The organism is Rhizobium sp. T1470 (assembly GCF_042140505.1).
Classification (GTDB): Bacteria; Pseudomonadota; Alphaproteobacteria; order Rhizobiales; family Rhizobiaceae; genus Rhizobium; species Rhizobium favelukesii.
The window spans coordinates 841739-897658 of sequence record NZ_CP148091.1; the positions used below are offsets into that span (position 1 = coordinate 841739).

General features: G+C 61.8%; 54 protein-coding genes and 3 pseudogenes (1 of these 57 running past the window's edge). 29 read left to right on the forward strand and 28 right to left on the reverse strand.

The annotated features are described in order from the left end of the window. Window positions 1-205: 205 nt before the first annotated feature. The gene (locus tag WGT02_RS04215; RefSeq protein WP_208248946.1) at window positions 206-490 is read right to left on the reverse strand and encodes a hypothetical protein; all 285 of its coding nucleotides are present in this window, start codon (window positions 488-490) and stop codon (window positions 206-208) included. A gap of 105 nt (window positions 491-595) precedes the next feature. Between WGT02_RS04215 and WGT02_RS04220 the strand changes: the two genes are divergently transcribed. Continuing rightward, window positions 596-1471: a transporter substrate-binding domain-containing protein gene (locus WGT02_RS04220; protein WP_208248945.1), complete on the forward strand. Its 876-nt coding sequence runs from the start codon at window positions 596-598 to the stop codon at window positions 1469-1471. A 50-nt stretch (window positions 1472-1521) separates the two neighbouring features. Here WGT02_RS04220 and WGT02_RS04225 read toward each other — a convergent pair whose 3' ends face one another. The 5 genes from WGT02_RS04225 to WGT02_RS04245 all read right to left on the reverse strand — a co-directional run bounded on the left by WGT02_RS04225 (window position 1522) and on the right by WGT02_RS04245 (window position 4645). Then, window positions 1522-1935 carry a tellurite resistance TerB family protein gene (locus tag WGT02_RS04225; RefSeq protein WP_024313135.1) on the reverse strand — a complete coding sequence of 138 codons (414 nt, stop codon included), beginning with the start codon at window positions 1933-1935 and terminating at the stop codon, window positions 1522-1524. A 53-nt stretch (window positions 1936-1988) separates the two neighbouring features. After that, window positions 1989-2726, reverse strand: a complete 738-nt coding sequence (locus tag WGT02_RS04230) for a thermonuclease family protein (protein WP_208248943.1) — start codon at window positions 2724-2726, stop codon at window positions 1989-1991. Window positions 2727-2737: 11 nt separating this feature from the next. Beyond that, window positions 2738-3403 (reverse strand): helix-turn-helix transcriptional regulator, encoded by a 666-nt coding sequence (locus WGT02_RS04235; protein ID WP_208248942.1) that lies wholly within the window; start codon window positions 3401-3403, stop codon window positions 2738-2740. Between the two features lie 105 nt (window positions 3404-3508). Next, a complete protein-coding gene (locus WGT02_RS04240) occupies window positions 3509-4156 on the reverse strand; it encodes a response regulator transcription factor (RefSeq protein WP_024313133.1) in 648 nt (215 codons plus the stop codon). A gap of 90 nt (window positions 4157-4246) precedes the next feature. Next, a complete protein-coding gene (locus WGT02_RS04245) occupies window positions 4247-4645 on the reverse strand; it encodes a hypothetical protein (protein WP_024313132.1) in 399 nt (132 codons plus the stop codon). 108 nt (window positions 4646-4753) lie between these two features. On the opposite strand from WGT02_RS04245, the gene WGT02_RS04250 reads away from it, so the two are divergent. Both WGT02_RS04250 and WGT02_RS04255 read left to right on the forward strand, forming a co-directional pair. Next, window positions 4754-5107 carry a DUF952 domain-containing protein gene (locus tag WGT02_RS04250; protein WP_176703573.1) on the forward strand — a complete coding sequence of 118 codons (354 nt, stop codon included), beginning with the start codon at window positions 4754-4756 and terminating at the stop codon, window positions 5105-5107. Next, window positions 5104-6192, forward strand: a complete 1089-nt coding sequence (locus tag WGT02_RS04255; RefSeq protein WP_208248940.1) for a quinone-dependent dihydroorotate dehydrogenase — start codon at window positions 5104-5106, stop codon at window positions 6190-6192. The genes WGT02_RS04250 and WGT02_RS04255 overlap by 4 nt, the downstream gene beginning before the upstream one ends. On the opposite strand, the gene WGT02_RS04260 is transcribed toward WGT02_RS04255, so the two are convergent. From WGT02_RS04260 to WGT02_RS04270, 3 genes are read right to left on the reverse strand one after another with little or no spacing between them, the layout of a single operon-like run. Beyond that, window positions 6168-7514, reverse strand: a complete 1347-nt coding sequence (locus WGT02_RS04260; protein ID WP_208248938.1) for an MATE family efflux transporter — start codon at window positions 7512-7514, stop codon at window positions 6168-6170. The two genes, WGT02_RS04255 and WGT02_RS04260, sit on opposite strands and share 25 nt — an antisense overlap. 31 nt (window positions 7515-7545) lie before the next feature. Next, window positions 7546-8043: a CAP domain-containing protein gene (locus tag WGT02_RS04265; RefSeq protein ID WP_024313128.1), complete on the reverse strand. Its 498-nt coding sequence runs from the start codon at window positions 8041-8043 to the stop codon at window positions 7546-7548. A gap of 1 nt (window position 8044) precedes the next feature. After that, window positions 8045-8311: a DUF6460 domain-containing protein gene (locus WGT02_RS04270; RefSeq protein WP_024313127.1), complete on the reverse strand. Its 267-nt coding sequence runs from the start codon at window positions 8309-8311 to the stop codon at window positions 8045-8047. Window positions 8312-8457: 146 nt separating this feature from the next. Between WGT02_RS04270 and WGT02_RS04275 the strand changes: the two genes are divergently transcribed. Together WGT02_RS04275 and WGT02_RS04280 are read left to right on the forward strand one after the other, a co-directional pair. Beyond that, window positions 8458-9390 (forward strand): methyltransferase, encoded by a 933-nt coding sequence (locus WGT02_RS04275; protein WP_208248936.1) that lies wholly within the window; start codon window positions 8458-8460, stop codon window positions 9388-9390. Between the two features lie 215 nt (window positions 9391-9605). Further along, window positions 9606-10241 (forward strand): YitT family protein, encoded by a 636-nt coding sequence (locus tag WGT02_RS04280; protein WP_024313125.1) that lies wholly within the window; start codon window positions 9606-9608, stop codon window positions 10239-10241. On the opposite strand, the gene WGT02_RS04285 is transcribed toward WGT02_RS04280, so the two are convergent. Next, window positions 10238-10699 (reverse strand): carboxymuconolactone decarboxylase family protein, encoded by a 462-nt coding sequence (locus tag WGT02_RS04285; protein ID WP_024313124.1) that lies wholly within the window; start codon window positions 10697-10699, stop codon window positions 10238-10240. The genes WGT02_RS04280 and WGT02_RS04285 overlap by 4 nt on opposite strands. 27 nt (window positions 10700-10726) lie before the next feature. Further along, window positions 10727-11227 (reverse strand): Rrf2 family transcriptional regulator, encoded by a 501-nt coding sequence (locus WGT02_RS04290; protein ID WP_208248935.1) that lies wholly within the window; start codon window positions 11225-11227, stop codon window positions 10727-10729. A gap of 175 nt (window positions 11228-11402) precedes the next feature. Between WGT02_RS04290 and WGT02_RS04295 the strand changes: the two genes are divergently transcribed. The 4 genes from WGT02_RS04295 to pdeM all read left to right on the forward strand — a co-directional run bounded on the left by WGT02_RS04295 (window position 11403) and on the right by pdeM (window position 16978). Next, window positions 11403-12158, forward strand: a complete 756-nt coding sequence (locus WGT02_RS04295) for an ABC transporter substrate-binding protein (protein WP_024313122.1) — start codon at window positions 11403-11405, stop codon at window positions 12156-12158. 63 nt (window positions 12159-12221) lie between these two features. Beyond that, window positions 12222-13475 carry an FAD-binding oxidoreductase gene (locus WGT02_RS04300; RefSeq protein WP_208248933.1) on the forward strand — a complete coding sequence of 418 codons (1254 nt, stop codon included), beginning with the start codon at window positions 12222-12224 and terminating at the stop codon, window positions 13473-13475. A gap of 156 nt (window positions 13476-13631) precedes the next feature. After that, complete coding sequence (locus WGT02_RS04305; protein WP_208248931.1) at window positions 13632-16142, forward strand: ligase-associated DNA damage response DEXH box helicase; 2511 nt, start codon at window positions 13632-13634, stop codon at window positions 16140-16142. 107 nt (window positions 16143-16249) lie between these two features. Next, window positions 16250-16978 carry a ligase-associated DNA damage response endonuclease PdeM gene (gene pdeM / locus WGT02_RS04310; protein ID WP_024313119.1) on the forward strand — a complete coding sequence of 243 codons (729 nt, stop codon included), beginning with the start codon at window positions 16250-16252 and terminating at the stop codon, window positions 16976-16978. 44 nt (window positions 16979-17022) lie between these two features. On the opposite strand, the gene WGT02_RS04315 is transcribed toward pdeM, so the two are convergent. The 3 genes from WGT02_RS04315 to WGT02_RS04325 form a co-directional block, all read right to left on the reverse strand. Further along, complete coding sequence (locus WGT02_RS04315; protein WP_024313118.1) at window positions 17023-17253, reverse strand: hypothetical protein; 231 nt, start codon at window positions 17251-17253, stop codon at window positions 17023-17025. Window positions 17254-17404: 151 nt separating this feature from the next. After that, window positions 17405-17986: a transglycosylase SLT domain-containing protein gene (locus WGT02_RS04320; RefSeq protein WP_024313117.1), complete on the reverse strand. Its 582-nt coding sequence runs from the start codon at window positions 17984-17986 to the stop codon at window positions 17405-17407. A gap of 109 nt (window positions 17987-18095) precedes the next feature. Continuing rightward, on the reverse strand, window positions 18096-18560 hold the full coding sequence (locus WGT02_RS04325; RefSeq protein WP_208248928.1) for a GNAT family N-acetyltransferase: 465 nt from the start codon (window positions 18558-18560) through the stop codon (window positions 18096-18098). 197 nt (window positions 18561-18757) lie between these two features. Here WGT02_RS04325 and WGT02_RS04330 point away from each other — a divergent pair, with 197 nt between their 5' ends. Further along, window positions 18758-19828, forward strand: a complete 1071-nt coding sequence (locus WGT02_RS04330; RefSeq protein ID WP_208248925.1) for a cyclic nucleotide-gated ion channel — start codon at window positions 18758-18760, stop codon at window positions 19826-19828. Window positions 19829-19856: 28 nt separating this feature from the next. Here WGT02_RS04330 and WGT02_RS04335 read toward each other — a convergent pair whose 3' ends face one another. Further along, window positions 19857-20801: an alpha/beta fold hydrolase gene (locus WGT02_RS04335; protein ID WP_208248922.1), complete on the reverse strand. Its 945-nt coding sequence runs from the start codon at window positions 20799-20801 to the stop codon at window positions 19857-19859. Between the two features lie 81 nt (window positions 20802-20882). On the opposite strand from WGT02_RS04335, the gene WGT02_RS04340 reads away from it, so the two are divergent. After that, window positions 20883-21461: a TetR/AcrR family transcriptional regulator gene (locus tag WGT02_RS04340; protein ID WP_208248917.1), complete on the forward strand. Its 579-nt coding sequence runs from the start codon at window positions 20883-20885 to the stop codon at window positions 21459-21461. Between the two features lie 2 nt (window positions 21462-21463). Here the strand turns inward: WGT02_RS04340 and WGT02_RS04345 are convergent, their stop codons facing one another. Then, window positions 21464-22024: a dihydrofolate reductase family protein gene (locus WGT02_RS04345; RefSeq protein WP_208248913.1), complete on the reverse strand. Its 561-nt coding sequence runs from the start codon at window positions 22022-22024 to the stop codon at window positions 21464-21466. 94 nt (window positions 22025-22118) lie between these two features. Here WGT02_RS04345 and WGT02_RS04350 point away from each other — a divergent pair, with 94 nt between their 5' ends. Beyond that, complete coding sequence (locus WGT02_RS04350) at window positions 22119-22691, forward strand: helix-turn-helix domain-containing protein (RefSeq protein ID WP_225039563.1); 573 nt, start codon at window positions 22119-22121, stop codon at window positions 22689-22691. Here WGT02_RS04350 and WGT02_RS04355 read toward each other — a convergent pair. Both WGT02_RS04355 and WGT02_RS04360 read right to left on the reverse strand, forming a co-directional pair. Beyond that, the gene (locus WGT02_RS04355) at window positions 22619-23425 is read right to left on the reverse strand and encodes a TIGR02186 family protein (protein WP_024313111.1); all 807 of its coding nucleotides are present in this window, start codon (window positions 23423-23425) and stop codon (window positions 22619-22621) included. The genes WGT02_RS04350 and WGT02_RS04355 overlap by 73 nt on opposite strands. Continuing rightward, window positions 23425-24345: a sulfite exporter TauE/SafE family protein gene (locus WGT02_RS04360; protein WP_024313110.1), complete on the reverse strand. Its 921-nt coding sequence runs from the start codon at window positions 24343-24345 to the stop codon at window positions 23425-23427. The genes WGT02_RS04355 and WGT02_RS04360 overlap by 1 nt, the downstream gene beginning before the upstream one ends. A gap of 276 nt (window positions 24346-24621) precedes the next feature. On the opposite strand from WGT02_RS04360, the gene WGT02_RS04365 reads away from it, so the two are divergent. Continuing rightward, complete coding sequence (locus WGT02_RS04365) at window positions 24622-25215, forward strand: DUF922 domain-containing Zn-dependent protease (protein ID WP_208248910.1); 594 nt, start codon at window positions 24622-24624, stop codon at window positions 25213-25215. A gap of 24 nt (window positions 25216-25239) precedes the next feature. Here WGT02_RS04365 and WGT02_RS04370 read toward each other — a convergent pair whose 3' ends face one another. Then, window positions 25240-25872 (reverse strand): TerC family protein, encoded by a 633-nt coding sequence (locus WGT02_RS04370; protein ID WP_024313108.1) that lies wholly within the window; start codon window positions 25870-25872, stop codon window positions 25240-25242. 301 nt (window positions 25873-26173) lie between these two features. On the opposite strand from WGT02_RS04370, the gene WGT02_RS04375 reads away from it, so the two are divergent. From WGT02_RS04375 to WGT02_RS04385, 3 genes and pseudogenes are all read left to right on the forward strand, one after another. Beyond that, a complete protein-coding gene (locus WGT02_RS04375) occupies window positions 26174-27796 on the forward strand; it encodes an ABC-F family ATP-binding cassette domain-containing protein (RefSeq protein WP_208248908.1) in 1623 nt (540 codons plus the stop codon). 230 nt (window positions 27797-28026) lie between these two features. Further along, window positions 28027-28540: pseudogene (locus tag WGT02_RS04380) on the forward strand (DUF1214 domain-containing protein); the annotation flags it as partial. A 195-nt stretch (window positions 28541-28735) separates the two neighbouring features. Continuing rightward, window positions 28736-29848, forward strand: coding sequence for an NAD(P)/FAD-dependent oxidoreductase (locus WGT02_RS04385; RefSeq protein WP_024313105.1), 1113 nt, complete (start codon window positions 28736-28738; stop codon window positions 29846-29848). A gap of 59 nt (window positions 29849-29907) precedes the next feature. On the opposite strand, the gene WGT02_RS04390 is transcribed toward WGT02_RS04385, so the two are convergent. Genes WGT02_RS04390 through WGT02_RS04405 form a run of 4 tightly spaced genes read right to left on the reverse strand, consistent with a single transcriptional unit; the run spans window position 29908 to window position 35418 of the window. Beyond that, the gene (locus WGT02_RS04390) at window positions 29908-32124 is read right to left on the reverse strand and encodes a 3-hydroxyacyl-CoA dehydrogenase NAD-binding domain-containing protein (RefSeq protein ID WP_208248905.1); all 2217 of its coding nucleotides are present in this window, start codon (window positions 32122-32124) and stop codon (window positions 29908-29910) included. 34 nt (window positions 32125-32158) lie between these two features. Further along, entirely contained in the window at window positions 32159-32350 is a 192-nt protein-coding gene (locus tag WGT02_RS04395; RefSeq protein WP_208248902.1) for a hypothetical protein, read from the reverse strand. Between the two features lie 25 nt (window positions 32351-32375). Next, a complete protein-coding gene (locus tag WGT02_RS04400; RefSeq protein WP_208248899.1) occupies window positions 32376-33584 on the reverse strand; it encodes an acetyl-CoA C-acetyltransferase in 1209 nt (402 codons plus the stop codon). A 37-nt stretch (window positions 33585-33621) separates the two neighbouring features. After that, the gene (locus WGT02_RS04405; RefSeq protein WP_208248896.1) at window positions 33622-35418 is read right to left on the reverse strand and encodes an acyl-CoA dehydrogenase C-terminal domain-containing protein; all 1797 of its coding nucleotides are present in this window, start codon (window positions 35416-35418) and stop codon (window positions 33622-33624) included. A gap of 205 nt (window positions 35419-35623) precedes the next feature. On the opposite strand from WGT02_RS04405, the gene WGT02_RS04410 reads away from it, so the two are divergent. Together WGT02_RS04410 and WGT02_RS04415 are read left to right on the forward strand one after the other, a co-directional pair. Continuing rightward, window positions 35624-36097 carry a VOC family protein gene (locus tag WGT02_RS04410; protein ID WP_208248893.1) on the forward strand — a complete coding sequence of 158 codons (474 nt, stop codon included), beginning with the start codon at window positions 35624-35626 and terminating at the stop codon, window positions 36095-36097. A gap of 287 nt (window positions 36098-36384) precedes the next feature. Beyond that, the gene (locus tag WGT02_RS04415; protein ID WP_024313099.1) at window positions 36385-36756 is read left to right on the forward strand and encodes a hypothetical protein; all 372 of its coding nucleotides are present in this window, start codon (window positions 36385-36387) and stop codon (window positions 36754-36756) included. Window positions 36757-36769: 13 nt separating this feature from the next. Here the strand turns inward: WGT02_RS04415 and WGT02_RS04420 are convergent, their stop codons facing one another. Continuing rightward, window positions 36770-38053: a cystathionine gamma-synthase family protein gene (locus tag WGT02_RS04420; RefSeq protein WP_024313098.1), complete on the reverse strand. Its 1284-nt coding sequence runs from the start codon at window positions 38051-38053 to the stop codon at window positions 36770-36772. A 121-nt stretch (window positions 38054-38174) separates the two neighbouring features. Here WGT02_RS04420 and WGT02_RS04425 point away from each other — a divergent pair, with 121 nt between their 5' ends. The 4 genes and pseudogenes from WGT02_RS04425 (at window position 38175) to WGT02_RS04440 (ending at window position 44002) form a co-directional block, all read left to right on the forward strand. Continuing rightward, complete coding sequence (locus WGT02_RS04425; RefSeq protein ID WP_024313097.1) at window positions 38175-38633, forward strand: Lrp/AsnC family transcriptional regulator; 459 nt, start codon at window positions 38175-38177, stop codon at window positions 38631-38633. 71 nt (window positions 38634-38704) lie between these two features. Beyond that, a pseudogene (locus tag WGT02_RS04430) lies at window positions 38705-39350 on the forward strand (SDR family oxidoreductase). 343 nt (window positions 39351-39693) lie between these two features. Beyond that, window positions 39694-43512, forward strand: a complete 3819-nt coding sequence (locus tag WGT02_RS04435) for a peptidoglycan-binding protein (RefSeq protein WP_208248887.1) — start codon at window positions 39694-39696, stop codon at window positions 43510-43512. A 274-nt stretch (window positions 43513-43786) separates the two neighbouring features. Next, the gene (locus WGT02_RS04440; protein ID WP_024313094.1) at window positions 43787-44002 is read left to right on the forward strand and encodes a hypothetical protein; all 216 of its coding nucleotides are present in this window, start codon (window positions 43787-43789) and stop codon (window positions 44000-44002) included. A gap of 118 nt (window positions 44003-44120) precedes the next feature. On the opposite strand, the gene WGT02_RS04445 is transcribed toward WGT02_RS04440, so the two are convergent. Continuing rightward, on the reverse strand, window positions 44121-44621 hold the full coding sequence (locus WGT02_RS04445; protein ID WP_024313093.1) for a MarR family winged helix-turn-helix transcriptional regulator: 501 nt from the start codon (window positions 44619-44621) through the stop codon (window positions 44121-44123). 55 nt (window positions 44622-44676) lie between these two features. Between WGT02_RS04445 and WGT02_RS04450 the strand changes: the two genes are divergently transcribed. Then, window positions 44677-45081 carry a GFA family protein gene (locus WGT02_RS04450; protein ID WP_024313092.1) on the forward strand — a complete coding sequence of 135 codons (405 nt, stop codon included), beginning with the start codon at window positions 44677-44679 and terminating at the stop codon, window positions 45079-45081. On the opposite strand, the gene WGT02_RS04455 is transcribed toward WGT02_RS04450, so the two are convergent. Further along, a complete protein-coding gene (locus WGT02_RS04455; RefSeq protein WP_208248884.1) occupies window positions 45078-46283 on the reverse strand; it encodes an MFS transporter in 1206 nt (401 codons plus the stop codon). The genes WGT02_RS04450 and WGT02_RS04455 overlap by 4 nt on opposite strands. Before the next feature lie 134 nt (window positions 46284-46417). Between WGT02_RS04455 and WGT02_RS04460 the strand changes: the two genes are divergently transcribed. Beyond that, the gene (locus WGT02_RS04460) at window positions 46418-47017 is read left to right on the forward strand and encodes a TetR/AcrR family transcriptional regulator (protein ID WP_208248881.1); all 600 of its coding nucleotides are present in this window, start codon (window positions 46418-46420) and stop codon (window positions 47015-47017) included. Here WGT02_RS04460 and WGT02_RS04465 read toward each other — a convergent pair. Next, window positions 46977-50481 (reverse strand): annotated as a pseudogene (locus WGT02_RS04465) (PAS-domain containing protein). The gene WGT02_RS04460 and the pseudogene WGT02_RS04465 overlap by 41 nt on opposite strands. Window positions 50482-50689: 208 nt before the next feature. Here WGT02_RS04465 and mscL point away from each other — a divergent pair. Both mscL and WGT02_RS04475 read left to right on the forward strand, forming a co-directional pair. Beyond that, window positions 50690-51127, forward strand: a complete 438-nt coding sequence (mscL, locus tag WGT02_RS04470; RefSeq protein WP_024313088.1) for a large conductance mechanosensitive channel protein MscL — start codon at window positions 50690-50692, stop codon at window positions 51125-51127. A gap of 113 nt (window positions 51128-51240) precedes the next feature. Next, entirely contained in the window at window positions 51241-52407 is a 1167-nt protein-coding gene (locus WGT02_RS04475) for a pyridoxal phosphate-dependent aminotransferase (protein ID WP_024313087.1), read from the forward strand. A 298-nt stretch (window positions 52408-52705) separates the two neighbouring features. On the opposite strand, the gene WGT02_RS04480 is transcribed toward WGT02_RS04475, so the two are convergent. Further along, window positions 52706-53766, reverse strand: a protein-coding gene (locus tag WGT02_RS04480) for an IS630 family transposase (RefSeq protein ID WP_208245220.1) whose coding sequence is annotated in 2 segments (ribosomal slippage) — window positions 52706-53274 and window positions 53274-53766 — 1062 coding nt in all. Because the reading frame shifts where the segments join, the coding sequence is not laid out codon by codon here. 343 nt (window positions 53767-54109) lie between these two features. Between WGT02_RS04480 and WGT02_RS04485 the strand changes: the two genes are divergently transcribed. The 3 genes from WGT02_RS04485 to WGT02_RS04495 all read left to right on the forward strand — a co-directional run. Then, window positions 54110-54298 carry a hypothetical protein gene (locus WGT02_RS04485; RefSeq protein ID WP_225039565.1) on the forward strand — a complete coding sequence of 63 codons (189 nt, stop codon included), beginning with the start codon at window positions 54110-54112 and terminating at the stop codon, window positions 54296-54298. 339 nt (window positions 54299-54637) lie between these two features. Continuing rightward, entirely contained in the window at window positions 54638-55672 is a 1035-nt protein-coding gene (gene galE, locus WGT02_RS04490) for a UDP-glucose 4-epimerase GalE (protein WP_208248878.1), read from the forward strand. Between the two features lie 148 nt (window positions 55673-55820). Continuing rightward, window positions 55821-55920, forward strand: partial view of an enoyl-CoA hydratase/isomerase family protein gene (locus tag WGT02_RS04495; protein WP_024313084.1) — the beginning only. Its footprint extends 965 nt past the window's final position; the window shows 100 of its 1065 coding nt (coding positions 1-100); it begins with the start codon at window positions 55821-55823; its stop codon lies beyond the right edge, outside the window.

Sequence of the window (55920 nt, forward strand, 5' to 3'; positions counted from 1 at the left end):
CAGGAAAAATTTGGACCGTGCCGCCTAGTGCCGAGCGGCGCTAAGCGCGACGCAACCTCTTAGGCGTGGTGACGGGTGCACGAGGCGTCCTGTCCCAGAAGAAGGGTCTTCTCGGCAGCTCGAAAAGCGCGCGCCATGCCGCGACCGAAATCATGCGGGACATGGATCCATCGCCAGCCGACGCTGCGCCTTTCGTCTCGCAGCATCACCACCCTGCCGAGCAGCAGAACGAGCCCGAAGCTTGCCCCCATGCAAAGGAAGCCGAATCCCGCGCGAGCGACGCGTAGTAGCTCTCGGTATCGATGGAGCCGCTTGCAAGGAGTTCCTGCTCGATACTGGTGCTGTTGCGGCGGGCGAGCTGCATCGCACGGGCGCTTGTCGGGTTGCCGATGCCGAGTTGCAGCAGGACCTCTGCTTCCCGTTGGTAGGAAGCGGTCGCGACGCGCGCCGGTGGCGTCGGCGCGTCATGGCGTATTGTATGATCATCCAAAGAGCGCGCGGTCGTCGATCCCGCTCGGCGCATATTCCCCGACACACATGACTCTGATACACCGTTTCCAGAATGGCAGTGCGTGCTTCCCCGAGGCGGAGCATCATGGTGCAATTTAAACTGGCATCCCTGAATCTTAAGGGTCTATGCAGCTTTCTGCTATGTATGGTTGTATTTTTTTGCCCGCTCTCGCTGTTCGCCCAGCAGGCGGCGCCGAGCTTGCCGCTGCTTTTCGATTCCAGGGAGCGCCTTGCAAAGCCGGACCTTTCGTCGCTCGTGCGCCTGCGGTTCCTGACGACGATCGATTTTCCGCCGTTCAACTTTACGGATCAGAACGGCAAGCTTGCCGGCTTCAACATCGATCTCGCCCGCGAGATCTGCGATGAACTAGAGATTGCAAGCAAATGCCAGATCCAGGCACTGCCGTTCGTTGACCTGAATGCTGCGCTGGCAGCATCGCAAGGCGATGCCGTCATCGCCGGCATTGCCGTCAGCGAGGAGTTGCGGCGGCAATTCGCCTTTTCTCGCCCGTATCTGATGCTGCCCGCCCGCTTTGTTCGAAACTTGAAGGCTCCCATCAAGGGTGAAGATGCCAGTGTTTTGGCCGACCATTCGGTCGGCGTCGTCAAGAAGACGGCGCACGAGGCCATGCTGTCCGCCTATTTCCCGAAGGTGAAGGTCGTATCCTTCGACAGCAAGGATGCCCTTTTGGTGGCATTGAGAGAGGGCAAGGTGGAGGCTGCCTTCGCAGATTCCCTCCAGCTTTCGTTCTGGGTTTCGTCACAGGCTTCGGCGAAATGCTGCACGCTCTTCGACGGCCCCTATCTCTCCGAGCAGTTTCTTGGCGAAGGCATGACGATTATGCTGCGTCAGAAGGACGATGTTCTGACGGCAGCGCTCGACCATGCGCTGGCAGCGTTGTCGCGCAGTGGCCGCCTGCAGGAAATCTACCTGCGCTATTTCCCTTACGGCTTGTACTAAAGGCGCATGTCTTTATCTCGAAACCGGTTCCCATTTTCGGGAGACACGCGTTAGCCCTTGCGGAAGCGGGCGATCGCGCTGCGCTCGATGGCGGCGCAGGTCAGCTTGTCGAGGCCGAGGCGATCGCGCAGCAGGCTGAGCAGGCGCAATTCTTCCGCCTTGACCGAGAGATCGGCCGAGGCAACTTCGACAGCTAGGGCGTAGGCCGTGTCGTAGAGGCGCGAAGGCAGCGTGTCCTTGACGGTTTCAAGCACGATGTCGAGACCCTCGGGGCCGGCCAGCAGCGCTGCGCAGTCGCGCGCAACAGAAATCAGCTTCTCGTCGTCGAAATCATGGAAGACCGGCAGGAAGCCGATCAGTTGGCCGATGCGCTCCATCTCGCGATCGTTCATCGTGCTGTCGACGGCGGATGCCATCACCATCACGTAGATCAATGCGTCGTGGGCGGAAAGCGGCTTGTTCATATCTCGATGATTCCTCTGGAACGAGCTCAGAGTCTAGGAACTGGCCAGCGATATTACAAGCCGTCAAGCGGTCGATCGGAAGGCGGATTCTCGGGGATGCTGGTTTCTGCGGCGCTGCGAGGGTCGTCACCATAGAGGCCTTTGCCTGTCTGCCTTGCCTTCTCGCCGACTTCGGCAAGCGCAGATCCCTTTTCAGCCTCTGCCCAGCCGTTTTCGACGAGCCACTGCGAAATGTCCTGCGTGCCGATCCTGCAGGCGGCGGTAACTGTGCCGGTCCACTCACTGCTATCGAGATCGCAGCGGACGGTTCTGAGGCGCAGAAACAGCCGCACATTGGTTTTCGCCAGCATTCCGCATGGCCATTCCCGGCCTTTGCTGTCGGTGCATATCTTGTCTGCTGGCGTAGGATTGATGCCGGCAAGTTGCAGGCGGCGTTCGCCAAACGCCAGCACGCCCGCACTTTCGGCGACGGGGCGAACGAGGTTCACGTCCTTGTCTTCGGCGATTCTTGCCGGTTGCGCCGGCTCCGCTGCCGCAATGCGCTCCAGTGGCTTGCCGTCGACGACGGCTGGGTAAAACTGGCTGACGTCGTCGACGTGCCGCGCATTCATGCTGGCTTCGGGACTTGTCGTTGGTCGCGCTGCGGCGGCGGGAGGCGGCACATGCAAATCCGTCGGAGCTGCAGTCTCCTCCGGATCAAGGGCCGAGCCAAGCCGCTCTCCACCCGCCGCGATCAGGCCGGCAACAGTTCCGATCCCTGCAACAGCCGTCAGAATTGCCGCGGGACGCATGGAATATCTTCCTACTGGCTAGCCCAGATGATGCGGGCGATCCAATCCACGTCTGAAAGCTCGATCGTCCGGTTCGGATGCTCGGGGTTGAGCGACATCAATTCGATCGATCGCGGGCTCTGGCGCAACAGTACCTTGGCCATAACCTCGCCCTCGCGCGTCTTGACGACGACGCGATCGTTGCGGCGAACTTGCGCGCCAGGCTCGACGATCAGAACGTCGCCGTCGCGGTAGAGCGGCATCATGCTCTCGCCCTGAACCTCGAGCGCATAGACGCCCACCTTCTGCGAAGGCGCCGTTGGGAATTCCACGACGTCCCAGCCTTGCCCGGCCGGAAAGCCGCCATCATCGAAGAAACCGCCGGCGCCGGCCTGCGCAAAGCCGAGAAGCGGGATCGAGCTGCCCTGCGGCGGGAAGGCGCCCTCCGGAAGGCTGGAAAAGCTGCCTGCCGGGCGCATGAAGGTCAGGAATTGCTCCATGCTGGCGCCGGTTGCATCCAGCACCTTGGCGATCGATTCCGTCGAGGGCCAGCGCAGCCGTCCATCGGCAGACAGTCGCTTGGACTTGTTGAAGGAGGTCGGATCGAGCCCCGCGCGTCGGGCAAGGCCGGACGGCGTCAGGTCATGCCGTTCGGCAAGCCTGTCGATCGCTCCCCAGATTTGCTCGTGTGACAGCATGTCGCCTGATTCCTGCGCGCGTGCGCGATCCTTCAACGGCGAAATATTAACCGCAAGCCCAGCGGGAGTAAAGAGATGAAAGGAATAAAATCCTGTCCCGAGGCCTCAGGCCACCATTGCCATGTTGATCTTGCCGAGCTGGATCACCGCTTGCGTGCGGCTATCGACATTGAGCTTGAGCAGGATGGCCGAGACATGCGCCTTGATCGTCGCCTCGGAAACGCCGAGCTCGTAGGCGATCTGCTTGTTGAGAAGGCCTTCCGCCAGCATCGTCAAGACACGGCTCTGCTGTGGTGTCAGCGTATGCAGACGGTGGATCAAGTCTGCGACGTCAGGGTCCAGTTCCTGTCCGTCCCGGTAGGTCTCTGGCGTGGCGATATCGCCGGCCAGAACCGTCTGGATGCCGCGGCGGATGTCGTCGATCCCTGAGGATTTGGAGATGAAGCCGGATGCGCCGAGTTCCAGCGCGCGGCGGATCGTGGTCGCATCATCGGTCGCGGAGATGATGACGATCGGCAGCCCGGCGAATTCGGAGCGCAGCGCCATCAGGCCGGAGAAGCCGCTGACGCCAGGCATCGAAAGATCGAGCAGCATCAGGTCCGCTTCCGGGTGTTCCCCGGCGGCCATCCGCGCTGCGGCGAAATCGCCGGCTTCGACGATCTCAGGATGGCCTTCCATGCCGATCACCGCCTGACGAAGCGCATCACGGAAAAGCGGATGGTCGTCGGCAATGATGATTGTCTGTTCCTGCATCGATCGCTCCCTCCCAAGGGCCCGATTGCCTGGTCATGGCTCGTGCTCCCCACACGATACATGCCTTCATTCTGATATGACTATACCAAATCATGTCTTTTGCGGAAGGGTATTGCGCTCCTCCTCGCTTTGGAATTCCTTGACTATCCCCATGAAGCTGCGCATCCAACGCTCCATGATGCCGATCGAGCGGTCGATTTCCGCGTCTGAGGGCAGGGCCTTGTTGACGATGCTCTTGTTCTCCAGCGCCGTGACGCGGGCCGAAAGTCGGTCGAGTTCCTGCTCGTAGGCGGCGCGCTCGTCGGCGGCCATTCGGCAGGCGAGAGTACCGTCCTTCTCCTCGCAGAGCGACATGGCGCCAGTCTTCCGGTCGAGGCGCACGAAGTGGTCGCCGCTGCGTTCCAGCTGGAATCGGGACGTGTCTGTTTCTGCCGCGTGGCCACCGAGCGGCAACAGAAGCGCAAAAAGGCCGATTGCGATATGTCTCATGATTTCCTCCGGAAATCTCGGTGGCCGCCGCATTTTTCGCAGCGAGGCGTGGACATCGCCTTCGCTTTGCGGCAAAGCCCGGGAAAGACCAGTCATTCCGAGGCCATCATGACCCTGACACCCACGCTTTACAAGATCGTGACGGAAACGCTCTGGCAGGAGACGAAGGCGGCCGGCATTTTCCGGGGTGCCGGGATTGACCTCCAGGACGGTTATATCCACTTCTCGACAGCCGCCCAGGTCAAGCAGACGGCGGCACTGTATTTCGCGGGTCAGACGGGGCTTCTGCTCGTTGCCGTCGATGGCAGCAAGTTCGGCGAGGAGCTCGTTTTCGAACCGTCACGCGGCGGCGATCTCTTCCCGCATCTCTATGCCGATCTGCCGTTCTCGGCCGTATTGTGGGAAAAGCCGCTGCCGCTCGATGCCGCCGGCCAGCATATATTTCCGGACCTTCAGCCATGATCGATCTGTTCAAGCATGCCGCCCGCAAGGGGCTCTTCCTCTTCGACCCAGAGACTGCGCACGGCATGTCGATCGCCGCGCTGAAGGCAGGTGCCGTTCCAGCCTGCCGGATCGCGCCCGATCCGCGCTTGAGGCAGAGTATTGCCGGCCTCGATTTCGTCAATCCGATCGGTATGGCCGCCGGCTATGACAAGAATGGCGAAGTGCCGGAAGCGCTGCTGAAGATCGGCTTCGGCTTTACCGAGATCGGCACCGTGACGCCGAAGCCGCAATCCGGAAATCCGCGACCGCGTATCTTCCGGCTGGTCGAGGATGAAGGCGTCATCAACCGCCTCGGCTTCAACAACGAGGGACACGACGCCGCCTTCGCGCGGCTATCGGCCGTGCGCGGCAACGGCATGATCGGCGTCAACATCGGCGCCAATAAGGACAGCGAAGACCGCATCGGTGACTATGTTCTCGGCATCCGCCGTTTCTATTCCGTCGCGCGCTATTTCACCGCCAACATCTCCTCGCCGAACACGCCGGGCCTGCGCGATCTGCAGGCGCGCGAAAGCCTCGCTGCGCTCTTGTCGGCGGTGCTTTCCGCCCGCGATGCCGAGGCCGCTAAGTCTGGCAGGAAGATCCCGGTCTTTCTGAAGATCGCGCCCGATCTGACGGAGGAGGGGCTGGATGACATCGCGGCCGAGGCATTGTCGCACGCGCTGGATGGCCTGATCGTCTCGAACACCACGCTTTCCCGCGATGGCCTTAGGGATCAGCGCCAGGCGAAGGAAGCGGGCGGGCTCTCCGGCAAGCCGCTGTTCGACAAATCGACCGCCGTTCTGGCAAAGATCCGCAGGCGTGTCGGCGGGGCGATGCCGATCATCGGCGTCGGAGGCGTGTCGTCGGCGGAAACGGCGCTGGAGAAGATCAAGGCCGGCGCCGATCTCGTACAGCTCTATTCCTGCATGGTCTATGAAGGGCCGGGACTGCCGGGCACGATCGTCCGCGGCCTGTCGAAGCTGCTGGATCGCGAGCAGGTGAAATCGATCCGCGACCTCAGGGACAGCAGGACGGATCACTGGGCAACGCGGAACGTCTGATCCGCCCGCCGCCGGACGAGCATCGCCAGGAATACCCCGCGAACTAGCAGGAAGCCGTTCATCGCCAACCACAGGCCGTGGTTGGCAAAGAGCGGCACGAAAACGGCGAGCGCGACGAGGCAGCCGGCAAACGACATCAGCATGCGGTTGCGCATGTCCGTCGACCACGTGGCGCCAATGAACACCCCGTCCATCAGGAAGGCGAGGGCGCCGGTAAGGCCGGTGACGGCGGCCCAGGGCAGGTAGGTCTCGGCCGCCTGCTGGACTTCCGGCGATGTGGTCAGCACCGAAATCAGCCAGGGACCGGCCAGCAGGAAGAACACCGAGATGATGCCGGCAAGTCCGAAAGACCAGAGCGCCGACAGCTTCAGTCCGCGGTCGAAGGCCGGCCGGTAGCGTGCACCGATGGCACGTCCGGTGATCTGTTCGGCCGCGTTGGCAAGTCCGTCGAGATAATATCCCGAGAGCAGGAAGAAGTTCATCAGCACGGCGTTGGCAGCGAGCGTCACCGCCCCGAAGCTGGTGCCGATCCGCGTCATCAGCGTGAAGGCGGCAAGCAGCACGAAGGTGCGGATCAGGATGTCGCGGTTCAATGCGAAGAGTTCGGCCAACTGATGCCGCGAGAAGATCTGCGCACGCGTCGGTCGGTCGGCGTGGTCGAAGCCGCGGAGGACGATCAGCAGGCCGACGACTGCACCAGCCGTCTCGCCGACCATCGTTCCCCAGGCGACACCGGCGACACCCCAGTCGCGCCAAAGGCCCAGGTAAATCGCGAGCACGATGTTGGTGCCGTTGATGATCGTCTGCAGCAGGAGCCCGACACCGCCCTGCCCGCGGCCGAGCACGAAGCCGAGGATCGCGTAGTTGGCGAGCGCTGCCGGTCCGGCGAGAATGCGGATGGAGAAATAGATGCTGGTCGCAGCCGCAACGGCGTTCTCCGGTCCCATCAGCTTCAGCCCCGCTGCGAGAAGCAGCGGCGACAGACAGAGAAGCGCCACGCCGCAGCCGAGCGCCGAGATCAGCGCCCGCCAGAAAACGCCCTGCTCAGCATGCCGGTCGTGCCGCCCGAAGGCCTGGGCGGTCAGCCCGGTGGTGGAGGCGCGCAGGAAGTTGAAGCTGCCGAGGATCAGGTCGAACAGCATGGCCCCGATCGCAAGCCCGGCGAGCGCGTCCGGCTGGCCCGTATGCCCGACGACGCCGGTGCCGACGAGACCGAGCAGCGGCGTCGTGATGAAGCCGAGCGTCATCGGAATCGCGATGGAGAGCACCAGCCGGTGCGTCACGTCGAATGCCAGCCTGTTTCCGTGACCGTGGGTATCCATGCTTGCCTCTGAAAGCTGAGGCAGAATCGCCTCAGCCGGAAAGCACCATTGCCCAGTAGGGCACGTTTCTGGAAGCGGAATTGTGGGCGACCGCAACGCCCAAGCCATTATATCGGCCGAGCATGTTCTCCAGATGGTGCGGCGAGTTGATCCAGGCGGTCACAACCGAGGGAACCGACTGCTGACCGGCCGCGATGTTTTCAGCGGCCGGCATCTGCACGCCGCTTGCCTTGACGCGCGGGGCAAAGCCGTCACCGATGCCCATGACGTGCTTCATCTTGCCGGCAGATGCCATGCGCTTTGCCTGAAACATCGCCGCAGCCTTTGCCGCTGGATCAGCCGAGAGCGGCGGCAGCCCGTTCTTGCTGCGCAACTGGTTGACAAGCGGCAATGCGTCCGCCGTCTCGTCGTCGCCGTTCGAAGGAATGGAGGATAGCTGGGGTGCCGTGGTGCAACTGGCGACGCCAGCGATGAGTACAAGCCCAGACATGTGCAGCAGGCCGCGTCGCGAAAGGATGAGAGAAGTCATGTTAGCGCCGATAGCTGAAGAGACGGATGAGAAGGAAGACGGGAATGACAATGGTCGCGCCAAGCAGCAGATAGTCGCCGACGCGTCCGAGAGCGGAAAAGCCGCGATGCCAGACTTCCAGAACGAAATTGCGGAAGCCGTAGATGAAATCGAGCGGCGCCCAGCCGAACACGGCCATGATGAAGCCGACGATCAACGATACGACCAAAAGCTTGACCAATGTGCGGCCGACGGAATCGCCGAGAAACTTGTTCACCTGATCGGACATGCGCCATCTCCTGTTTATCCCTGAAATACGGACGCGAATCGCTGCTCGCAAGCCTTTTTCAGGTCTGGCGTCCTCGCCTCTGAAATAGGACTTGAGTTTTTTTGTGGCCGCGGCCAAATGCGGGCCGATGCCAACAGGTCTTCACCATGCAGTCCAACCAGCTCACTTCAGGCGACGTCATCGCCGACCGCCGTGCCGACTACGCCAAGATGCTCGACGAAAGCGGCGAGCCGCATGCCGCCGCCGAACTGATGGAGCAGGCGCTGGAGCTGGTACCGCGCTGGGCTGCCGGCTGGTATCGCCTTGCCGGCTACCGTGAGAAATCAGGCAACACGGCCGGCGCGATCGAGGCCTACAGGCAGACCTTGGATGCGAGCCCGGACGATATTTTCGGTGCGAAGCTCAAGCTTGCTCTGCTCGGCGAGGTCACGACACCCGACCAGCCACCGAGCAGCTATGTCGAACGCCTGTTCGACGACTATGCGGATCGCTTCGAGACGTCGCTGGTGGAGAAACTGGACTACAGCGTTCCGGGGAAGCTTGCCGCACTCGTTGCCACGACTGGCAGGCACTATTCGCTGGCCGTGGATCTTGGCTGCGGCACCGGGCTGCTGGGGCCTGAGATCCGCGATCGCGTTGCGCGCCTCGAGGGCTTCGATCTGTCGCGGAACATGCTTGCCAAGGCGGCCGAAAAGCATGTCTACGATCACCTGGAACAGGCCGATCTGTCGTTGGCTCCGGAGGCCACGGGCCTCTTTGCGGAGGGTGCGAGGCATCGTGCCGACCTCGTCACGGCGGCTGACGTCCTGATGTATCTCGGCAATCTCGAGAGCGTGTTCGAGGCTGTTTCAGCGCTTGTCGTGCCGGGTGCCGATTTTGCATTTTCGGTCGAGGATGCCGGCGGAGACGATGGGTTCCATCTCGCGCCGTCGTTGCGCTACTCCCATTCCGAAGCCTACGTCCGCGCGCTCTGCGCCCGCTATGGCCTTGATGTCAGCGCCGTCAGCAAGACGGCCATTCGCAAAGATGGCGCAAACATTATTTCAGGCATTCTGTTCCTTACGCATAAGGCGGTATAGCGGGACGATTCTTGCGAAGTGATAATAGGTCAGTATTGCTTACGTATTTCGCTTGATTGCAGTGCAAAATCGCCTGATAACCCTACGTCATTCGCCACAGCACGGGGGCGCTCGCAAGAGCCCGAAAACGCTCGGCATCATTCATCATCCACATTTTGTCCCGCTCGGGCCTTCCCCCGGGTGCGCTTGGACTCTGCCGTTTGGGGATCAACGACATGGCACAGCTCTTCAATGCCCTCGGCTTCTGGAACACCAGTGCCACCCGCCATACCCCGATCGAGGACGTTCAGGGCATTTTCTCGGGCAGCCTCATTGCGGCATTAGGACTCTTCATGCTGGCCAGCGCCGGCCTGCTGACCGGCAGCACCGCCGGCATCGCGTTCCTGCTCCACTATGCCTTCGGCGTGAACTTTGGTCTCGCCTTCTTCCTGCTCAACCTGCCGTTCTTCTATCTGTCGTGGACGCGGCTCGGCATGGCCTTCACGGTAAAAACTTTCATCGCCATCGGCCTGACGTCCGTCATGACCAGCCTGCAGCCGAAGGTGATGGACATTTCGGCCATTCATCCTGCTTGGGCGGCCCTGCTCGGCGGTCTTTTGCTGGGGTTCGGCCTTCTGGCCCTCTATCGCCACCGCGCCAGCCTCGGCGGCGTCGGCATTCTCGGCATCTACATGCAAGAGCGTTTCGGGATCCGCGCGGGCCTTGTGCAGATGGCGATCGACCTCTGCGTGCTGGCCGTCGCCTTCTTCGTCACCACGCCACCGGTGGTGTTTTATTCGGTTCTCGGCGCGGTGGTGTTGAACCTCTTCGTGGCCATCAACCACCGCGCCGATCGCTATATCGCGCTTTAGGCGGCCTGTGCCGGCTTGTCGATCGGGTGCTGTGACCGGAAGCCGACAGCGAGCCGGTTCCAGACGTTGATCGCGCCGATCGCCACCGTGATCTTGGTGATGGCTTCTTCCGTAAACTGCGCCTTCAGGGCTTCGAAATCGGCGTCCGGTGCGCCGGTTTCGGCGATGCGGGTGACTGCATCGACCCAGCCGAGCAGGGCGCGTTCCTTGGCGTCATAGACCGGCGATTCCCGCCAGACGCACATCAGGTTGATCCACTGCTCGCTCAGGCCGTCATGGCGGGCTTCCTTGACGTGCATGTCGACGCAATAGGCGCAGCCGTTGATCTGCGAGGCGCGAAGCTTGATCAGATGGATGAAGCGGCGCTCGAGGCCCGATCCCTGAACATATTGCTCCAGTGCGGCAACAGCCTTGTAAGCTTCCGGCGATGCCTTGGCGAAGTTGAAACGTGCTTGCATGGTTCATTCTCCTTTGGGTTTTGCGGCTCAGCGAGCCGCTCTTCGTTCATTCAATTCAAGGAAAGCGCAGCCGCGGGCGGCGATCCCGCCGTCATCGTCAGCAGTCAGCTGCGCAAGGATGTCGGTGATGCTGGTCTTGGCGAGCTCGGCGCGGTAGGCGCGCTCGGCCCGGAGCATCGCCGCGCTGATCTGGCACGGCTTGGCGAAATAGCGTTGCGGTAGTTGGTTCGGTCCACGCTGGCGGATCTCGCTGCAACGGAAGGCCGGCTCCGGCCCTTCGACCGCGAGGACGATATCGAGGAGGCTGATGTCATCGGTCTGTTTCGCCAGCCGATACCCGCCCTTCGGGCCCGGAACCGTATTTAGGATGCCGGCGCCGGAGAGCGCCTGCAGGTGCTTCAGAAGATAGCTCGTCGAGACGCCGTGAAACTCCGCAAGTGCGGCGGCCGAAAGCACGCCCCCTTCGGAAAGGCCGGCCAGCATAGCAACGCTGTGTATCGCCTGCTCGACGCCATCGCCCAATTTCATCGGAAAGCCTCCTCAATTCGTGGATAAAATATATCTATGATTAGGCGACGCGTCAAGTCGGCATATGAGCGAGATAGAATACAAGGGGTGCCGTGCTCGTGCGGGGTTGTGAAGCGGCAAGGAACCGCTAAAGTCAGCCCTGTTGGGCAAAAACAATTCCAATAAGGGAACAGCAATGAGAAAGACCATCTTCCTGGCGGCCGCTGCCTTGCTTGCGGCGACGCATCTCGCCTCCGCCGAGGACACGATCCGCATCGCAACGGAGGGCGCCTATCCTCCCTTCAACTACGTCGAATCCGACGGCAGCCTCAAGGGTCTCGACGTCGACATGGCCAATGCGCTCTGCGAGGAGATGAAGGCCAAATGCACGATCGTCGCACAGGACTGGGACGGCATCATTCCGGGGCTTCTTGCCAAGAAGTACGATGCCATCATCGCGTCGATGAGCATCACCGAGGAGCGCAAGAAGCAGATCGACTTCACGAACAAGTACTACACGACGCCGCTCGCGGTCGCCGTGCCGAAGGATAGCGCGCTGAAGGGCGTCAGCGTCGAGGACATGAAGGGCAAGGTCGTCGGCGCGCAGGCTTCGACCACGCAGGCCGACTACGCCAACGACGTCTACGCGAAGGGCGGCGCCGAGGCGAAGATGTATCCGACGCAGGACGAGGCCGTCGCCGACCTCCAGAACGGCCGTATGGACGCGTTGATCTCCGACAAGTTTGTGGTGGTCGATTGGCTGAACAAGGCCGGCAAGGATTGCTGCAAGCTGCTCGGCGACGTGCCCGGCACCGAAACGCAGGCCGGCATCGGTATCCGTCAGGGCGAGACCGAGCTGAAGGAGCGCTTCAACAAGGCCATCGACGCGCTCGTCGCCAACGGGAAGTATCAGGAAATCACCAAGAAATACTTCCCGTTCGACATCTACTGATCGGTTGCCGATCCAATCGCGCGGAGGCCCAAAGCCTCCGCGCCCTTTGACCAAGTCCATCCGATGAAAACAGATATCCTCGTTCTCGGTGCCGGCATTGTCGGCGTCAGTGCGGCCATTCATTTGCTTGATCGCGGCCGGTCCGTCATCCTTGCCGATCGCGGCGAGCCGGGCGGCGGCACCAGCTACGGCAATGCCGGGCTGATCGAGCGCTCCTCCGTTATTCCCTACGCCTTCCCGCGGCAGCTCGGCGCCATTGCCAAATATGCGCTGAACGGTTCATCGGACGTGCGTTACGATCCGGCCTATCTGCCGCGCATTGCCACATGGCTGGCGCGCTACTGGTGGCATTCCTCGCGGACCAATCTGGAGAAGGCGACGCGGGCGTTGCTGCCCTTGATCGAGGCGAGCGTCTCCGAGCATGACAAACTGATTACCCGCGCCGGTGCCTCCGAGCTCATCCGCGAACGCGGCTGGGTGTCGTTCTACAAGAATCCGCGCCGTTTCGAGGCCGCTCGTGCGGAGGCCGAAAGTCTGTCTGCCCACGGTCTGGCGATCCGCATTCTTGATGGAAGCGAGTTTCTGGCGCTGGAGCCCGCCTTTGCCGCCGCCGGCAGCCGCATCGCCGGCGGCGTGCACTGGCTCGACCCCAAGACCGTGACCGACCCGCAGGCGCTGACGGCTGCCTATGCGACGCTATTTGCGACGGCCGGCGGCCAGATCGTCCGCGCAGATGCCTCCGCATTGTGCGAGGAGAAGAACGGCTGGTCGATCACCACGGCCGAAGGCGAGATCATCGAAGCCGGCGAGATTGTCGTCGCCCTCGGCCCGCAATCCGGCCTGATCTTCCGCAAGCTCGGCTACCCCTTACCGCTGGCAATCAAGCGCGGCTATCACCGCCACTATGCGCAGCGCGAAGGTCAGCCACTTGGCCATTCGGTCGTCGACGAGGAGGCGGGCTACGTGCTGGCGCCGATGGCGCGCGGCATCCGGCTGACGACGGGCATCGAATTCGCTGCGCCCGATGCGCCGCCGAATACCATCCAGCTACGCCGCGACGAGGCTCATGCCCGCGCGCTGTTGCCGCTCGGCGAGCCGGTGGAGGCGACGCCCTGGCTCGGTCTGCGGCCATGCCTGCCCGACATGCGTCCAGTGATCGGTCCAGCGCCACGCCATCGCGGCCTCTGGTTTAATTTCGGCCACGCCCATCACGGCTTGACGCTCGGCCCCGCCAGCGGCCGGCTGCTGGCAGAGCAGATGGCCGGCAACGATACCTTCGCCGATCCCAAGCCGTTCCATCCGCATCGCTTCCTCTAGATCAGGATGATTTAGGCCGATCGGGCCGAACATCTGAATCCTGATCTACTTCAAAGAGATAGCGCGGGATTTCGGCCGAAAACCAGTTACACTTTTCGGCATCCCGCTCTAGATCCGCCATTCTATTTCGACGGTCGGTGCGCTACCTTTAGCGCCGTGGACCAGATCGATTCCGAAGCCCGCATTGTCCTGCCTCCGCCTTTCGCCCGCTGGTTCGCGGAGAAGGGGTGGCGTCCACGTGCCCATCAGCTGGAATTGCTGGCTCGCGCCGAGGCCGGCGAAAGCACGCTGTTGATCGCGCCGACCGGCGCCGGCAAGACGCTCGCGGGCTTCCTGCCCTCGCTGACGGACCTGACCCGCCGCGGCAGGATCCCGCCGGGCTCCCGCTTCACCGGCATCCACACGCTCTACATCTCGCCGCTGAAGGCGCTCGCCGTCGATATCGAGCGGAACCTGATGAAGCCGGTGGAGGAGATGCGGCTGCCGGTGACGGTTGAGAACCGCACCGGCGACACACCGAACGCCAAGCGCCAGCGCCAGAAGTTGAGCCCGCCCGATATTCTGCTGACGACGCCCGAGCAGGTGGCCTTGCTGCTTGCCAATCGCGAGGCGGAGCGCTTCTTCAAAGACCTGAAATACGTCATTTTCGACGAGCTGCACTCGCTCGTCACCTCCAAGCGCGGCCACATGCTCTCGCTCGGCCTTGCCCGCCTGCGCCGGCTCGCCCCGTCTCTACAGACGATCGGCCTGTCCGCCACCGTCGCCGAGCCGCTGGACCTGCAGAAATGGCTGGTCGCGCAAGAGGGGGGCGAGGAGCGGCACGCCGGGCTGGTGATCGTCGAAGGCGGCGCCAAACCTGATATATCGATCCTCACCACCGAGGAACATATCCCCTGGTCAGGTCATTCGGCGAAATACGCGATCCCCGATGTCTACCGGCAACTTCTCGAACACCGCACGACGCTGCTCTTCGTCAATACCCGCTCGCAGGCCGAAACGCTGTTTCAGGAGCTCTGGACTGCGAACGAGGAAAACCTGCCGATCGCACTGCATCACGGCTCCCTCGATGTCGCCCAGCGGCGAAAGGTGGAAGCTGCGATGGCGGCCAACCGGCTGCGCGCCGTCGTCGCCACCTCCACGCTCGACCTCGGCATCGACTGGGGCGATGTCGACCTCGTCGTGCATGTCGGCGCGCCGAAGGGTGCCTCTCGTCTCGCCCAACGCATCGGTCGTGCGAACCACCGCATGGACGAGCCCTCGAAGGCGATCCTTGTGCCCGCCAATCGCTTCGAGGTGATGGAATGCCAGGCCGCACTCGACGCGAACTATATCGGCGCGCAGGACACACCGCCGGTCGGCAGAGGCGCGCTTGATGCGCTCGCACAGCATGTGCTCGGTATGGCCTGCGCCGAGCCGTTCGAGATGCTGGAACTTTACGACGAGATCAGGAGTGCCTCACCTTACGCCGATCTCTCCTGGGAGACCTTCGAGCGCGTCGTCGAATTCGTCGCGACGGGCGGCTATGCGTTGCGCACCTATGAGCGCTATGCCCGTATCCGCAAGACCAAGGAAGGCCGCTGGCGCGTCTCCAATCCGCAGGTCGCCCAGCAATACCGGCTGAACCTCGGCACCATTGTCGAAAGCCCGATGCTCAATCTGCGCATGGTCAAGCGCGGCGAAGGCGGCCGGCTCGGCCGCGGCGGCGCGCCGTTGGGAAAGGTCGAGGAATACTTCCTCGAACAGCTGTCGCCCGGCGATACCTTCATCTTCGCCGGCAAGGTGCTACGCTTCGAGGGCATCCGCGAAAATGAGGCGCTCGCCTCGCAGGCCTTCTCAATGGATCCGAAGATCCCGTCCTATGCCGGCGGCAAGTTTCCGCTTTCCACCTATCTGGCCGATCAGGTGCGCTCGATGATCGCGGACCCGGAGCGCTGGCGTCACCTGCCGGATCAGGTACGGGACTGGCTGGCGATCCAGCAGGAAAAATCGATGCTGCCGAAGCGCGACGAGCTACTGATCGAAACTTTCCCGCGCGGCAGCCGCTGCTACATGGTCATCTATCCCTTCGAGGGGCGACTGGCGCACCAGACGCTCGGCATGCTGCTGACACGGCGATTGGAGCGCGCCGGCGCCAAACCGCTCGGCTTCGTCGCAACGGACTATTCGCTCGGCATCTGGGGCTTCGAGGACATGGGGCTGATGATCCGCAACGGCAGGCTCAGCCTCGCTGATCTCTTCGACGAAGACATGCTGGGCGATGATCTCGAAAGCTGGCTCGACGAATCCTTCCTTTTGAAACGTACCTTCCGCAATTGCGCCGTGATTGCAGGCTTGATCGAGCGCCGTCACCCGGGCAAGGAAAAGACCGGGCGGCAGGTCACGGTCTCGGCCGATCTGATTTACGACGTGCTCCGGACGCACGAACCGGATCATATCCTGCTGCAGGCGACGCGGCAGGATGCCGCAAGCGGGCTTTTGGATATTTCCCGGCTTGGCGATATGCTGAGGCGAATCAAGGGCCACATCACGCATCGCGCGTTGGACCATATCTCGCCGCTAGCGGTGCCCGTCATGCTGGAGATCGGCAAGGAGCCGGTGCATGGCGAGGCTCACGACGCGGTGCTGGCCGAAGCCGCCGACGACCTGATTGCCGAGGCGCTGGCCTAGAGAAAGTCCCGGAAAGGTTCGCGCCGGCTTACCATCCGGAATTGCATGAGACGAAGAGATGAGCGTCTGCCTGAAGGTAGCGCTTCCATGACAAAGGACTGACAGGATTGATGAACCGCCTGGCGCTCGCGCGTGAACTCAACGGACTGACCGCACTGCCAGGCGTCGAGACGTCTGTGCATGGCGTTGCTGCCGTTTGCGATCCGCTCGGCGCGCTCTACGTGCCCGATGCCGGTATCCTCGTCGTTTCCGACCTACACCTCGAGAAGGGCGCGGCTTTTGCCCGTCGCGGGATGCTCCTGCCGCCCTACGACACGCTGGCGACGCTGACAGTGCTTTCGGCCGTCGTCAGCCGCTACGATCCGAAGCTGGTTGTGTCGCTCGGCGACAATTTCCATGACCGCGTCGGCTCGGCGCATCTCCCCGAGGCGTTCCGCAACCTGATATCGGAAATGGCCCGTGGCCGCGAATGGATTTGGATCAACGGCAACCACGATCCCGACGGGACCGTCGATCTGCCGGGCGCTTCGGTCGATGAAATGCATTTCGGCGGCCTGACCTTTCGCCACGAGCCGAAGGGCGGCCTGCAGAAGGGCGAGATCGCCGGACACCTGCATCCCGCCGCGACGGTGCGCCGCCGCGAAAAGTCGGTCCGCCGTCCGTGTTTCGCCACTGACGGCGCCCGCTTGCTGATGCCGGCTTTCGGCGTGATGACCGGCGGCCTTGATCTTCGCCACAAGGCGATGAAGGGGCTGTTCGATCAGGCCTCGTTGATTGCCCACCTTCTTGGGCGCGACCGGATCTACTCCGTCAGGTTTGGCAACCTCGTGGGGTGAGCGCCACTGGGCGGCAGGCGGGGAGCTATCCAGCCGTCTTCGCCTTAGTCGCCGAAATAGTAGAGAGGCTGGCGTGTCAGCTCGCCGCGGCCGAGATGGCCGTAGACGTCCTTTCCCAGAATCCAGAACGAAATCGCCTGGGTCTTCATGCAGAAAATATAGTCGCCGGAAATCCAGTGCTCTGCCTTGCTGCCGGAGAGCGGATAGAGATGGTCGCCAACGCCATACATGACCGCCCGGTGCGAGCTGTAATCGTATAAGTAGCGCTCTGCCATCTATTCTCCTGATTCTATTTCAGAAAGAATCCCATGGGCGCGAATGTATTGTCAAACAATACTGTCGCGACATGCCGACCAACCCAAATTTGTTTCGTTCTTCAGGGTTGTGTATGAATTCTACTAGGTTTTTTCGGTGAATGCGAAGAACTCAATTGCACTCCTGCAACTGCCGCTGATAGGTCGTCGCCATGTTGGAAAAACGCTGCGCCGTCTTCTGTAGCTGCGCGTTCGAGCGCCAGTCGCCGCGCATGTAGCCTTTCGGGCCGGAATAGTAGGCGAGGTATAGACCGTAGGCATCGTTCACGGGGATGCCGGTCATCTGGCTGTTTTGCGAATGGTACCAGCCGATGAAGTCGATGGCATCGGCGAAGTTGGTGCGGCGCGCGGCCCAGCTGCCGGTCGCGGATTGATAGTGATCCCAGGTGCCGTCGAGCGCTTGCGAATAGCCGTAGGCGGTGGACGGTCGCGTCCAGGGAATGAAGCCGAACAGCTTGGTGCGCGGCGGTCGCGCATAGGGTTGGAAGCCGGACTCGGTATACATCGTCGCCATCAGGATCGGGACCGGAACCCCATATTTGCGCTCCGTCTTTTCGGCCGCGCGCTGCCAGCTCGTAAACATCCCGTCGCGCTGCTCGAAGACGGCGCAGATGTTTCGGGTCTGTCGGGGAGTCGTGGCGCAGCCGGCAACAAGTGCCAGAAGCACGAGGGCGAGGAAGGCACGGATACGCATTACAGGGAACCTCTCGTTACCGAGAGATTACTAACTCGTAAATATTAACGAGCGGTTTTTAGTCGAATGCGAGTTGCCACTGGTGAAATGGCGACGGTGCTCGCCCGATCTATGGGAGCAATTTTCCCATCCGGAAGTTGGCCAGCGCCTGTCCCCGCTTTTCGACGCTTTGGCGCGTCAGCACGACGAAACCTCGCCGTTCGAAGAAAGGCCTGGCCGTCAGGCTTGCTTCCGTAAAGATGCGGCTGAGCCCGAGTGCCCGGGCTTCCTCTTCTATTGTCCGCAGCAGCGCAGTCGCCGCCCCGATCCCTTGATGGCCGGGATACACGAACATCATGTCCAGATGCCCGTCGGACCCCAGATCGGCAAAGCCGATCGGCAGGTCTGCGGCCTCGGCAATCCAGGTCGGCCGGTTTGACCGGCGCTCCGCCCAGGCCTGCCGGTCGGCCACCTGGGCCCAGGCTTCTATCTGCGCCGGCGTATAGTCTTTGGACGCGACTTCGCGGATCGCCCGCAGGAAAATCTCCACCGTCGCATCGCAATCTGCCGGTACGTAGCGTCGCAAAGTCACCATGGTCGCAAGCATCCGTTTCGCTGTCTGGATGGTCTATACTCTTTGCGGCGCGGGTCACCGGCTGATAGCCAAACTGCCTGGCCCGAAAGAGCTAAAGGAACGCGTGTCGCGTCTTTTCCGCGGCGCACCGTCCCCGTTGCGCTTGGCCTCAGGGCATCTATTCTGAGAAAATGCCTGGTCAGTTCGTGGAGTATTGAATGTCGGCAGTGCCTTTCTCGAAGATCTCTTCGCCACTCAATGCGCTGCTGACCGCGATTGGTCTTTTGTCGGTGGCAACGCTCACGACCCCCGATCTCGCCGGAGAGACAAGGCTCGTCGTGGAAGCCGTGCTTGCAGCAATCTGGGTCGTCTATGTCCTACAGCTGAGTGGCACGCTTCTTGTGCGGCGTCGCAGTCGCCTATCGGGTGGGAACGCCGCCCTCGTGATCGACCTGCTGGCGGTTTTCGTCCCCATGGCGGCCTTCCTTTTGATCGCCTCGCGCGATTGGAGTCTGTACTGCGCCGTCTGGCTCCTCAAGCCGATGCGCGATTCGACGTTTTTCAGGCTGATGGCAAAGGTCGTTGCGAATGAATCGCGCAATCTGCTTGGCGTGACATCTGTCTTCGGCATCGTTCTTTTTGGCGCTGCGTTGGCTGGTTATGTCATCGAGCGTGACGTCCAGCCGGATAAGTTCGGCAGCATTCCGCAGGCGATGTGGTGGGCGGTCGTGACGCTGTCGACGACCGGCTACGGCGACGAGATCCCACAAAGCCTGGCAGGCCGGGTGCTGGCCGGATTGGTGATGATGAGCGGCATCGGCATTTTTGCGCTTTGGGCCGGTATCCTCGCCACCGGCTTCTACGAAGAGATCCGTCGCCGGGACTTCGTTCGCAACTGGCAGCTGGTCGCCGCCGTGCCCCTGTTCCAAAAGCTTGGCTCCGCGGCACTGATCGAGATCGTGCGGGCGCTGCGGCCGCGTATCGTGCCCGCCGGTGCAGTGATCTGCCGCAAAGGCGATGTTGGCGACCAGATGTTCTTCATCGTCGAAGGCCGGGTCAGTGTAGCGACGCCCGATCATCCGGTAGAGCTTGGTACAGGAAGCTTTTTTGGCGAGATGGCGCTCATCAGCGGCGAACCGCGCTCAGCGACCGTCAGCGCAGCAACCGAGGTCTCCCTGCTGTCGCTCTATGCGGTTGACTTCCAGATGTTGTCGAGCAGCAGTCCCGAGATTGCGGAGATCATCCGCAAGACGGCACTCGAGCGACGGGGCGCCATACCAAAGAGCTGATCGCTGCTGCGGCCTCTCATCCGCTGTCTTATACATCCTGTTCCGGCCAGGGATTGATGCCATCGCGCAGCCAGAGAAGCGTATCCAGCCAGAATCCAGCGGCATGGCGGGTATGAAACAGACCGAAATGCCCGACCGATTCAAAGCCGAGCCTCTCTGGCGTCATCAAGACTTCTCTCCTGACGGCATTTCTGTAATAGCCAAGCGATCGGCGAATGGCTGGCACTGTGCCCAACTCGTCATCGGAAAGGGCGACTGCAAGGATCGGCGCCGTGACGGCATCGAAACGGCCGAGCACGTCTGCGCGCTCCACGCGCGGATAAGACATCTCCATCTTCGCGCGGCGGAAACTCCATTCGTTGGCGACACCGGCGGGTAAGTCCTCCAGCCACCCCAGGCGCTTGCCGGGGAAGTAGCCGAAGAGCGCAGTCAGTAGTGGCATCACCAGGTGCCATTTGACGAAGAGCCTCGCTCGCCTATCCGGCGCATAGTCGCACCAGTAAGCATATTGCGCGCCAACCGTCAGCATCCGGCTAATCAGATGCGCGTTGGCCGACTGGCCGGGCAGGTGGCCGCCGATGCTGTGGCCCACGACCATCACCGGTGCCTCGGGGTAGCGGCCATGCATGAAACGCAGTGCCGCGTCGAAGTCCTTTTCGCCCCAATCGCGCCAGCGGTAGCCGATGCCCCGAAGGCATTCCGGTCGTGATTGGCCGATACCGCGGTAGTCGTAGGTGAGCACGTCGAAGCCGTGCCGCGCGAGAAACTGGGCGTAGTAGTGATAGTAGTGAGCAAGGACGCCCGTTGCCGGATTGATGATGACGCTGGCCAGCGGCGCTTGCCTGTTGGCATGCCAGAGATGGCCTCCAAGCGGCACGGCATCGCCAGCGACGATTACGATGGGCGTTGCACCCGTTGCCGGGTGGCGTCTTTCCGTTCGCAAATTCTGGTTGTCGACCTCATCGTCAAGCATGCTCTGCCTCGATCTTCCTCTTGGCAGAAGCTACACGCGAAGCAGTGTTGTTGACACTCACTGGTCGGTATACATTGCCCTATGGCCTTATCTGTATCGAACACTCGAGAACGTCTGGTTGCTGCTGCCGCCAAGCTCTTCTATGCCGAGGGGATCAAAAGCGTCGGCGTCGACGCTGTTGCCGAGGCAGCCGGGGTTACGAAACGAACGCTTTATTATCACTTTGACAGCAAGGACGCCCTGATCGCGGCCTATCTGGAAGAGCGAGATCAGCCGAACCTGGCATTGTTTCAACGTTGGTTTGGCGAGGCTGAGGGCGACGTCGCCATCAAAATCAAGGCAATCTTCGATAGGTTGGCAAGATCCACGCGGCATCCCAAGTGGAGAGGCTGCGGCTTTCTTCGCACGGCAGCAGAGCTTGCCAATATGCCGGGGCATCCGGCTATGAGGGCTGCTGCCTTGCACAAGCGCCGCGTGGAGGACTGGTTGGCAGGTATTTTCGAACAAGAGGGTGTGAAGGACGCTCGGCAGCTGGCTCGCCAGGTCATTCTTCTGCTCGACGGTGCCTTCTCCGTCGTGCTGCTTCATCGCGATTCGACTTATCTGGAGACGGCGGGAGGCGCGGCGGCGGCGCTCATCGCGACGGCTCCTCGAAGGTAGCTTCAGCCTGCCTTGACCGGTTCGTATCGCAGGATTACCGCGCCGCCCTCAGTCGTCGTGCTTTCGAGCAGTTTCAGGGGAAGCTGCTGACTGGCCGGTTTGAAATGCGGGTTGCCGCCGCCGAGGATAACCGGCACGAGGTAGATGCGGATCTCGTCCACCAGCCCCGCCTTCAGCAGCGAATCCGCGAGCTCCGCACTTCCGAAAATGAAGATCGTCTTGCCCGCCTCGGCCGTCAGCTTTTTCAATTCTGCGACGGGGTCGCTGACGACGCGTGTGTTGTTCCAGTTCGCCGCCGTCATCGTCTTTGATACGGCAATCTTGGCGATGTCGTTCATGTATGCCTTGATCTTCTCTTCGCTCTCGGCTGTCGGCCAGTAGGCGGCCATACCCTCATATGTCTTGCGGCCGAAGACGAGCAGGTCGCCTTCCTCGCCAAACTGCTCGGCGTAGCGCTCCAGCTCGGGACCCCAGGCAAGATTGTGAAATTCGATACCCCACGGTTTCGTGCCTTCGAAATAGCCGTCAAGCGTCATCAGATTCCAAACAACAAGCTTCCTCATGGATTCGTCCTCCTCGAGACTGATTGCAATTAGCAATTGGTTGAAAATTAGGTTGACTGGTGGCAAAGTGCAAGCAGTTTATTTGGAGGAACCTATGGACGATGCTCACCGCTCCGGCTGCCCGATCAATCTGACGCTAGAAGTGCTCGGCGATCGCTGGAGCCTGCTCGTCATTCGCGACATCATGTTCGGCAATCGGCGCCACTTCCGCGAATTGCTGCAGCATTCCGAAGAGCGGATTGCGTCGAACATCCTGGCCGACCGCCTGCGTCGCCTGGTCGACAGAGGCCTGCTGACGCGTGAGGCCGATCCGACGCACAAGCAGAAGGCAATCTACAGTCTGACGGAAATGGCGATCCAGCTGGTGCCGATCTTTGCGCATATGGGTGCCTGGGGACGCAGGCATCTTCCGGTTTCCGAGGAGCTCTCCATTCGGGCCGAACTTCTGGAGACCGGAGGTGCGGAACTCTGGGAGGAATTCATGGACGAGTTGCGCGCCAAGCATTGCGGCAAGAAGCTGCCTGCTGGAACGCCGTCCGTGCTCGCACGCCTGACCGAAGCCTATCTCGATGTCGTCGCCGGAAATCGGCCTGATCAATCCTTGCGGAACACCACGCTGGCGCCCCAGCCCGTGACGAGCGCGAGGAAGACGGAGAGCAAGCCATAGGCGATCGGTTGGGCGTGCGCCGCGTCCGTAATCATCTGCTCGATCCCTGTCTTGATGACGCGCAGCGGAACGGACTTCTCGGTGACGAAGCTGCCGCTCTTGAAGAGATAGGCGCGCACGGTGTGCACGCCGTTCGGAATGTTTGCCGGCAACCGCAGGCTTGCCTTGAAAAGGCTGGAGCTTACGAAACGCACGCCGCTCGGGTCGCGATCATAGAGGCCGCCGTTCTCCTGCAGCCGGCGAAAGGCCTGCCGGAACTCGCCGAGATTGCTGGCATCGCCGACGAAGCCGACCGGCGTCAGCGGAATGTGATCGATCCCGATTCCCCTGTCCGTAAGGTCGAGCGGCGTGGTGATGTCATCCAGCATGCGCGAACTCGACATGGAATAGGAGTGCGGCACCGCCTCGAAGGTCATCGAGCGCGTATTGATCCAGATGCCGAACACACGCTCCTTCCGGCGCACGGTTGCGTCTTCGCGCGGCCCCTCAAGAACGACCACCACATCATACTGGCCAATCGCCAGCAGCAGGCTGTCGGTGTTGGTCACGGCCCCGAAAATCGTCAGGTCTGCGCCGCGAAAATCCGAGGTGATGGCGATCTCGCTGGTGGACGTGCCGATCTCAAGTCCTTCGGCCGTCGTTTGGCTCGCCTGGCCCGGGAGCAGCATTTGCGCGGTCGCGACACCATGAAGCATCATGGCGCAAAATAGCAGAGCAGCGAGGAAGCGGCGCATCAATTCGCCCCCATGACCACGGAGTAGACATCCGCTGGCGTTACGACCAGCGCAACGGCAAGGCGAAGGCCGACGGCGAGCACCAGAAGCCCGAGCAGCGCACGCAGCTGCTCGCCGCGCAGCTTTTGTCCGACGCGCACGCCATATTGTGCGCCGATCACACCGGCGATCATCAGGATAAAGGCGAGCACGATATCGACCGAGAAGTTGGTCGCAGCCTGCACGACAGTCGTGTAGGCGGTCACGAAAATGATCTGGAACAGAGACGTGCCGACAACCACGTTGGTCGGGATGCGCAGGAGATAGATCATCGCCGGCACCATGATGAAGCCGCCGCCGACGCCCATGATCGATGTCAGGATGCCGATGCCGAAGCCGAGCGCGATGACCGGGATCACGCTCAGAAAGATCTTCGATTTCTTGAACCGCATTTTCAGCGGCAGCTTGTGCACCCAATGGTGATGGCCGGGTCGTCGTGGTGTTGGCGGCACGTTCTTTGCCGCGCGGCGCATGGCATTGACGCTTTCGAGCAGCATAAGCCCACCGACCGTGCCGAGGAAGACGACGTAGAGCAGCGAGATGATGAGATCGAGCTGGCCGATCTGCCTCAGCAGCGAGAAGATCCATATGCCGAGGGTCGCGCCGGAAAGGCCGCCGACGAGCAGCACGGTTCCGAGCTTCACATCGAGCGTTCCACGTCGGAAGTGAGTGATGGCACCAGAGATAGAGGAGGCAACAACCTGGTTGGCGCCGGTGGCGACGGCCACGACCGGCGGGATGTTGTAGAAGATCAGGAGCGGTGTGATCAGGAAGCCGCCGCCGACACCGAACATTCCGGAGAGAAAGCCGACGGCCGCCCCCATGCCGAGAATGATGAAGATGTTCACCGACAATTCTGCGATAGGCAGATAGATTGTCACAGCAGACCCCGATCTATGAACTGCCCCCACAGGCAGGCGTTCTTACATCCTGTTCGAATGGCGCATCCTACGGTGAAATCGTTGCCAGAGGATTTCGATAAGCGACATGCGATCCGCTCGATAGCGTGATCACTCTCGAATAATCAGGCTTTTTTTGGGTTTTATGACAGACCTTTAGAGGACGAGCCCGCAGGATCCATCGTTGTGCTCGATCCGTCGCGGTTGAACGCGACGCACCTGCCGACTAGGGTCGACACTGCATGATGGGGGATTCGCGTGAAGGCAGGATTGGTTCGTTGGTTATTGGTTGCTTGGGTCTTGCAGCCGATTGCCGCAAAGGCGGAATGGCAGCCGGTTGAACAAGTGCGGACCTATGCGGTGACTGGCAGTTCAGGCGCAGCACTCTACGATTCAATCGGCGAGAAAGGTCCCGAGCTTGGCGGCAGTCGCGCGGTGGCGCATACGACGTTCAAACTGACCTGGACCAGAAAATACGAGCGCCGAGGAAACGCCTGCGTCCTGGCTGCGGCGCGGCCAAAGCTGATCATCACCTATACGCTGCCGAAGCCTGCGGTAGAGCTTTCCGCGGTCACTCAGGCAAGCTGGGCCACCTTCATTGCCGGCATCGAAACGCATGAGCGGGTGCATGGCGACCACATCAAGGAAATGGTCAGGGATATCGAGGCGACGAGCGTCGGGCTGTCTGCCGACGATGATCCCGACTGCAGGAAGATCCGGATCGAGCTGACGAAGCGGCTCGGCGAACTCTCCGCGCGGCAGCGACAGCGCGGCCGCGATTTCGACAAGGCCGAGATGAGCGAGGGCGGCAATATCCGCCGCCTCATCCTGCAGCTCGTGAACGGCCCTTGAGGACCGTTCGAACGCCATGCCGGATCAGCCCAAAGCGGCGGCGGCGACCGGGGCCAAATGCGGCCAGACCTCAAGCGCCCCGCGATAGATCATGCTCAGCGCCACGTAGATGATGATGGCCAGACCGAGGTAAGCGATCCAGTGGTAGCGGTTGAGCAGGCGCGCGATGAAGTTCGCCGCGATACCCATCATCGCGATCGACAGGATCAGGCCGATGACGAGGATCGTCGGATGCTCACGGGCCGCGCCGGCAACGGCAAGCACGTTGTCGAGCGACATCGACACGTCGGCGATCACGATCTGGCTGGCCGCCTGGTAGAAGGTCTTCTTTGGCGCCGCGCCGCCTTCGGCTCCTTCCGCTTCATTGCCGCTGCCGTTGCGCAGATCGCGCCACATCTTCCAGCAGACCCAGAGCAGGAGGATGCCGCCGGCCAGCAGCAGGCCGATGATCTCGAGAAGCTGGACGGTGACGCTGGCAAGCGCGATCCGCAGTACGGTGGCGGCAAGAATGCCGACGAGGATCGCCTTCTTGCGTTGGTCGGTCGGCAGCCCCGCCGCGGCAAGACCGATGACAACGGCGTTGTCGCCAGCAAGCACGAGGTCGATGAGGATGACCTGCAGAAGCGCCAGCAAGCCGGCAGAAGTGAAAATTTCCATGACGTGACAATCCCTGACATATGCGAAACGCCTGCCGGCGCGCTGCTAACGCATAAATGATCGCTGATCTGCTTATCAAGTGGCTGAAGGACATTGTGGAAAAGTTCTCACGCCTGTTGATGTTCCGCCCCGTCGATTGAGTACCCTTCATGCACCGTTGTCCGGGCGCTTTCCGGATGCATCGAATTCTTTGCATCGCCCGGGATTGGCCATGACGTTCTGAACATGCTAGCGAGAGCCGCAAAAGGCCCCGGTACGCATGACGGAGGGGCGCCGCAACTCTTTCGGACTCCACGCAAACATGATTCGTATCGAGAATATCAGCAAGCAGAACAGCCACCGGATCCTCTTCATCGAGGCTTCCGCGGCGCTTAACAGAGGCGAGAAGATTGGCCTTGTCGGCCCGAACGGCGCAGGCAAGACGACGCTCTTCCGCATGATCACCGGGCAGGAGCAGGCCGACGAAGGCCAGGTCTCCGCCGAGAAGGGCGTGACCATCGGCTACTTCAATCAGGACGTCGGCGAGATGGAGGGCCGCAGCGCGGTGGCTGAGGTCATGGAAGGCGCCGGCCCGGTCAGCGTCGTTGCGGCCGAGCTGCGCGAGCTCGAAGCGGAGATGATCGATCCCGACAAGCTCGACGAGATGGACCGGATCATCGAGCGCTACGGCGAAGTCCAGGCGCGCTACGAGGAACTGGACGGCTACGCACTCGAGGGCCGTGCGCGCGAAGTGCTGGCCGGTCTCAGCTTCACCCAGGAGATGATGGACGGCGACGTCGGAGCGCTTTCGGGCGGGTGGAAAATGCGCGTGGCGCTTGCCCGCATCCTCCTGATGCGCCCGGACGTCATGCTGCTCGACGAACCGAGCAACCACCTGGACCTCGAGAGCCTGATCTGGCTGGAAGAATTCCTGAAGACCTACGACGGCGCGCTGCTGATGACCTCACACGACCGCGAGTTCATGAACCGCATCGTCAGCAAGATCATCGAGATCGACGGCGGCTCGTTGAATAGCTATTCCGGCGATTACGGGTTCTATGAGCAGCAGCGGGCGCAGAACGAGAAGCAGCAGCAGGCGCAGTTCGAGCGCCAGCAGGCAATGCTTGCCAAGGAAATCAAGTTCATCGAGCGCTTCAAGGCACGCGCCTCGCACGCTTCGCAGGTGCAAAGCCGCGTCAAGAAGCTGGAGAAAATCGATCGGGTCGAGCCGCCGAAGCGACGCCAGACCGTCGCCTTCGACTTCCTGCCCGCACCACGGTCGGGCGAAGACGTGATCAACCTGAAGAACGTCCACAAGAAGTACGGCAGCCGGGCCATCTATGAAGGCCTGGACTTCATGGTCCGCCGCAAGGAGCGTTGGTGCATCATGGGCATCAATGGCGCCGGCAAGTCGACCCTGCTGAAACTGGTGGCGGGTTCCACCGAACCGGATCAGGGCAGCGTCGCCCTCGGTGCCAGCGTCAAGTTGGGCTACTTCGCCCAACACGCTATGGATCTGCTCGACGGAGATCGAACTGTGCTGGAATGGCTGGAGGACTCCTTCCCCCAGGCGCGCCAGGCGCCGCTCAGGGCGCTCGCAGGATGCTTCGGTTTTTCCGGTGACGATGTCGAGAAGAAATGCCGCGTTCTTTCCGGCGGCGAAAAAGCCCGGCTCGTGATGGCCAAGATGCTCTTCGATCCGCCGAACCTGCTGGTGCTGGACGAGCCGACGAACCATCTGGATCTCGATACCAAGGAGATGCTGATCAAGGCGCTGTCGCAATACGAGGGCACCATGCTGTTCGTCTCGCACGACCGGCATTTCCTTGCCGCTTTGTCCAACCGCGTGCTGGAACTGACGCCCGACGGTATCCACCAATATGGCGGCGGCTATACGGAATATGTCGCCCGCACCGGCCAGGAAGCCCCCGGTCTGCGGAGCTGACGACATCACGACGAATGCCGTGGCTGGCCCCCGCGAGCGCCTCTCCCGGGCGCTAGGGTTCGCCGGAGCCCGGACTTCGTTCACCATCAGCATTTCGGTGCGGCCGGCAGGCCGTACCGGCCAGGAAAGGCGCTGAGCCGTGACCTGAGTTCCGGCTGGTGCCGTGCCGCCTCCGCAAGGCGTCGTTCCAGATCCCCGAACTCCTCCGTGTCGTCGGCCGCCGTCCCGGCGCCGGCAAGTTCGAAATGCCGAAATGGGATCAGAAAAGCCAGAAGGCTGTCCGCGATGCCCTTCTGATCTTGGGCGCTACAATTCCGGACTTCAAAGGCGCCTTCGGCACAAGGAAGCCGTCGATCCGGCGCGTCATCTGATCGGTACGGCGACGGGATGGGGAGGAAACCCTGAAAAGGATGCAACCTATCTCAATGTGACACCCGAAAAGAACGACGGCAAGACAGTCTACGAGCTCACCGTCAAGGACGTGCTGGTAGATGGCTTCTGGTCCATCAGCGTCTAAAATGCAAAGGGCCACTTCCAGAAAAACAAGCGCAACGCGTACACGCTCAACAACATCACCGCCGCAAAGGCTGCCGACGGTTCTCGACGTGCAATTCGGCGGCTGCAATGGGAAGGTCGCAAACTGCCTGCCCGTCGTCAAAGGCTGGAACACTGTTCACCTGTATCGACCTCGGGCGGATATACTCGACGGAAATGGAGTTCCCTCCGCCACAGAATGCCGAGTAGTGTCGTCGGGTCGTTGCGAGCGTTTGGCGGAAGCTCGTGGCGAGGTAATCGCGGGTGGGCAGTGGGTTTTAACGGCAGCATCGCTTCCTTGTCCTTCGCACAAGCGCGGCGCGGCCCTAGAACGCCTCGTCCTGCGCGGCCATATCCTTCGGAACGGCCGCTGCATATCGTACTTCGGATCAGCAAGAGGCCTCCATGACGGATGCAGAGACGATCATCATCGGCGCGGGACCGGCAGGATTGGCCTGCGCAGCGGCGCTGCGGGCGCGCGGACGCTCGTTCCTGGTGCTTGAGAAAGGGCATACGCTCGCCGCCTCCTGGCATCGCCACTATGACCGCCTTCGGCTGCATACCCACAAGATGCACTCGGCCCTGCCGGGAAAGCCGATGCCGCGGCATTTTCCGAAGTATCCGTCGCGGCTGCAGGTGATCGAGTATCTCGAAGTCTATAGCTCTTCGAACGACATCGAGGTCAGATTTGGTGTGCGCGCGACGACGATCCGCAAGGACAAGACGTGGACCGTGGAGACCTCCTACGGAGTTTTCGAGGCGAGCAACGTCATTGTCGCGACCGGCCTCGCAAACGCGCCGATAAGGCCGACCTGGGAAGGACAGGAGCTGTTTGCGGGCAAGCTTCTCCACTCCTCGGAGTTCAGGAATGCCGCGGCGCTTGCGGCTAAGCGCGTCCTTGTCGTCGGCTTCGGCAATTCGGCAGGCGAGATCGCGCTCGAATGCGCTGAGGCCGGCCTTGATGTCGCCATGTCCGTGCGCGGCCCGGTCAGTGTCGTGCCGCTCGAACTGTTCGGACTGACGAGCGCCAGCATTGCCATAGCCCAGCGGTTCCTTCCCTATCGCCTGGTCGATGCGGCGAACGCTCCGATCCTGCGCCTGCGGTTCGGGGACCTCGGGAAGTTCGGACTGGAACGAGCGAGAAATGGCCCGCTGACCGGCATCATCGAAAGGGGCCGTACGCCTCTGATCAATATCGGAACGATCGAGCGGATCCGGTCAGGGGATATCCGGGTGTTCCCCGCAATCTCGACATCCGAGGATCGGCGGGTGCATTTCTCCGACGGCCGATCCGATATATTCGACGCAATCATTCTGGCGACCGGCTACCGGCCGGGGCTTGATGCGCTTCTGCCCGATTTCGCGCAGCGATTTGGCGGCGCCGACGGTCCCCTCCGCGGGCAGATTCAACCGGCAAATGACGGCCTCTACTTTTGCGGCTTCACTGCCGTGCCGACCGGCCTTCTCCGGGAAATCGGAATTGAGGCCGAGAGGATCGCGGCCTCCATCGATAGGTAGCACCTCCACGAGGCCGCAACACGGTCTGGCCACGCAACCGCGTGATACCCAGAGGCGGCTCACGCCGCCTCCTTCTCCTTCGCGTACGGGTCGAAGCGCCCGTAGAAGGTCTCGCCCTGGGCGGCCATGTCCTTCAGCAGTGCCGTCGGCTTGAAGTGCGCCCCATAGGCTGCCGAGAGTCTATCACAGAGCGCCACGAAGGCCTTCACGCCCATGCCGTCGATATAGGAGAGCACCCCGCCGGTGTAGGGGGCGAAGCCGAAGCCGAGGATGGAGCCGACGTCTGCTTCGCGCGGATCGGTGACGATGCCTTCCTCGATGGTGCGGGCGGCTTCCAGCGCGATGGTGACGAGGAAGCGCTGCTTCAGCACCTCGACATCGACCTCTTCGGCCTTCTTCTGCGGGTAGAAGGTCTTCAGCTCCGGCCAAAGCGACTTCTTGGCCGGTTTTGCCGGATAGTCGTAGAAGCCCTTGCCGTTCTTGCGGCCACGGCGATCGAACTCGTCAACCATTTTATTGATCAGCGCCATGTGCTTCGCATCGACGGCGGCTTCGCCGAGATCGGCGACGGTGGCTTTCAGGATCTTCTGCGAGAGGTCGATCGCCACCTCGTCGTTCAAGGACAGCGGACCGACCGGCATGCCGGCCATCTTGGCGGCATTCTCGATCATGACGGGCGGCACGCCCTCGATCAGCATGTCATAGGCTTCGTGGATATAGCGGAAGACGCAGCGGTTGACGAAGAAGCCGCGCGTGTCGTTGACGACCACAGGCGTTTTCTTGATGGCGGCAACGTAGTCGAGCGCGACGGCCAGCGCCTTGTCGCCGGTCTCCTTGCCGAGAATGACTTCCGTCAGCATCATCTTCTCGACCGGCGAGAAGAAATGCACGCCGAGGAAATCAGCCGGTCGTTTGGAGTTTTTGGCAAGGCCCGTGATCGGTAGGGTCGAGGTGTTGGAGGCGAAGATGGCGCCATCAGGCAATACCGCTTCAACGGCCTCGATGACGGCCTTCTTGACCTCGCGGTCCTCGAACACGGCTTCGATGACGAGATCAGCGTCCTTCAGGTCGGCATAGTCGGCGGAGGGCGTGATGCGGGAAAGCAGTGCCGCGCCCTCGTCTTGCGTAAGACGTCCCTTACCGATTGAGTCTTTCACGAGGCCTTCGCCGACGTTTTTGCCCTTTGTCGCCGCTTCGATGTCGCGGTCGATCAGGGTGACGGGGATGCCGGCGGCGGCGGTCACATAGGCGATCGAGGCTCCCATGAAACCGGCGCCGACGACACCCACCTTCTTCAACTCCGTCTTTGCAACGCCAGTGGGGCGGCGGGCCCCTTTGGCGAGCTCCTGCATGGAGATGAAGAGCGAGCGGATCATCGAAAAAGCTTCGTTGGTCTGCAGTATCTCGGTGAAATAGCGCTGTTCGATCTTCAGACCCGTATCGAAGGGCACCTGCAGGCCCTCGTAGACGCATTTGAGGATGGCGAGCGCCGCCGGATAGTTGCCTGACGTCTCGCGGCGCAGGATGGCGGGAGCAGCAGGCCAGAGCTGGGCCGCCGCTGGCGTCCAGATGCCGCCGCCCGGAGCCTTGAAGCCCTTCTCGTCCCAGGGTGCGACGGGCTTCAGGCCGTCCTTGATCATCTGCTTGGCGGCGGGGATCAGTTGATCCGGCTCGACCACTTGATGGACGAGGTTCATCGCCCTGGCGCGGGCGGCCGTCAGCGACTGGCCTGTCGTCATCATCTGTAGGGCCGACTGCGCATCCGCCAGTCGAGAAACGCGCTGCGTGCCGCCCGCACCCGGGAAGATGCCGACCTTGACCTCGGGCAGCGCGATCTTCACTGACTTGGCATTCGAGGCGATGCGGCCATGGCAGGCGAGCGACATCTCGAAAGCGCCGCCCATGCAGGTGCCGTTGATCGCCGAAACCCACGGCTTCCCCGATGTTTCGATCTTGCGGAAGAGGCCGGTCATGCGGCCGACGAGATCGAAGAGTTTTTGCGCGGCGCCATCGGGGTTGGCGGCCTTCTCCTGCTGGTAGAGGGAGAACATCGACTTGATCATCGAGAGGTCCGCGCCACCTGAGAAGCTCGACTTGCCCGAGGTGATGACCGCGCCCTTGACGGCGCCATCGGCGACCACGGCGTCGACGATGGCGTTAAGCTCGTCCATCACCGCCTCGGTGAAGACGTTCATGGATTTGCCGGGCATGTCCCAGGTGACAAGGGCGATGCCGTCCGCGTCGGTTTCGACGGTGAAATTGGTGTAGGTGCTCATTGGGGATTTCCTCTTCCCTAAATTTCCCAGGCTTTCAGAAGACGCCGAGCGGATAGCAGCTCACGCCAAGGACCAGGACGAGGAACAGCAGCAGGAAGCGGTTTTCGCCCCGCAGTCGCCGTGCGTGCTCCTTCGGATTGACATGGGATGCCTCGGCCGAAGCTTTTTCCATGTCCTTATCCAGATTTCGAAGTTCGAAGTGGCGTTCTGTCTCGTTCTGGCTCATTGGGTGCTCTCCGCTCGGCAGCCCCTTAGACGCGTTCGATGATGGTCGCCGTGCCCATGCCGGCACCGATGCAGAGGGTGACGAGCGCGGTGTTGAGGTCGCGCCGCTCCAGTTCGTCCAGCACCGTGCCGAGGATCATCGCGCCGGTGGCGCCGAGCGGATGGCCCATCGCGATGGCGCCGCCGTTGACGTTGATCTTGTCATGCGCGATGTCGAAGGCCTGCATGTAGCGCAGCACGACGGCGGCGAAGGCTTCATTGAGTTCGAAGAGATCGATGTCGGCAAGTGTCATGCCTGATCGTTTCAGGAGCTTCTCGGTGACGTCGACAGGGCCGGTCAGCATCAGCGCCGGGTCGGAGCCGATATTGGCGAAGGCCTTGATGCGACAGCGGGGCTTCAGCCCCATGCTCTCGCCGCCCGCCTTCGAGCCAAGGAGCACGGCGGCCGCGCCGTCGACGATGCCGGAAGAATTGCCGGCGTGGTGGACGTAGGTGAGGCGCTCGACCTCCGGATGAGCCTGGATCGCGACGGCCTCGAAGCCGCCCATTTCGCCCGGCATCTGGAAGGACGGGTTGAGGCTTGCCAGCGCCTGCATGTCCGTGCCTGGGCGCATGTGCTCGTCATGATCAAGGATCATCAGGCCGTTCTGGTCCTTGACCGGGATGACGGAATTCTTGAAATAGCCCTTATCCCAGGCGTTGGCCGCGCGCTTCTGGCTCTCGACCGCATAGGCATCGACGTCGTCGCGCGAAAAACCGTACTTGGTGGCGATGAGATCGGCCGAGACGCCCTGCGGCATGAAATAGGCCGGGAAGTTCACCGACGGATCCATGAACCAGGCGCCGCCCGACATGCCGAGGCCGACGCGCGACATGATTTCGACGCCGCCGGCAATGACGATGTCGTCGGCGCCTTGCGCGATCTTGGCGGCGCCGAAATTCACAGCATCGAGGCCGGATGCGCAGAAGCGCGAGATCTGCATGCCCGGCGCCTTGGTGGAATAGCCGGCCTCGAAGGCAGCGCCGCGCGGGATGACCGCGCCGGCTTCCATGACAGGATCGACGCAGCCCATGATGATGTCGTCTACCTCAGACGTATCGAGTCCATTGCGGTCGCGGATCGCCTCGAGCGTCTTGGCGGCAAGCCGCACCGACGGTACCTCGTGCAGCGAACCGTCCTTCTTGCCACGGCCGCGCGGGGTGCGCACGTGGTCGTAAATGAAAACCTCGGTCATTCCTCTATCTCCCTATCGGCGTCGGGCGCCGTTGAACTCAAAAGGCCTCGGCGGCCAAGGTCATCATCGTCTCTGCGCCGGTCTCGATGCGGGCCTTACGCAGGGCCGTTTCCGGCATGATACGCTCCATGAAGAAGCGGGCTGTGACGAGCTTGTTGCGAAGGTAGCTTTCGCGCGGGCTGTCGCCGTTCGCAAGGCCATCCTCGGCGGCCTTCGCCATCTTCGCCCACATGTAGCCGAGCACCACGATGCCGAAGAGGTGCATGTAGTCGGTCGAACCGGCGCCGGCATTGTCGGGCTTGGCCATGGCGTGCTGCATGAACCACATGGTCGCCGCCTGCACGTCGTTCAACCCCTTCTTCAGGTTCTTGGTGAAGAAGGTCATCTGCTCGTCGTTGCGGTTCTCCTCGCAGAAATCACCGATTTCCTTGAAGAGGGCCATGACGGCGCGACCGCCGTTCTGGCCGAGCTTGCGGCCGACGAGATCGAGCGCCTGAATGCCATTGGCGCCTTCGTAGATCATGGCGATGCGGGCATCGCGCACATACTGGCTCATGCCATGCTCTTCGATATAGCCGTGGCCGCCGAAGACCTGCTGGGCCATGACGGCGTGGTCGAAGCCCTTGTCGGTCAGAACCCCCTTTAGGATCGGGGTGACGAGGCCGAGAATGTCATCGGCCGTCTGGCGGTCCTTCTCGTCCGCCGAGCGGTGGGCGATGTCGGATTTCAGCGCCGTCCAGAGCAGGAAGGCGCGGCCCGCCTCGTTGAAGGCGCGGATCGTCATCAGCGAGCGACGAATGTCGGGATGCACGATGATCGGGTCGGCTTTCTTGTCCGGCGCCTTCGGGCCGGAGAGCGAGCGCCCCTGGATTCGCTCGCGGGCATAGTTGACCGCGTTCTGATAGGCAATTTCAGAGATTGCCAGTCCCTGCAGGCCGACGCTGAGACGCGCCTCGTTCATCATCACGAACATGGCGCTAAGGCCCTTGTTCTCGGCGCCGATGAGGAAGCCGGTCGCCTCGTCATAGTTCATGACGCAGGTGGCGTTGCCGTGAATGCCCATCTTGTGCTCGATCGCACCGCAGGAGACAGCGTTGCGCTCGCCGGGCGTGCCATCGGCCGTGACCATGAACTTCGGCACGATGAATAGCGAAATGCCCTTGGTGCCCTCGGGCGCGCCTTCGATGCGCGCAAGTACCAGATGCACGATATTGTCCGTCATACCGTGCTCGCCGGCGGAGATGAAGATCTTCTGGCCCGATAGCTTATAGCTGCCATCGGCCTGCGGCACGGCCTTGGTGCGCAAGAGGCCGAGATCGGTGCCGCAATGGGGCTCGGTCAGGTTCATGGTGCCGGACCATTCGCCAGAAACCATCTTCGGCAGATAGGTCTGCTTCTGCTCGTCCGAGCCATGGACAAGGATCGCGGCGATTGCACCCTGGGTTAGCCCTGGATACATCATCAGCGACATGTTGGCGGCAGAGGTATATTCGCCGACGGCAGCATGCAGTGCATATGGAAGGCCCTGGCCGCCAAATTCCTCGGGAACGGCAAGCCCGGTCCAGCCGCCCTGGCAATAGGCGTCATAGCCGTCCTTGAAGCCCTTTGGAACGGAAACCGAGCCGTCCTCGTGGCGCACGCAGCCTTCTTGGTCACCGGAGTGGTTCAGCGGGAAGAGCACTTCCTCTGCAACCTTCGCTGCCTCGCCGAGGATCGCTTCGACCATGTCAGGCGTCGCATCGGCAAACCCCGGGAGATTGTTGTAGCGTTCCAGGCCGAGCACGTCGTTCAGCACGAAGAGCGTGTCGTTAACCGGGGCCTTGTAGACTGGCATCGTTCGAATTCCTCCAATTCGGCACGCCGGACCAGACCAGCATTTGAGAGTCTCTTACAAAATATTGACGTTTGCGTAAACGTCAAATTTCGTCGGTCCTCGAATTTGTGATGATGATCGTGTGACTGCAGTGTCGGGAATGGCCGGTCGGGAACGTCCTGGGGCTGTCGAACATTTCGTCAGAGCAGCAACGAGGAGGACATCCATGCTCAAGGTCAGTTCGAATCTGTGGTTCGAGAAGGAAGTGCAGGAAGCCGTCGAATTCTATGTGGCGACGATTCCAAATTCGTCCATGGGGGGCATAACCATCCTTCCGGCCGAAACGCCGAGCGGCCCCCCGGGCAGCGTCAAGATCATCGACTTCAAGCTCGGAGATCAGGATTTCGTGGCAATGCAGGCGGGACCACTCGATGCCTTCAACCACGCCTTCTCGATCTCGGTCGAATGCGAAACGCAGGCGGAGATCGACAGGATATGGAACGCGTTCCTCGATAACGGCGGGGTGGAAGAGCAGTGCGGCTGGCTGAAGGATCGCTGGGGCCTCTCCTGGCAGATCGTTCCGCGGGTGCTGATCGAGATGATTTCCGGTCCGGACCGCGAGCGCGCCAAGCGCGTCACCGAAGTCATGCTCGACATGGTCAAACTCGATATCGCGAAGCTCGAGCAAGCGTATCGGTGAGATGCGGGTCGCGGGCTGAAAAGCAATGCGCAGCCGTCGCTCCGTCATCCTTGCAATCACCCGCCCTCGTCCCTCGAGGCACCTCAGGATGAGGGCGGCGATTTCCTCTATTGCGCTGCACCGCTCCGTCCCCATCCCGGGGTGCTCCGCCGAAGCCTCGAAGGGTCAGGGCGGCCACCGGCCGGGCCGCTGATGTCGTACAGTTGTCGCATCTGGGTTGCGTCCGAACGAAGACGCGCTAGACTTCATATGCAGACTGACGAAAAGAGCCTGGGAGGAGCGAATTTATGAGACGGATGTGGCCGGAAGAGTTCAATTCCATTCTCGACGGAGCCGAGGAAGTCACGCTGGAACTGCCGGCGGTGGAGCATGAGGACGGCACGCGCAGCGAAGCGGTCAGCCGCAAGGCCCTGAAGGTCTGCATTCCGATGGAAGACTACGAGCGCATCTGGCCGCTGGCGGAAATGCGCTACCGGCTCGACGGCAGGATGGCGGGCAAGGCGATCACGCTGATCACCACCAGTCCGCACTACCATCGCTGGCACCCCGCCGACGGCGGCAGCGTCGACAATGTTTCCGAGAGTGGCCGCCACTACACGACGAAATATATCGTCGTGCATTTCCTGCTCGACGATGTGAGGGAAACGGCGGCCGCCTGAGCCGCCGCCAAATTCACGCCGCGTCCAGCGCCTGTTGCAGATCGGCGACGAGATCGTCCGGATGCTCGATGCCGATTGACAGGCGGATGGTCGATTCCAGCACGCCGATCCGCTGGCGGACGTCGGCCGGCACGCCGGAGTGCGTCATCGTTGCGGGATGGCTGGCGAGCGATTCCGTGCCGCCCAGGCTGACCGCCAGCTTGAAGATCTGCAAGGCATTCAGGAATTTGAAGGACGCCGGTTGGCCGCCGACGATATCGAACGAGAAGGTCGATCCCGCACCGCTGCACTGCGCCGCGAAGGTGCGCCCGACTGGCGAATTGGCGTCGTGATAGGGCAGGTAGTGAATCCCCGCGACCTTGGGATGCTCGCGCAGGAAGTCGGCGACGACGCGGGCGTTGTTGTTGGCCCGCTCCATGCGGATCTGCAGCGTTTCCAGCGAACGGCCAAGCATCCAGCAGGAGTGCGGGTCAAGCTGCGTGCCGATGGCACCGCGCAGCGCCTTGACCTGCTTCATGACGGCCTTCGAGCCGAGGGCCGCGCCTGCGATCAGATCGGAATGGCCGCCCACATATTTGGTCAGCGAGTAAAGCGAGATGTCAGCGCCGTGTTCGATTGGCCGCTGAAAGACCGGGCCGAGCAGCGTGTTGTCGCAGGCGATAATGGGCGTGTGTCCCTGTTTCCTACCGATCATATCGGCGACGCGACGGATCATCGCGACGTCGACGAGGCTGTTTGTCGGATTGGCAGGCGTCTCGACAAGGATCACCGACACCCGGCCCTTGGCCATGGCTTCTTCGGCGGCAGCCTGGACCGACGCTTCGCTGACGCCATCGGCGAAGCCGACAGCCGCAACGCCGAGATTGAGGAACGTCTTTGCCAGCAGTGTCTCCGTTCCGCCGTACAGCGGCTGGGAATGCAGGATCGCGTCGCCCGGGCGCACGAAGGCCAGCAGCGTCGTGGCGATTGCCGACATGCCGGATGAGAAGAGGGCTGAGCTTTCAGTACGTTCATAGACGGCAAGCCGGTCTTCGACGATTTCGCTGTTGGGATGATTGAACCGGGAATAGACGAGCCCCGCACCCTTACCGGCGGGTGGTTCCTTTCGGCCGGACACGTAGTCGAAGAAATCCCGACCGTCCTCGGCGGATTTGAAGACGAATGTTGATGTCAGGAACACCGGCGGCTTCACCGCCCCTTCCGACAGTTCCGGGTCGTAGCCATAGTTCAGCATCTGCGTTTCGGGATGCAGGGCATGGTTGCCGATATGCGTCTTGGAGGGGTGCGGTGCGGTCATTGTCGTCTCCTCAAGAGGTGCGCGTGATGCCCGCAAATTATATCAGAACGCGAGGACTGTTCTTGCTATTTGCTGCGCGCCTATGCTCTCTAAAGCAACTTATTGCGGAGAATGTGGAATTATGACGCAGAAAATTGCTGACGATATGGATCGGAAAATCCTCAAGGAATTGATAGGCGATGCCCGGCTTGCGAACAACGAGCTCGCCGAACGCGTCGGGCTTTCCGCCTCTGCCTGTCTTCGTCGCCTGCGCCGACTGGAGGATGCGGAGATTATCCAGGGATACACGACGCTCGTCGATCCAGCCGTCGACGGCTGGACGATGACGGCGCTGGCATCCATTCGGCTCAGCCGCCAGCATGAGGACGAGATTGAGATGTTCGAGAGCGCTGTTCGCGGATGGGACGAGGTGATCGAATGCCATCTGGTGACCGGGTCGCGCGACTATGTGCTGAAGGTGATGAGTTCTGGCCTCGAGGACTATGAGCGTTTCATCAAGGAAAAGATTGCCCGGCTGAAATGCGTCGATACGATCGAGACCAGCTTCGTGATGAACACTATCAAGGCGCGGCGGGTGTAGTATCGGCAGGCAAACTTGAGGCGTATTCTGCGGCTTAGGTTTCGGCGACATCGATCCGGAGGACGACAGGCATGACCCAGTTTCCTTACAGCTCGGCTCTTATCGTCGGTGCAGGCCCTGGCGGCGCGCAACGTCGACAAGCTGAGCGAACTCGCCGGCGAAACCGGTGCAAGGACCTTTGCCGCGGATGCCGCGCAGCCGGCTTCCGTCGCTGCGCTCTTTGACGACGTCGCGAGTGTCATCGGTGATCCTGAGGTCGTCGTCTATAACGCCAGTGGCCGCCTGCGCGGTCCTTTGACCGAGCTCGACCCCGGGGCTGTCGAACAGGCAATTGCAATTAGCGCCTATGGCGGCTTCCTGGTCAGCCAGCAGGCCGCAAAGCGCATGATTCCGCATGGGCGTGGCGCGATCCTGTTTACCGGGGCGACGGCGAGCATCAAGGGATATGCTCAGTCCGCCGCCTTTGCCATGGGCAAGTTCGCGCTTCGCGGCCTTGCCCAGAGCGCTGCCCGCGAGCTGGGGCCGAAGGGAATTCACGTCGCTCACGTCATCATCGACGGCGCCATCCGTTCGAAGACGCGTCGGGAAGAGCCGGCCAAGCCGGATTCGACGCTCGATCCCGATGCCATTGCGCAGAGCTACATCGATGTGCTGTTGCAGCACAGGAGCGCCTGGTCGCAGGAAATCGAGGTGCGGCCGTGGACGGAATCGTTCTGATATTGGCCTAACATGCAGTTGCCGCCTGCGGTTGCACGCGGAGCGGTGTCGGCCGGTTTCAGCACGGAAACCGGCTGAAAATCCTGAAAAGTTAAAAAAATCTCACACCGGTTAACGGGTTGTTTACCACGTTTCGCGAAAGGTACCGACTGAGCATTGGCGACTTGCATTCCTTTTTTCAGTCTCGCGTTTCATGGGATGCCGCTACGCCGTACAGGTTGCGGAAAGTCTAGTTGATTATCCCTTCATGAACGGTGCTCTCGTCCGCATCCCAATGCGGCGCTGACGGAAAAGCCAATGATCGGCCCTGACGAGGGTTCGGACAGACGAAGCGAGCAAGAAGATGAACGGATCGCGATCAAATTCCCCACGGCATTCCGACAGGGCGTCGCTCGATGCGCTGAACCGCACCATCGAAGGTCTGGAGGCGAGGATCGAGGGGCTGATCGGCACTGGTGCCCGCGACCAGCGCCAGCGCCCCCCGGCGCCGGAGCGCGAGAGCTACGCTGATCCTTATGCCGCCCGCGCACCTCATGGCGCCGAAGCGCGGCCGGATCCCTTCGCTGAAATTCGCCAGCGCCAGCGCATTCTGGAGGCGAGCCGCGAACGCCCGCCGCTGCGCGAGCCCGCATCCTACACGCGCGAGCAGCCAGCCTCTTCGCGTGCGCCGCTCCCGGTTGGCGAACACGCGCCGCGTTCCGCCGCTGCGCAGCCGGCCGCGCCACAACCGGCCTACCGCGTTGCTGAAGACACCATGACCGAGATCGCGCAGGCGCTCGTCAATCTTCGCCAGGACCTGAAGCGCGACATCTCTGAGGGCGTGACGCGCGAAATGAACGCGCTGCGCGAAGAGATCCGCAGCATCAAGGTCGGGGCGGAGGACCGCCGCTTCGCCGATGACATCCGCGCCGACATGAGCCGCCTTGCGAGTAGCATCGATCAGCTTGCCGGTCACTCCAATGTGCCTGAGGTGCAAGGGTTGCGCGGCGAGTTCGAAGAGCTGCGCTCGCTGATGGACGGGCTCGCACGCGAAGATTCAATTCGTCACATGGAGACCCGCTGGGACGGTTTCGAGCACCAGCTGCATGCACTCGACACGGCCGGCCTGCAGGAAGAGCTCGTGGCGTTTGCCTACCGGCTCGACGACATCAAGCGCCATATCGGCGGCATGGGCGAAAGCCCGGCCGTGCGGGCGCTGGAAGACAAGCTTATCTCCATCGCGACGGCGATGGAGCAGTTCGGCAGCATGATCCAGCCGCACGACCGAGCGATGGCCGAGCAGTTTGCGGCGATGGATAGCCGCCTCGACGAAATCAGCCGCGCCATCGCGGCAACCGGTCGCACCGCCGCCAGCGGCGATCCGGCCATGATGCATCGCCTCGAAGGCCGCCTCAACGCCCTGGGCGAACAGATCGATATGATGGGCCACAGCGTCGCGAGCCGCGCGGCGCCGGCCGATGGCCTGGCGGACCGGCTTGAAACCCTGACGCTGCGCGTCGAGGAACTCGCGAATGCCGAGGCCACCTCGCGCCTCGACGAGCGCCTGGAGCACCTGTCCTTTCTGCTCGAGCGGAGCCACAAGGCTGCGCCGCAGCCGGAGTTGACGGGCGCGCTTGCCGACATCTCGCGCAAGATCGACGCGCTCGAGGTCGGCTCGGTCAACGACGCCCTCGCGCAGCGCCTTGACTATCTGGCGCGCCGCATCGACGAGATGGATTTCCAGCCGCTTCAGCCCGTCGCCGCTCCCGTGGACGATAGCGCTTTCCGCCGCATCGAAAGTCGGCTCGGCGATATCGTCGCGCGCCTGGAGGAAAGCACCGCGGCATCGGCGGCCGATCCATATGCGCTGAAGAACCTCGAAGACCAGATCGCAAACCTGTCGGCGCTGATGAGCGAACCGCGGCCCGCGGCCGAGCTGCCGGCGGAGTTCGACCGCCGCATGGGCGCGATCGAAGACTACATGGCGACCAGCGACGAATATATCATCGAGGCTGCCCGCCAGGCGGCCGAAGCGGTGGTGGAGGCCTATGCGAGAAGCGGCGCTCTGCAGGGCGGTGCGCCGGCTGCGGCTGATATGTCGGCGCTCAATGCGCTTGCCGAAGACTTGCGCCAGCTCGAGGACCTCAGCCGCAGCAGCGACGAGCGCACGCACAGGACCTTTCAGGCCCTGCACGAAACGCTGGTCCAGATCGCCGAGCGGTTGGACACTATGGAAGACCGCGCTGTCGCAAGGCCGGCGCCGAGGATGCCGGCCGCCGATGTCGAATTCGCAGTCGATACCTATGCGATGATGCAGGCCGGCGCCGACGACGCGCAGAAGCCGGCGGTGTTTGGAACCCGCGCCCCGGCGAGCCGTCAGCTCGAGGTCGCCGAAGAGGCGCCCGCCGTGCCAGTCATGGCCGCAACCGACACCAGTGCGATCGCAATCGAGGCGGCGACGAAGCCGGCATCTTCTGCAGGTCCCTCGAAGGGCAGCCTGCTTGCGGGCCTCGGCAAGCGTCTACTGCCGAGCAAGAAGGCAAAGGTGGAGACCGCTGCCGCTGAACGCACGCTTATTGATCCTGCTCCTTCCATCGATCCCGTCGACGTGATGCCGCCAGAAGCCGCCAATGAGCCGCTTGAGCCGGGCTCGGGTGCGCCGGACATCAAGAAGATCCTGGAGCGTGTGCGTGCCAGCCAGAACTCTGTGCGGACGAACGTCAAACCGGCGACCGAAAACGAGCGCGCCGACTACATTGCTGCTGCCCGCCGCGCCGCACAAGCCGCGGCGCTGGAAACCGAACCGAGCGCAAAGCCGCAGCCCGTCAAGGCCGAGAAGAAGGCAAAGGACAAGGATGCGGTGAAGGGTAGTGCTTTCTCGCGCTTCCGCCGTCCGATCCTGCTTGCCGTCGGTGCCGTGCTGCTGGCGATCATGGCGTTCCCGCTTGCCCGCACGCTGACAAGCGGCCAACCGGCGCCGTCCGCCGAAGTTGCTGTACTAACGGATTCGTCCAGCAATGCCTTGCCGCCCGACAGCGAAACGGCACCGGATCAGGCCGAAGCGACCGCTCCGGAAGTCCCTGCCGCAAAAGCCCCGATCGCGCCGCTTGCAAGCGCCGATCCGATACCCGCGCCGGCAGCGCCCGACCACTTGACGGCAACCGCACCACTGAATGGCGATGCGGCCGCCCCGCTCGCGCCGTCCGGCACCTCGCAGGACGCATCCGGCTTCGTCGCAAAGGATACGGCCCCGGTGACCGCCGCCATGGCCACTGCGCCCGCCGCCCCGGCCACGGAAACAGCAGGTATTGCCATTCCCGATGTCGTGCAGCCGAAGTCGCTCGCCGATGCCGCCAAGAGCGGCGATGCGTTGGCGCTCTTTGAGATCGGCGCGCGCTATAGCGAAGGCCGCGCCGGCATCACCGTCGATCCAAAGGAGGCGATAAGCTGGTATCAGCTCGCTGCGGATAAGGGCTTCGCGCAGGCCGAATACCGTCTCGGCAACATTTACGAGAAGGGCACAGGTATCGATCGCGATATCGCCAAAGCGAAGCAGTATTACGAGCAGGCGGCAAACCAGGGCAACGCCAGCGCGATGCACAATCTCGCCGTGCTCTACGCCTCCGGCGCGCTTGGCCAGCAGGACTACAAGGCGGCTGCAGACTGGTTCGTCAAGGCGGCCAATCTCGGCATCACCGACAGCCAGTTCAATCTGGCGATCCTTTGCGCCCGCGGCAATGGCGTCGCGCAGGATCTGACCGAGTCCTACAGGTGGTTCGCGATTGCCGCCAAGGGCGGTGACAAGGACGCGTCACAGAAGCGTGACGAGGTCGCCAACGCCATGAAGCCGGATCAGTTGCAGACGGCGCGCGCCAAGGCCGATCTCTGGAAGGCTGCACCGCTCGATAGCAAGGCGAATGGCGTGGACGTCCCCGATGAATGGGTCGGCAATGCCACCAAGACCTCGACCGTCGACATGAAGAAGGCGATCCGCAACATCCAGGCTATCCTCAACAACAACGGCTTCGACGCCGGCCAGCCGGACGGCGAGATGGGCGCGAAGACCGTCGCGGCGATCAAGAACTTCCAGAAGTCGATCGGCCAGGAGCCCAGCGGCAAGATCAACGACGTTACGGTGAAGGCTTTGCTGGAGCGCAACAAGGGGCCTGCCACCAAGGTCTGATCAGAGCTTGTTGCGATCTCCCATGCCGCGCGTGGGGATCGATGTGCAGTCCTGCAGGGGTCCGTCGGATGTCCCTTGAGGCAGCGTAAGCGGCCGAAAGCTCGAGTCTCCCGCGCGCGGGACTCAAGCAGAATAAATTTCGCACCGGGCGGGCGTTTTTCCGAAAATCCTATTTGCAAAATATTGCAACTATGATTCTTCTTGCTGCGTGAGTGCTCTGCGTGTCGTGATTCGTGAATGTCTTTGATGCTGAATGATTTGGCGGAGATTCCGAATGATAGGTCTTGATATTGAGAGTTGGGCGCTGACGCGAGCGCACCATATAGTCCTCAATGAGGGATTGAATCTTGCGAAGGCGGCGCAGGATCTGGATCGCAAGCGGTCGCGCACATTGGTTTACGAGCTTCAGAAAGTCATAGCCGCTGCCATCCTTGAAGCGCATGCAGCCTCGATGAACGCCGGCAGCCTGCAGGCCGGCCAGGAGACCTAGTTCACATTGGTTTGCACGCAGTGGCCGGCGTGAAGGATAAACCCGGCGACTGCTCGCGTCTTTTCCAGCAGATCTCCATAGGCAAATTGCTTCAGGCCGATTGGACGGTGAAGCGGGCCTATGCCTTGCCGGTTTCCGCATCGAGGGTTTCGATCAGTCGGGTCATCACGGCTCGGGCTGCCTCGAGCTCCGCGGGGGTGAAAGACTGTCCGAGCCTGTCGGCCCAGTCTGCCTGCGCTGCCTCGATCGCGGCGAGGCGGGCATCGCCTTCATTCGTCAATTTTACCAGCTTGGCGCGCCGATGCTGCGGATTGTCGACGTAGCTGATCAGCCTGTCAGCCTCCAGCGTATCCGCCAGCCGTTGTACGCCCTGCCGGGCAACCCCAAGCAGCCGGGCGATCTGTGCGACGGAATGCGTTCCGCTTTGAGCACCCGCAAGCACCTGCCAGCGGGCGCTCGTCTGCCCGGCCGGCCTCGCCAAGTCGTCGCCGGCGGCGGTCAGCCGGCCGGCGAGCCGCAATGCGGTGATAGCGAACAGCGAGAAGGCATCGCCTTCGGCGCTCCGCTTCGGGCGATTTTGGTTGACAACATGTTGTCGCTTATGTATTTCGTCGAGCATGACAACATATTGTCATAGTCGAGCGGCCTTGCAAAGAGCTGGAGGAGGAATTTCCATGAAGAAAACCTACACGGGCAGCTGCCATTGCGGCAAAATCCGCTACGAGGTCGATGCCGATCTCCAAGCGGGCACCGGCCGCTGCAATTGCTCGGTCTGCGGCAAGCGGCGCTATTGGGGCGCAATCGTGAAACCCGAAGACTTTCGCCTGCTGTGTGAGGAGACGGCGGCGGGCGACTATCAGTTCGCATCGATGAGCGGCCATCACCGCTTCTGCACGACATGCGGCCTGCATGCCTACGGGCACGGGCATATTCCCGAGATCGGCGGCGACTACTTTTCGATCAATATCGCTTGCCTCGACGACATACCGCCGGAGGAGCTGGCCGCGCTGCCCATCCGCTACATGGATGGGCGTCACGACAACTGGTGGAACGAGCCGGCGGTGACGAGCTACCTCTAGCCGCAGGCCGGCAGTCTCGCAGCTCTTTTGCGCTCGGCGCGGAGACCCAGCAGCCCGGCGCCCGTCACCAGAATGATCGCCGTTGCATAGAGGTCGGTGGTCAGTTGGTAGCCAAGCGATTTGACCAGGAAGCCGGCGAGGATGGCTGGGAGGCTGAAAGCCAGATAGCTCTGGATATAAAAAGCGGACAGCAGACCGGCGCGCTCGTCGGCCTTGGCGAGCGGCATGATCGTGCCGATTGAACCAAGGAAGTTTGTGCCGAACCCGGCTCCCGTCAGGAACGTGCCGATTAGCAGCAACGGCACGGCGCCGAGGTGGACGCCGCCGACCACTGTCAGAATGCCAAGCGTGGTCGCGGCCGTGCCGAAACCGAGGTTGGCCGTGCCGGACTTGCTGCGCCTGAGATAGACAGCAACCGCACCGGACGCCATCAGCGCTGTCACGATCGCCCCGCCCGTCAGCGGGGCCCGGCTGCCCGTCGTGCTGGCGACCAGCGAGGGAACCAGGGAGAGGTAGAAGCCGCCGAGCGTCCAATTGCCGATGTTGATCGGCGTCACCAAGGCGAGCGGGCGCTGGACCTGCGGCGGAATCGAGATCGTCGGCTTCAGAGAGTTCCAGAAGCCCGGCCGCCGGCCACCGCTCTCGCTCGTCGCCCAGATGGCGCCGGCCTGCCCGACGAAGGCAGCGAGCAGGATGGCGTAGACGAGGTGAAGCGGGAAAGGTCCGTATTGGATCAAGGCGCTGGTGCCGATGGCGCCAACGGCCATGCCGGAGAGCGGCGCGATGGAGTTGACGAGCTGTCCCTTCGCCCGGTCGATGTCCACAAGTGCGGCGCCGATCGAAGCGCCGGCGATGCCCGTTGCTAGGCCCTGCACGATCCGCGCTGCAATCAACCAGCCGGGGCCGCTGGCAACGACGAACAGCGCCATGGCGATGATTTCCAAAACGAGCGCGGTGAAGATCACCGGCTTGCGGCCAAGGTGGTCGGAGATCGAGCCGGCAATCAGCAGCGCCACAAGAAGCGCGAAGGCATAGACCGCGAAGATCACCGTGATCAGCACCGGAGAGAGGGCGAGGTTTTCTTGATAGATCCGGTAGAGCGGCGTAGGTGCTGCCGAAGCGCCGAAGAAGGTCGCCAGCGTGATCGCGTGGAAAGGGATTGGATTGCGCGAGGTCGTTGTGGAATCGGCGGCGCGGAACATATATAAGCCCCTTAAAGCTAATTCGTTGCGTTAGCCACGTAGGTCGATCTGACGCTAAAAGCAAATGATTTGCGTTAATGAATCGGTCAAAGATTTTGAACCATGCGCCGGGGCAGGAAGACAGGACGTTAGAAATGGCAGCAAAGGAAAATCTCCGACCGGGTGGTCGCAGTGCCAGGGTGCAGGCTTCGGTGCACCAGGCGGTGCGCGCACTGCTTGCCGGCATGGACCGTGCCGATGTCACGATCCCATTGATTGCCGCAAAGGCCGGCGTCACCCCATCGACGATCTACCGTCGCTGGGGTGACCTGCAGGAGTTGCTGGCGGACGTCGCGGTCGAGCGCCTGCGCCCCGATATGCAGCCGATCGACAGCGGCGGCGGCAGGGGAGACCTGGAAGCCTGGGCGGAGCAATATGCCGAGGAGATGTCCTCCGGCGTCGGACGTGAGATGATCCGCGACGTGCTGGCCGCGCAAGACAATGCCAACGCCTGCAAGTGCTGTGCTTTCACCCGCGAGCAGATGGAACTGCTGAGCGAGCGGGCGCTTGCACGCGGCGAGAGCTTTCCGCCGGTCGATGCGGTGATGGATCAGGTTGTTGCGCCGATTATCTACCGAATTCTTTTCGGCGATGTGCCGAGCGCAGAACGGGTGCGCAGCCTCGTGGCCGACGTGATGACGAAGGACATGGACGTCACTCAGCCGCCGTGCGCTTCTGCGCAGAAATCTGCGTGATATAGGCCCTCAGCGCTGCCGGACGCACCGGCTTGTGCTGGATGCCGATGCCGTGCCGCTCCGCTTCGGCGCGAACCTCGGGCGTGCGGTCTGCAGTAACGATAAGAGCCGGGATAAACGCCGTGAACCGTTCCCTGAGTGTGATGATGGCCGAAATGCCGGTGCCGTCGCCAAGGTGATAATCGGCGATAATCACGTCGGGCGGTACCTGGCGCGCATCGACTGCACGGACCGCCCCTAGCGAGTCCAGGCATCGCACTTCGCAGCCCCAGCCGCTGATCAGCAGTTGCATGCCTTCCAGAATATGCGGTTCGTTGTCGATGCAGAGAATGCGCAGTCCCTTGAGGCTCTGCGCCGAATGCTCCACCGGTTGGGCTGCGCCGACACGCTCGGCAAGCCGTGAGGCATCACGTGGCATGACGATCCGGAAATCCGTGCCCTTGCCGTGTGTCGAGTGCAGTTCCACCGGATGGTTGAGGACGCGCGCGATACGATCGACGATCGAGAGGCCGAGCCCCAAACCGGAGGCAGTTTTGGCGCCTTCGTCGAGCCGGGCGAATTCCTTGAAGACGGTCCGGAACTTCGACGGCGGAATGCCGATCCCAGAATCCATGACCTGGATGACGACCTGACTTCCGCGGCGGCGCGCGCCGACCAGCACCTTGCCGTCGATCGTGTACTTGATTGCGTTGGAGACGAGGTTCTGCACGAGGCGGCGAAGCAAAGTTGGGGTCGGAGCGGACCCGCAGCGAGGTTGGCATCACCACCAGCTTCAGCTGCTTCTCGCGGGCGATCGGCGCGAAGTCGGTCTGAATCCGCTCCAGCAGATCGGAAAGGGGCACGGAGGCGAGGCGCGGCCGCATGGCGCCGGTGTCAAGCCGCGAAATATCGAGTACCGCGCCAAGGATGGTCTCGACCGATTCCAGCGCGGAATCGATGTTGCGAACGATCGCGCTGCTTTCAGATTGGCCCATGCGCTCGACCAGCGCCGAAGAATAGAGCCGGGCGGCATTGAGAGGCTGAAGGATGTCGTGGCCGGCAGCAGCGAAGAAGCGCGTCTTCCCAAGATTGGCTTCATCTGCCGCAGCTCTCGCCTCACCGAGTTCGTGATTGACGCGGGTCAGTTCCGCCGTCCGCTCGGCCACCCGCTGTTCCAGCGTTTCGTTCGCCTGCTTCAGGGCTCGGTCGGCAGCGACCCGCTGGCTGATGTCGGTCAAGGTTGCGACGATGCCCTTATCCGGCATGGCATTGGAGCGGACTTCGATGATGCGCTCGCCGCTGCCAAGCACCAGCGCGAAGGGCTTGTCGAGCGTCAGGAAGTGGCGAACGGTCTGGTTGACGTCGCCGGCAGGAACATCGCCGCGCTGGCTAAGGATTGCCACGATGTCGGCCAGCGGGAAGCCCACTTGTCCGGCATTCTCCGGCAGATCAAGCAACTGCCGGAAACGCCGGTTCCAGATCGTCAGGTTGTTCGAGCTGTCGAAGACCGCGATGCCCTGGTCCATTTGCGAAAGCGCCGTCTGCAGCATGTCCTGGTTATATTGCAGCGCCTCGCTTGCCTGGTCGAGCAGCCAAGCGGTATCGGCGGAGGCGTCTTCTACCTTCTGAAGGATCAGCGACAACACGAGCCTGGCGGACGAAGAGCCGATGGCGCTGCCGAGCAGCTGTTCGGTAAAGTGAATGAGCGCCATGTCGGCCGGCTGGTCATCGTCCAGATTGCGGCCTGAATTTTGCTGGTAGGTCTGGAACGACCGCTCCATGCGCTCTTCGCCGAGATAGCGCGAGACCGTCGCCTTCAGGTCGCCGACGCTGATGCGGGTCTTCCAGCCACGCGTGGCAAATTGCGAGCGGGACTGCCGTTTGATGAAGATACCGGCCTGGATGCGTTCAAGCGGTCGCCCATTGCGGGTCACCGAACCGATGACAAAGAAGGCCGTGTTGACGAGCAGGCTCATCACCGTGGCATTGACCAGCGGATCGGCAGCGTTACCGGTGAAGATCGTCGTGCCGGGGAAGATGAAGCCGAGGACCGCGCTTGCGACCCCCGAATAGTCCGGTCCGCCAAGCGAGGGCAGGAACAGCAGATAGACCCAGATCACAAAGCCCGACGTCAGCCCGAGGATGGCGCCGCGGGCATTGGCCCGTCGCCAGACGAGGCCGCCGAAAAGGGCAGGGGCCATCTGCGCGATCGCGGCAAAGGAGAGGAGGCCGATCGAGGCCAGTCCCGTCGTGCTGTCGGTCGAGCGGTAATAGGCGTAGCCGAGCAGCAGCACGGCGAAGATCGCGCTGCGCCTTATGTTGAGCAGCGTCTTTGCGAAGTTGTTGCGCTGTCCTGTGCGGTCGGTCAGCTTCCGGTGCAGGAAGATCGGCATGATGATGTCGTTCGACACCATGATTGACAGTGCGACCGAAGCAACGATCACCATGGCAGTCGCCGCTGAAAAGCCGCCGATGAAGGTGATCAGCGAGACGACAGGCATCTGCCCGGCAAGCGGCAGCGAAAGCATGTACAGGTCGGCATTGCCGTTGCCGCCGAACGTCAGCAGGCCGCCGATCGCCACCGGCAGGACGAAGAGATTGATGACGACGAGATAGAGCGGGAACAGGAAGCCGGCGAACCGGAGCTCCCGGGCGGTCCTGTTCTCGACAACCGTGACGTGGAATTGCCGCGGCAGCATGATGATGGCGAAGGCCGACAGCAGGATCAGCGTGATCCAGCGACTGATCGGCGTCTGGTAATGCAGCGCCGAGAGCACGAGCTGGTTCTCGCTGGCCTTCTGCCAAAGGTCGGATGGACCGTCGAACAGGAACCAGATCACACAGACGCCGGCCGTGAGGAAGGCGAAAAGCTTGACGACGGACTCCATGGCAATGGCGAGGATCAATCCGTCCTGGTGTTCGGTCGCATCCGTGTGGCGCGTGCCGAACATGATCGCAAAGCAGGCGAGCACGAGCGTTACGAGTAGCGGCAGGTCGAGAAAATAAAGGTTGCCGCTGCCGATGCCGTAGTCCGACGGATCGAGCATCGCCGTCACGGTGCTCGATACCGATTTGAGCTGCAACGCGATGTAGGGGATGGCGCCGACGAGCGAAATGAGCGCCACGATGGTCGCGACCGTCGGGTTCTTGCCGTAGCGCGCGGAAATGAAGTCGGCGACCGATGTCAGCTTCTCGGCCTTGGCAAGCTCGATAATCCGTCGCAGCACGGGCATGCCGAGCGTGAAGACGAGAATCGGGCCAATGTAGATGCCGAGGAACTCCAGCCCGCGCTGGGATGCAAGGCCGACGCTGCCGAAATAGGTCCAGGAGGTGCAGTAGATCGCGAGGCTGAGTGCATAGACGGCCGGCCGGCCGCCAACTGGCGTTCCGTACATACGCCGCCTGCGGTCGCCATGGCTCGCCACGGCAAACAAGAGCAGCAGATAGCCGAATGCAGATGCAAGTATGACCCAGCCTGGCAGCATCGAACCTCCACCGGCGCACCACGGTTCTCCCGGAGCACCGAGATTAAGGCAATTCAAAAGCTTTGAACATCGGGTGGGCTCTAGGCCTTAAGTCAAAGACCGTTGGAGCGGCGAAATTTGTAATTAGCAATTGAATAATTGCATCGAAGATGTAGCTAATAAAAACAATGACCTGTCAGTGAGACTGTATCAGAGGGAGACGGATCGGATGCTCAATGAGTTCAAAGCATTTATCGCTCGCGGCAACGTCATGGACCTTGCTGTCGGTGTTATCATCGGTGGTGCCTTTGGGGGTATCGTGAGGTCAGTGGTGGACGACATCATCATGCCGATCGTCGGTGCTATCTTCGGTGGCTTCGACTTTTCGAACTATTTTGTCGGCCTGTCCTCCAACGTGAACGCGCCGACACTGACTGCTGCGCGCCAGCAGGGCGCGGTTCTTGCCTATGGCAGCTTCATCACGGTTCTGATCAACTTCCTCATACTTGCATGGATCATCTTCCTGATGGTCAAAGGTGTGAATAAATTGCAGGCTCAGGTGGAGCGGCAGAAGAAGGTTGCTCCCGAGGAGGCGCCTCCTCCGCCAGCCGACGTTGCGCTTCTGACCGAGATCCGTGACCTGCTCGCCAAACGCCCAGCCGTCTGATCAAATCATGAGCCTTCGCCGGCTCATCCATCATGAAAATCGACATCGCATCACCGATTGTCATGGGATTTGCCGCCGCATTTGCTTTATGTAGGCGGAAACCGGAGTGATGCATGTCGATTGTAAGCAGCCTTAGCCCGCGCGCAGTCCAGGCGCCCGAAAGCGGGATCGTCGAAGTCGTCAACTATGCCCGTGGCCGCGATGGCCTTCTGCCGCTTTGGGTCGGCGAGGGGGATTTGCCGACGCCTGAATTCATCAGCAGGGCAGCGATGGACGCGCTCTCCGGCGGCGAGACCTTCTATACCTATCAGCGCGGCATCCCGGAGCTGCGCCAGGCGCTCTCGGACTACTACGCAAGGCATTTCGACATAACCCTGCCGGTCGAGCATTTCTATGTCACCGGTTCCGGCATGCAGGCGATCCAGATCGCCGTGCAGGCATTGACCTCGCCTTGCGACGAGCTCGTCTACCTGACACCCGCCTGGCCGAACATCGCGGCCGCCCTGGAAATTGCCGGCACGCGTTCGGTCGGCGTCCAGCTGACTTTCGAGGGCGGCAAATGGGCGGTTGATCTCGACCGCATCGCGGCGGCGATCACGCCGAAGACGACGGCCTTCTTCATAAACACGCCGTCCAATCCGACCGGCTGGACCGCAAGCAAGGACGACCTCGTGGCCATCCTGGCGCTGGCGCGCAAGCATGATCTCTGGATCATGGCGGACGAGATTTATGCGCGCTATTACTTCGCCGGCGGCCGCGCACCGTCCTTCCTCGATGTGATGGAGCCGGACGACAAGGTGATGTTCGTCAACTCCTTCTCGAAGAACTGGTCGATGACCGGCTGGCGCGTCGGCTGGATCGTTGCCCCGCCGCAAACCGGCCAGGTGCTCGAGAACCTCATCCAGTATTCGACCTCAGGTGTCGCCCAGTTTATCCAGCGCGGAGCGGTCGCTGCCCTGAACGACGGCGACGAGTTCGTCCAATCCAACATCGACAAGGCCAAACGCTCCCGCGACATCCTTTGCGACGCGCTGATCGCAACGAACCGCGTCGAGACATTGAAGCCGGATGGCGCTCTTTATGCATTCCTGAAGATCGACGGGGTGACCGACAGCCGCAGGGCGGCCATCGACATCGTCGACAAGACCGGTGTCGGGCTTGCGCCGGGAACGGCCTTCGGGTCGGGCGGAGAACTCTTCCTGCGGGCCTGCTTCCTGCGCGATCCGACCCAGATCCAGACGGCCGCTGACCGGCTGTGCGACTATATCCTCAAGCTCTGACAGGATGAAAGGCCCGGCTCAAGCCGGGCTTTCGCGGGATTGTGCAGTTGATGCCACCGCGCGAACCGTGATGATCCGCGAGAGGCAAGTTTGCGCCGATATTGTTGAAAGTCCGTTTTCTGCAAACCTTCATTGTTTTAACGGCCGCAGAGGCCGGCACAGAAAATTGAGCAGGGGGACCTGCCAATTTTGCGTTCAAGCAGTGTGTGCCGCGTAGCGGAAGTGAAACAGCATCGAGCGGCAATATTCGCTCAAATCGCGAATTGGCTGACCTTTCGGTAATACCAACGAGCGCTAATCAAAACCGGTGCGCCCAGTCACGCATTCCAATCGACATGATCTTCCACGGCTGAGCGACCAGCTTGTTCCATGCGTCGCAGCAATGGGCGACGATGTCCTCGTAATCTTTGAAGATCCGGTTGGACAACCAGTTGTCACGCAGAAATTGCCACACGTTCTCGACGGGATTTAATTCGGGCGAGCGTGGCGGCAGGAAGAGCAGTGTGATGTTGTCGGGCACATCGAGCTTCGGCGTGACATGCCACCCCGCCTGATCAACGATCAGCACGGCATGAGCGCCGTCATCGACGGCCTGGCTGATTTCGATCAAATGCTGGTTCATGGCGCTGGTGTCGCAGTAGGGAAGAACGAGACCCGCACCTTTGCCCTTCTTGGGGCAGATAGCGCCGAAGATATAGGTCCACATCGTGCGTTGATCGTGTGGTGCCGAAGGCCTTGTTCCCCTGCGTGCCCATCGCCGGGTGATCTTGTTCTTTTGGCCTATCCGAGCTTCGTCGGCCCACCAGAGCTCAATCTCGACGTTCTTCGGGAGCCTGCCTTTGATGGCTGCCAGTGTGGCGGGGAACTTTTTTTAAAACTCTCCAGGTCGCCTTCGTTCTGGGCGTAATGGCGCGGGCGGGCAGACAGCTTTGCAAAGCCGAGCGCCTTCAATTCGCGGCCAATGGTCGTTTCATCGACGGATATCCGATATTCTTGGAACAGCCATTGAGCAAGATCCTTGCGCCGCCAGCGCACAACGCCATGCACCGCCGGTATCGGGCCACTTTCGACGATCTTTGCCAAAGCCTGGCGATGCACGTCGGAAAGCTTTCCTTGATTGCCGGGTGCTTTGCCATTGATGAGCCCCGACGGGCCACGCGCATTGAAGCGAATAACCCAGTCGCGGACAATTTGCAGGGTCACGCCTCCGATCCTGGCCGCATCGCTGCGGGAATGGCCATCATAGATTTCGGCAAGGGCAAGAAGCCGCCGAGCCTGTGCCGCATCCTTCGTGCCTTTGGCCAACGCCCGAAGAGCGAAGCCGTCGAAGTCATCGCGCAGTGGAATTCCTGATGTCATCCGCAAACCTCCGTTTGCGGTATTGATTCAGAACTCAACTGATTTGGAAACCTCAAAAAGAGTCAGAGATCGCTCACGCTGGTATAAGCCCGGATTTTGGACTTTTTCAACACTGTCAGCCAATTGCGGTTAGACAACATGCAGAGAGCAGCCAGCCTCTTTGCATGCTTCGGTCGCGAGGATTGCATCCTGCGGTCGGGCATTCTTCTCCTTTGAGGCGACCCTTCCCTTAGATGCGGCCAACAATAGCCAGGACGACCAGAAGGCCAGTGAGGCAGCTATACAGCTTGGCCATGTTTGGTGTAGCAATTCCCTTAGAGGTTTAGCGTGGGGGTGGGTCTTGGTGAGGAAGATAATTTCCCTCGTTTTGGGTACGGTGCTGGTAGTCGCGGGAGCCTACGGCTTCCTGTACCTGCTGTTCTTCACCGTTGATCCCGTCAAAATCCTGTACTTCATGGTTCCCGGAGGGCTGTTCGCCATCGGGATAGCGATCCTGTGGGAAGACATCACGGAATTCCTTCGACGGAATTGAACGTCTGGCGATAGTCCGTGTGGCCGGTCCCAGTATGTTCCGTGGACGTCTGGTATCAGCGTATAAAATCATAAATGCGCAACCCCTTCGGAGGAATGTCGGCGTGGCTCGGGCTTTGGAATGGCTTTTACGTCTGGAAAGGTCTGGATCGCGCATCGCTGCGTCCACCGTTTTTGCCCGAAATGGCACATCGATAGAATTGTAGCAAAGCTAGAAAGCCGCATCTAACCACATCGGCAAACTTACCCGGCCGGAGGCCTCCGCACCGGCCGTTTATACGAAATTCTGAAAGGAAAACGGCTTCAGATCTCCCCGCGTATGAAAACGGGGATTCAGGACATGGCAATTTTGGTCACGGGCGGGGCGGGCTATATCGGCAGCCACATGGTCTGGACATTGCTGGATGCAGGCGAGGACGTCGTTGTCCTGGATAACCTTTCGACAGGCTTTCGCTGGACGGTCTCGCAGCGCGCACGCTTCTATCTCGGCGATGTTGCCGATGCACAGGTTCTGAAGACGATCTTTATCGAGAACGACATCGAAGCCATCATCCACTTTGCCGGCTCGGCGATCGTGCCCGCATCCGTTGCCGATCCGCTTGCCTATTACGATAACAACTCCGGCAAGACGCGTGCGCTGTTGAGCGCTGCGATCACCGCCGGCATTCGCCATTTCGTCTTCTCCTCCACCGCCGCCGTCTACGGGCCGCAGAAGACGTCCGAACCGGTAAAGGAGACCGCGCCGCTCAATCCGGAAAATCCTTACGGCCAATCCAAGCTGATGACGGAATTCATGCTGCGGGACGCCGCGGCCGCCTATGACTTCGATTATGTCGCGCTGTGCTATTTTAACGTTGCCGGTGCCGATCCGCTGGGACGCACAGGCCAATCGACCTCCGGCGCCACCCACCTGATCAAGGTCGCCTGCGAGGCCGCGCTCGGCAAACGCGGCAGCGTTCAAGTCTACGGCATCGATTACGCGACCCATGACGGCACCGGTGTGCGCGACTATATTCATGTCAGCGACCTGACGGCGGTTCACCTGGAGGCGCTGCAGCATCTACGCCGTGGCAATCGCTCGCTGGTTGCCAATTGCGGCTACGGCACCGGCTATTCCGTCCTCGACGTGCTCAACATGGTGACGCGCCTCCACGGCCACTCCTTCAAGGTCGATATGGCTCCGAGACGTCCGGGCGATGCTGCAAGCGTTGTCGCGGACTCGGCGCTTGCCCAGCGTGTTCTCGACTGGAAGCCGAAGCACGATTCGCTGGAGACGGTCGTTCAAAGTGCGCTTGACTGGGAACTGTTCCTGATGAATCGCAACGTCGACGATCTGCAGACTATCCAGAAGGCGCTCGCCGCCGCGTCGTTCTGAGGAACGAAACCAATCCTCGGCCTTGCCGGCAACCATCGACTATGCCGCCGAGTACGGTAAGGTGCCGTAAGGGCGACAGCCCCGGTTCACTCCAAGGCGCGGTGCCGGGATTGCGAGAAACGATGGCCATGGGAGCGAGGAGATCAGCATGCGGGACGAGGCTCAGCAGAGTGAGGTGATTGTCGAACGACGCGCCTCGGCCGGGATCATCCGCCTCAATCGACCGCGTGCGCTGAACAGTCTGACGC

Coding starts and splice junctions, on each gene's coding strand:
- WGT02_RS04220 (WP_208248945.1), top strand. CDS start 596: ATGGTGCAATTTAAACTGGCATCCCTGAATCTTAAGGGTCTATGCAGC.
- WGT02_RS04225 (WP_024313135.1), bottom strand. CDS start 1,935: ATGAACAAGCCGCTTTCCGCCCACGACGCATTGATCTACGTGATGGTG.
- WGT02_RS04230 (WP_208248943.1), bottom strand. CDS start 2,726: ATGCGTCCCGCGGCAATTCTGACGGCTGTTGCAGGGATCGGAACTGTT.
- WGT02_RS04235 (WP_208248942.1), bottom strand. CDS start 3,403: ATGCTGTCACACGAGCAAATCTGGGGAGCGATCGACAGGCTTGCCGAA.
- WGT02_RS04240 (WP_024313133.1), bottom strand. CDS start 4,156: ATGCAGGAACAGACAATCATCATTGCCGACGACCATCCGCTTTTCCGT.
- WGT02_RS04245 (WP_024313132.1), bottom strand. CDS start 4,645: ATGAGACATATCGCAATCGGCCTTTTTGCGCTTCTGTTGCCGCTCGGT.
- WGT02_RS04250 (WP_176703573.1), top strand. CDS start 4,754: ATGACCCTGACACCCACGCTTTACAAGATCGTGACGGAAACGCTCTGG.
- WGT02_RS04255 (WP_208248940.1), top strand. CDS start 5,104: ATGATCGATCTGTTCAAGCATGCCGCCCGCAAGGGGCTCTTCCTCTTC.
- WGT02_RS04260 (WP_208248938.1), bottom strand. CDS start 7,514: ATGGATACCCACGGTCACGGAAACAGGCTGGCATTCGACGTGACGCAC.
- WGT02_RS04265 (WP_024313128.1), bottom strand. CDS start 8,043: ATGACTTCTCTCATCCTTTCGCGACGCGGCCTGCTGCACATGTCTGGG.
- WGT02_RS04270 (WP_024313127.1), bottom strand. CDS start 8,311: ATGTCCGATCAGGTGAACAAGTTTCTCGGCGATTCCGTCGGCCGCACA.
- WGT02_RS04275 (WP_208248936.1), top strand. CDS start 8,458: ATGCAGTCCAACCAGCTCACTTCAGGCGACGTCATCGCCGACCGCCGT.
- WGT02_RS04280 (WP_024313125.1), top strand. CDS start 9,606: ATGGCACAGCTCTTCAATGCCCTCGGCTTCTGGAACACCAGTGCCACC.
- WGT02_RS04285 (WP_024313124.1), bottom strand. CDS start 10,699: ATGCAAGCACGTTTCAACTTCGCCAAGGCATCGCCGGAAGCTTACAAG.
- WGT02_RS04290 (WP_208248935.1), bottom strand. CDS start 11,227: ATGAAATTGGGCGATGGCGTCGAGCAGGCGATACACAGCGTTGCTATG.
- WGT02_RS04295 (WP_024313122.1), top strand. CDS start 11,403: ATGAGAAAGACCATCTTCCTGGCGGCCGCTGCCTTGCTTGCGGCGACG.
- WGT02_RS04300 (WP_208248933.1), top strand. CDS start 12,222: ATGAAAACAGATATCCTCGTTCTCGGTGCCGGCATTGTCGGCGTCAGT.
- WGT02_RS04315 (WP_024313118.1), bottom strand. CDS start 17,253: ATGGCAGAGCGCTACTTATACGATTACAGCTCGCACCGGGCGGTCATG.
- WGT02_RS04320 (WP_024313117.1), bottom strand. CDS start 17,986: ATGCGTATCCGTGCCTTCCTCGCCCTCGTGCTTCTGGCACTTGTTGCC.
- WGT02_RS04325 (WP_208248928.1), bottom strand. CDS start 18,560: ATGGTGACTTTGCGACGCTACGTACCGGCAGATTGCGATGCGACGGTG.
- WGT02_RS04330 (WP_208248925.1), top strand. CDS start 18,758: ATGTCGGCAGTGCCTTTCTCGAAGATCTCTTCGCCACTCAATGCGCTG.
- WGT02_RS04335 (WP_208248922.1), bottom strand. CDS start 20,801: ATGCTTGACGATGAGGTCGACAACCAGAATTTGCGAACGGAAAGACGC.
- WGT02_RS04340 (WP_208248917.1), top strand. CDS start 20,883: ATGGCCTTATCTGTATCGAACACTCGAGAACGTCTGGTTGCTGCTGCC.
- WGT02_RS04345 (WP_208248913.1), bottom strand. CDS start 22,024: ATGAGGAAGCTTGTTGTTTGGAATCTGATGACGCTTGACGGCTATTTC.
- WGT02_RS04350 (WP_225039563.1), top strand. CDS start 22,119: ATGGACGATGCTCACCGCTCCGGCTGCCCGATCAATCTGACGCTAGAA.
- WGT02_RS04355 (WP_024313111.1), bottom strand. CDS start 23,425: ATGCGCCGCTTCCTCGCTGCTCTGCTATTTTGCGCCATGATGCTTCAT.
- WGT02_RS04370 (WP_024313108.1), bottom strand. CDS start 25,872: ATGGAAATTTTCACTTCTGCCGGCTTGCTGGCGCTTCTGCAGGTCATC.
- WGT02_RS04375 (WP_208248908.1), top strand. CDS start 26,174: ATGATTCGTATCGAGAATATCAGCAAGCAGAACAGCCACCGGATCCTC.
- WGT02_RS04385 (WP_024313105.1), top strand. CDS start 28,736: ATGACGGATGCAGAGACGATCATCATCGGCGCGGGACCGGCAGGATTG.
- WGT02_RS04390 (WP_208248905.1), bottom strand. CDS start 32,124: ATGAGCACCTACACCAATTTCACCGTCGAAACCGACGCGGACGGCATC.
- WGT02_RS04395 (WP_208248902.1), bottom strand. CDS start 32,350: ATGAGCCAGAACGAGACAGAACGCCACTTCGAACTTCGAAATCTGGAT.
- WGT02_RS04400 (WP_208248899.1), bottom strand. CDS start 33,584: ATGACCGAGGTTTTCATTTACGACCACGTGCGCACCCCGCGCGGCCGT.
- WGT02_RS04405 (WP_208248896.1), bottom strand. CDS start 35,418: ATGCCAGTCTACAAGGCCCCGGTTAACGACACGCTCTTCGTGCTGAAC.
- WGT02_RS04410 (WP_208248893.1), top strand. CDS start 35,624: ATGCTCAAGGTCAGTTCGAATCTGTGGTTCGAGAAGGAAGTGCAGGAA.
- WGT02_RS04415 (WP_024313099.1), top strand. CDS start 36,385: ATGAGACGGATGTGGCCGGAAGAGTTCAATTCCATTCTCGACGGAGCC.
- WGT02_RS04420 (WP_024313098.1), bottom strand. CDS start 38,053: ATGACCGCACCGCACCCCTCCAAGACGCATATCGGCAACCATGCCCTG.
- WGT02_RS04425 (WP_024313097.1), top strand. CDS start 38,175: ATGACGCAGAAAATTGCTGACGATATGGATCGGAAAATCCTCAAGGAA.
- WGT02_RS04435 (WP_208248887.1), top strand. CDS start 39,694: ATGAACGGATCGCGATCAAATTCCCCACGGCATTCCGACAGGGCGTCG.
- WGT02_RS04440 (WP_024313094.1), top strand. CDS start 43,787: ATGATAGGTCTTGATATTGAGAGTTGGGCGCTGACGCGAGCGCACCAT.
- WGT02_RS04445 (WP_024313093.1), bottom strand. CDS start 44,621: ATGCTCGACGAAATACATAAGCGACAACATGTTGTCAACCAAAATCGC.
- WGT02_RS04450 (WP_024313092.1), top strand. CDS start 44,677: ATGAAGAAAACCTACACGGGCAGCTGCCATTGCGGCAAAATCCGCTAC.
- WGT02_RS04455 (WP_208248884.1), bottom strand. CDS start 46,283: ATGTTCCGCGCCGCCGATTCCACAACGACCTCGCGCAATCCAATCCCT.
- WGT02_RS04460 (WP_208248881.1), top strand. CDS start 46,418: ATGGCAGCAAAGGAAAATCTCCGACCGGGTGGTCGCAGTGCCAGGGTG.
- mscL (WP_024313088.1), top strand. CDS start 50,690: ATGCTCAATGAGTTCAAAGCATTTATCGCTCGCGGCAACGTCATGGAC.
- WGT02_RS04475 (WP_024313087.1), top strand. CDS start 51,241: ATGTCGATTGTAAGCAGCCTTAGCCCGCGCGCAGTCCAGGCGCCCGAA.
- galE (WP_208248878.1), top strand. CDS start 54,638: ATGGCAATTTTGGTCACGGGCGGGGCGGGCTATATCGGCAGCCACATG.